The 43,610-nt window shown below is 52.2% G+C and carries 41 protein-coding genes and 1 other annotated feature; all 41 genes read right to left on the bottom strand.

Going from position 1 to position 43,610, the window contains the following annotated elements:
* Window positions 1-379: 379 nt before the first annotated feature.
* Window positions 380-2,044 carry a LysM peptidoglycan-binding domain-containing protein gene (locus CHH75_RS23310; protein ID WP_095399276.1) on the bottom strand — a complete coding sequence of 555 codons (1,665 nt, stop codon included), beginning with the start codon at window positions 2,042-2,044 and terminating at the stop codon, window positions 380-382.
* Window positions 2,045-2,217: 173 nt separating this feature from the next.
* Entirely contained in the window at window positions 2,218-3,102 is an 885-nt protein-coding gene (ilvE, locus tag CHH75_RS23305; protein WP_095267809.1) for a branched-chain-amino-acid transaminase, read from the bottom strand.
* A 16-nt stretch (window positions 3,103-3,118) separates the two neighbouring features.
* Window positions 3,119-3,991, bottom strand: a complete 873-nt coding sequence (pheA, locus tag CHH75_RS23300) for a prephenate dehydratase (protein WP_095399275.1) — start codon at window positions 3,989-3,991, stop codon at window positions 3,119-3,121.
* Window positions 3,988-4,956, bottom strand: coding sequence for a homoserine kinase (gene thrB, locus CHH75_RS23295; RefSeq protein ID WP_095399274.1), 969 nt, complete (start codon window positions 4,954-4,956; stop codon window positions 3,988-3,990). The genes pheA and thrB overlap by 4 nt, the downstream gene beginning before the upstream one ends.
* A complete protein-coding gene (thrC, locus tag CHH75_RS23290) occupies window positions 4,953-6,026 on the bottom strand; it encodes a threonine synthase (protein WP_095399273.1) in 1,074 nt (357 codons plus the stop codon). Before thrC ends, thrB begins: the two co-directional genes overlap by 4 nt.
* Window positions 6,027-6,082: 56 nt before the next feature.
* Window positions 6,083-7,369 carry a homoserine dehydrogenase gene (locus tag CHH75_RS23285; protein ID WP_095267805.1) on the bottom strand — a complete coding sequence of 429 codons (1,287 nt, stop codon included), beginning with the start codon at window positions 7,367-7,369 and terminating at the stop codon, window positions 6,083-6,085.
* 48 nt (window positions 7,370-7,417) lie between these two features.
* Window positions 7,418-7,855, bottom strand: a complete 438-nt coding sequence (locus CHH75_RS23280; protein ID WP_095267804.1) for an ACT domain-containing protein — start codon at window positions 7,853-7,855, stop codon at window positions 7,418-7,420.
* Between the two features lie 199 nt (window positions 7,856-8,054).
* Window positions 8,055-8,756, bottom strand: a complete 702-nt coding sequence (locus tag CHH75_RS23275; RefSeq protein ID WP_095399272.1) for a TFIIB-type zinc ribbon-containing protein — start codon at window positions 8,754-8,756, stop codon at window positions 8,055-8,057.
* 28 nt (window positions 8,757-8,784) lie between these two features.
* Entirely contained in the window at window positions 8,785-9,495 is a 711-nt protein-coding gene (locus tag CHH75_RS23270; protein WP_095399271.1) for a hypothetical protein, read from the bottom strand.
* 149 nt (window positions 9,496-9,644) lie between these two features.
* Window positions 9,645-10,403: a hypothetical protein gene (locus tag CHH75_RS23265; RefSeq protein WP_095399270.1), complete on the bottom strand. Its 759-nt coding sequence runs from the start codon at window positions 10,401-10,403 to the stop codon at window positions 9,645-9,647.
* Complete coding sequence (locus tag CHH75_RS23260) at window positions 10,400-11,731, bottom strand: SPFH domain-containing protein (RefSeq protein WP_095399269.1); 1,332 nt, start codon at window positions 11,729-11,731, stop codon at window positions 10,400-10,402. The genes CHH75_RS23265 and CHH75_RS23260 overlap by 4 nt, the downstream gene beginning before the upstream one ends.
* 216 nt (window positions 11,732-11,947) lie before the next feature.
* Window positions 11,948-13,258, bottom strand: a complete 1,311-nt coding sequence (gene obgE / locus CHH75_RS23255; RefSeq protein WP_095399268.1) for a GTPase ObgE — start codon at window positions 13,256-13,258, stop codon at window positions 11,948-11,950.
* 15 nt (window positions 13,259-13,273) lie between these two features.
* The gene (locus CHH75_RS23250; RefSeq protein WP_095399267.1) at window positions 13,274-14,011 is read right to left on the bottom strand and encodes a Spo0B domain-containing protein; all 738 of its coding nucleotides are present in this window, start codon (window positions 14,009-14,011) and stop codon (window positions 13,274-13,276) included.
* Between the two features lie 165 nt (window positions 14,012-14,176).
* The gene (gene rpmA, locus CHH75_RS23245) at window positions 14,177-14,488 is read right to left on the bottom strand and encodes a 50S ribosomal protein L27 (RefSeq protein ID WP_095267801.1); all 312 of its coding nucleotides are present in this window, start codon (window positions 14,486-14,488) and stop codon (window positions 14,177-14,179) included.
* 22 nt (window positions 14,489-14,510) lie between these two features.
* Complete coding sequence (locus tag CHH75_RS23240) at window positions 14,511-14,840, bottom strand: ribosomal-processing cysteine protease Prp (RefSeq protein ID WP_095399266.1); 330 nt, start codon at window positions 14,838-14,840, stop codon at window positions 14,511-14,513.
* 13 nt (window positions 14,841-14,853) lie between these two features.
* On the bottom strand, window positions 14,854-15,165 hold the full coding sequence (rplU, locus tag CHH75_RS23235; RefSeq protein WP_095267799.1) for a 50S ribosomal protein L21: 312 nt from the start codon (window positions 15,163-15,165) through the stop codon (window positions 14,854-14,856).
* Between the two features lie 166 nt (window positions 15,166-15,331).
* Window positions 15,332-16,564 (bottom strand): Rne/Rng family ribonuclease, encoded by a 1,233-nt coding sequence (locus CHH75_RS23230; RefSeq protein WP_095267798.1) that lies wholly within the window; start codon window positions 16,562-16,564, stop codon window positions 15,332-15,334.
* Window positions 16,565-16,683: 119 nt separating this feature from the next.
* Window positions 16,684-17,547, bottom strand: coding sequence for a M50 family metallopeptidase (locus CHH75_RS23225; protein ID WP_095399265.1), 864 nt, complete (start codon window positions 17,545-17,547; stop codon window positions 16,684-16,686).
* Complete coding sequence (locus CHH75_RS23220) at window positions 17,540-18,469, bottom strand: M23 family metallopeptidase (protein ID WP_095399264.1); 930 nt, start codon at window positions 18,467-18,469, stop codon at window positions 17,540-17,542. The genes CHH75_RS23225 and CHH75_RS23220 overlap by 8 nt, the downstream gene beginning before the upstream one ends.
* A 182-nt stretch (window positions 18,470-18,651) precedes the next feature.
* A complete protein-coding gene (gene minD / locus CHH75_RS23215) occupies window positions 18,652-19,443 on the bottom strand; it encodes a septum site-determining protein MinD (RefSeq protein WP_095267795.1) in 792 nt (263 codons plus the stop codon).
* Window positions 19,444-19,446: 3 nt separating this feature from the next.
* Window positions 19,447-20,109 (bottom strand): septum site-determining protein MinC, encoded by a 663-nt coding sequence (locus tag CHH75_RS23210; protein ID WP_095267794.1) that lies wholly within the window; start codon window positions 20,107-20,109, stop codon window positions 19,447-19,449.
* A gap of 84 nt (window positions 20,110-20,193) precedes the next feature.
* Window positions 20,194-20,718 (bottom strand): rod shape-determining protein MreD, encoded by a 525-nt coding sequence (mreD, locus tag CHH75_RS23205; protein ID WP_095267793.1) that lies wholly within the window; start codon window positions 20,716-20,718, stop codon window positions 20,194-20,196.
* 1 nt (window position 20,719) lies between these two features.
* Window positions 20,720-21,613, bottom strand: coding sequence for a rod shape-determining protein MreC (gene mreC / locus CHH75_RS23200; RefSeq protein ID WP_095267792.1), 894 nt, complete (start codon window positions 21,611-21,613; stop codon window positions 20,720-20,722).
* A 55-nt stretch (window positions 21,614-21,668) separates the two neighbouring features.
* Complete coding sequence (locus CHH75_RS23195; RefSeq protein ID WP_095267791.1) at window positions 21,669-22,703, bottom strand: rod shape-determining protein; 1,035 nt, start codon at window positions 22,701-22,703, stop codon at window positions 21,669-21,671.
* A 38-nt stretch (window positions 22,704-22,741) separates the two neighbouring features.
* The gene (gene radC, locus CHH75_RS23190; protein WP_095267790.1) at window positions 22,742-23,431 is read right to left on the bottom strand and encodes a RadC family protein; all 690 of its coding nucleotides are present in this window, start codon (window positions 23,429-23,431) and stop codon (window positions 22,742-22,744) included.
* A gap of 70 nt (window positions 23,432-23,501) precedes the next feature.
* A complete protein-coding gene (locus CHH75_RS23185; protein WP_095399263.1) occupies window positions 23,502-24,113 on the bottom strand; it encodes a Maf family protein in 612 nt (203 codons plus the stop codon).
* A 20-nt stretch (window positions 24,114-24,133) separates the two neighbouring features.
* Window positions 24,134-24,376 carry a DUF4321 domain-containing protein gene (locus CHH75_RS23180; RefSeq protein WP_095267788.1) on the bottom strand — a complete coding sequence of 81 codons (243 nt, stop codon included), beginning with the start codon at window positions 24,374-24,376 and terminating at the stop codon, window positions 24,134-24,136.
* 127 nt (window positions 24,377-24,503) lie between these two features.
* On the bottom strand, window positions 24,504-25,871 hold the full coding sequence (locus CHH75_RS23175) for an SPOR domain-containing protein (protein ID WP_095399262.1): 1,368 nt from the start codon (window positions 25,869-25,871) through the stop codon (window positions 24,504-24,506).
* 188 nt (window positions 25,872-26,059) lie between these two features.
* Window positions 26,060-27,436, bottom strand: a complete 1,377-nt coding sequence (murC, locus tag CHH75_RS23170) for a UDP-N-acetylmuramate--L-alanine ligase (protein WP_095399261.1) — start codon at window positions 27,434-27,436, stop codon at window positions 26,060-26,062.
* 6 nt (window positions 27,437-27,442) lie between these two features.
* Window positions 27,443-28,849 carry a bifunctional folylpolyglutamate synthase/dihydrofolate synthase gene (locus CHH75_RS23165; RefSeq protein ID WP_095399260.1) on the bottom strand — a complete coding sequence of 469 codons (1,407 nt, stop codon included), beginning with the start codon at window positions 28,847-28,849 and terminating at the stop codon, window positions 27,443-27,445.
* Window positions 28,850-28,852: 3 nt separating this feature from the next.
* Window positions 28,853-31,519, bottom strand: a complete 2,667-nt coding sequence (locus CHH75_RS23160) for a valine--tRNA ligase (RefSeq protein ID WP_095399259.1) — start codon at window positions 31,517-31,519, stop codon at window positions 28,853-28,855.
* Between the two features lie 104 nt (window positions 31,520-31,623).
* Window positions 31,624-31,913, bottom strand: a binding site (T-box leader).
* 278 nt (window positions 31,914-32,191) lie between these two features.
* Entirely contained in the window at window positions 32,192-33,658 is a 1,467-nt protein-coding gene (locus CHH75_RS23155) for a LysM peptidoglycan-binding domain-containing protein (protein ID WP_095399258.1), read from the bottom strand.
* Window positions 33,659-33,781: 123 nt separating this feature from the next.
* Window positions 33,782-34,690: an RluA family pseudouridine synthase gene (locus tag CHH75_RS23150; protein WP_095399257.1), complete on the bottom strand. Its 909-nt coding sequence runs from the start codon at window positions 34,688-34,690 to the stop codon at window positions 33,782-33,784.
* Window positions 34,687-35,982 carry a glutamate-1-semialdehyde 2,1-aminomutase gene (gene hemL / locus CHH75_RS23145; protein ID WP_095267781.1) on the bottom strand — a complete coding sequence of 432 codons (1,296 nt, stop codon included), beginning with the start codon at window positions 35,980-35,982 and terminating at the stop codon, window positions 34,687-34,689. Before hemL ends, CHH75_RS23150 begins: the two co-directional genes overlap by 4 nt.
* A gap of 48 nt (window positions 35,983-36,030) precedes the next feature.
* Window positions 36,031-37,026: a porphobilinogen synthase gene (gene hemB / locus CHH75_RS23140; RefSeq protein ID WP_095399256.1), complete on the bottom strand. Its 996-nt coding sequence runs from the start codon at window positions 37,024-37,026 to the stop codon at window positions 36,031-36,033.
* 63 nt (window positions 37,027-37,089) lie between these two features.
* On the bottom strand, window positions 37,090-38,664 hold the full coding sequence (cobA, locus tag CHH75_RS23135; RefSeq protein WP_095399255.1) for a uroporphyrinogen-III C-methyltransferase: 1,575 nt from the start codon (window positions 38,662-38,664) through the stop codon (window positions 37,090-37,092).
* Between the two features lie 4 nt (window positions 38,665-38,668).
* Complete coding sequence (gene hemC / locus CHH75_RS23130) at window positions 38,669-39,619, bottom strand: hydroxymethylbilane synthase (protein WP_095399254.1); 951 nt, start codon at window positions 39,617-39,619, stop codon at window positions 38,669-38,671.
* 2 nt (window positions 39,620-39,621) lie between these two features.
* Window positions 39,622-40,278: a precorrin-2 dehydrogenase/sirohydrochlorin ferrochelatase family protein gene (locus CHH75_RS23125; protein WP_095399253.1), complete on the bottom strand. Its 657-nt coding sequence runs from the start codon at window positions 40,276-40,278 to the stop codon at window positions 39,622-39,624.
* A 6-nt stretch (window positions 40,279-40,284) separates the two neighbouring features.
* Window positions 40,285-41,109: a cytochrome c biogenesis protein CcsA gene (gene ccsA / locus CHH75_RS23120; RefSeq protein ID WP_095399252.1), complete on the bottom strand. Its 825-nt coding sequence runs from the start codon at window positions 41,107-41,109 to the stop codon at window positions 40,285-40,287.
* Window positions 41,110-41,125: 16 nt separating this feature from the next.
* Window positions 41,126-42,535: a glutamyl-tRNA reductase gene (gene hemA / locus CHH75_RS23115; protein ID WP_095267775.1), complete on the bottom strand. Its 1,410-nt coding sequence runs from the start codon at window positions 42,533-42,535 to the stop codon at window positions 41,126-41,128.
* 328 nt (window positions 42,536-42,863) lie between these two features.
* Window positions 42,864-43,262, bottom strand: a complete 399-nt coding sequence (gene speD, locus CHH75_RS23110; protein ID WP_095267774.1) for an adenosylmethionine decarboxylase — start codon at window positions 43,260-43,262, stop codon at window positions 42,864-42,866.
* Window positions 43,263-43,610: the final 348 nt, after the last annotated feature.

Genomic DNA, 43,610 nt, shown 5'->3' with positions numbered 1-43,610 from the left:
CTTCATATCCATCAGCGAATCTCGTTCGCATCAGCAACTCTTATATCATATCATGTTGTTTTCATTAATGCAAGAGTTTTTTTAGAAGTTTTTTTGAGGCCCGGATAAGAAGAAAGCCGACTGTTTCGCGGTCATTCACTCTCCGTGCTTTCAGCCTTGCAACCACTCGTGTTGCGGCCGGATTTATAATTTACCACAGGTTCCAGCTACATAGCAATACATAATTTTTACCAATTGGTCATTAGCGAATCCTCCACCCCCACACTGTATTCCGCAAGTCTCTCAGATCAGCAGGCAGAACACAAAAACAAGAAAGCCGTTGATTCGGCTTTCTTGCTTTAAGAATCACCTGGGATGAATATTGCAGTTACCTTGGCATTTACCCTTTGATCCAAGGATTTTGACGTTTGGATTTTGCAGGCTGTGGTTTACGTGATTTGGTTGAAGATTTAGCTTTTGTAGAGCTTTGGCGATGACGATGCACTTTGGCCTGAGCTTCGCTTCCAGCCGCTGGTGCCGCCTCCGCATCGATCTCTCTTTGCTCGGTCTCTGACCCGGAATCCACTCCACTCGCTGCCGCATTAATATCCGCTGAAGCTGGTGTCTCCTGTACGGTTGCATCCTCTTGCCCCGTTATCGCTTCTCGGTCATATTCGAATGGCATCCCAAATCCGGCATATGCCCCAGGCTGTTCGAAACTACCATAGCCACCAGGTTGACCATAAGGGCCAAAGGTGCCCAACGGTGAAGCGGCTCCCGGTATTCCAGGAACTCCTGCTGAAGGATGTCCGTAGTTCCATCCCCCATGCTGCCCGTACCCAGTATAGTCATGACCGTATGAAGGATGGGTCGTTGTAAAAGCCGGGAATGGCTGAGTATAGGCCGGAGCCACCGAGCCACCGCCACAGCCGCATGGAGATGCCGGTGCTGCCGCAGCAGGCGAATATCCCTGATGTGCAGGTTGATGATGATGATGGAATGAATGGCCGGCGTCTTTGCCTGTGTAAGACTCCGTGATGGAGATCGGCGCATACTCCACATTTCCAGCTAATCCAGGATAACCCCATTCCTGACCGTGCTGTACAGGAACTGCTTCTTGCGGGAAGGCGTAATAAGGGTGCACCGCTTTGCCTTGCTCGTGTCCATGATGATGATGGTGTTGATGTTGGTGTTGGCCATGTACTTTTCCCTCACCGCAGCCGCAAGGTCCTTCGCCGAGGCCATAGTAAATCGGCTGGTGAATGACTTCTTGCTGGAAGCAATCTGGTTGAGGCATGAAATGCATCGGCATTGCCTCTACTGGTGGACAAGGAGCCGGCTTATGAGGCATCGGCATCGGTCCAGGTACGTGATGAATAGGCGCCTCTTGATAAGGCTTCTTCTCTTGAATGGGCTGAGGGAGCGGCACCGGGTATGTCTTTTTAACCTCGATTTCCTCCATCTCGAACTTCTCCACCTTGATCGGCATAACCGGCAGTTTCGGCAATTCTGGCATTTTCGGGAGCTCCGGCATCTTTGGCATCTCCGGTTTTACAGGCACTGGGGCAGGTGCCGGCAGTGGCGCAGGCATTTCCGGAACGGCCGGCTGCTCGGAAATCGGTTGGGTCAACTCTGCTTTCGGTCCTGTATAATCCTTGGATCCCGGCATGATTTTGCTCGGAGCATTCCCCGCTCCCGCGGCAGCTGATTCACTGCCTCCACTATATACGCCTGAGGAAGGGATATTCACCACTTCGCCTACCAGCAGAGCATTCGGATTTTTCAGCTGCGGGTTCGCATCAATCATTTCCTTCAGAGTGACACCCCATGCCTTGGACAGTTTCCACAACGTGTCGCCCTGCTTGACCGTATGCTTATGGATAATGGGCTGGCTGCCGCCAGGAACCGGCACAGGCTCTGTCGGTACCTTGATCTTCGCGCCGACATCGAGTTTGTTGGGATCAACCAGCTGCGGGTTCGCATCAATCAGTTTGGCTAACGGAACGTTGTATTTTTGAGACAGCTCATAAAGAGATTCGCCTTCCTTGACGATGTGTATCTTCACGCCGCTAAAACCTCCTACACTCTTCTAGGCGTCATAATTTCGCCTGCTTTCGTTACTACATCCTATGCAGCAAGTAGGCGAATGACATCCCTCAAGGCAAAAAAAATCCTTTCATCGACATGAAAGGATTGGTGAGTGTAGCAATTTGTTGGTCTCATCGGCACGCTGCCAGATCAGGCCTCCCAAACTTTGTATCCGTCTTGATCCACAATTTTGCGGAACTCTTCCAGGAGCTTGAGTGTGATCGGGCCCGCTTGTCCTTGGCCAATCGTGCGGCCGTCGATTTCGCGTGCAGCGATGACCTCCGCAGCTGTCCCTGTGAAAAATACCTCATCCGCAATGTACACATCATGCATGCTGAACGGCTCTTCCTTGAGCGGAATGTCCAATTTCGCACACAGCTCGATAATGGCCTGGCGGGTAATCCCTTCCAGAGCACCAAGGTAGCACGGAGGCGTGGTAACAACCCCATTTTTGACAATAAAGATATTGTCTCCGGATCCCTCCGTTACATACCCCTGCGCATTCATCATGATCGCCTCATCGGCGCCTGCAAAATTGGACTGGATCTTAACCAGAATGTTGTTCAGATAGTTCAAGGACTTGATCTTCGGATTGAGCGCATCCGGGATATTGCGGCGCTGGGCGACCGAGACAGCTTTCAGCCCATTCTTGTAGGCTTCCTCCGAATAAATCGCCAGCTGTTCAACAATAATGAGAACCGTAGGCTTAGGGCAGCGGCGGGGATCCAGCCCCAGATTGCCCGGGCCACGAGACACGATCAGGCGAATATAACCATTGCGCATGTCATTGCGGCGGATCGTCTCTGCCATCGCTTCAAGCAGCTCATCATATTCCATCGGAATGACAAGATCTATCGATTTCGCGGAGTCGTACAACCGATCCAGATGCTCTTTACATTTGAAAATGTTGCCGTTGTAAATCCGGATCCCTTCAAAAATCCCGTCTCCGTACAAAAAACCGTGATCGAATACCGACACTTTTGCGTTCTCTTTAGTAACAAATTCGCCATCTAAAAAGATCCATTGCTCCGACATTAACTATACCTCCATATTATTTGCTCTCATACGCATAACCAGGGTACGAACCCAGCACGCGAACCTGGCATCCCAAGGCTTCGATCTCGCCCATCGCAGCCGTGAGCAGCACCGAATCCGCTTCGGCCATCACATCGATGTAGAAATAATAATTCCCGAGCCGCTTCTTCGTCGGACGTGATTCGATCCGCGACAAGTTCAGCCTCCGCCACGCAAACGCCGACAGCACCTGATGCAGCGCACCCGGTACATCCTCCGGCAAAGTCACCAGGATGCTTGTTTTCACATGCTCCGGGGCACGGGGAATCCGGATCGGCTCACGACCGATCAGCACGAATCGGGTGAAGTTATTGTCATGATCAGTGATTCGCTCAGCCAAAACATCCAGCCCATGCGTCTTCGCACCGAGCGCCGTGCCGATCGCCGCCCAGCCTTTTCCAGGGTTCTCCTTGACAATTTTGACGCCCTCCGAGGTGCTTCCAGCCTGCTCCAGTTCCGCTTGAGGAGCCGCAGCGGCAAGAAACTGTCTGCACTGCGCGGTAGCCACTTGGTGCGACCATATCTTTGTAATTTTGCTAAAATCCATACTTCCGTCAGCCGCCTGAAACTCCGAAGCATTGCCGATCAGATTCTGAATGGACGGATACACCCACTCTACCTGCATCGGCATATCCACTTCGTTAACCAGCCAATCCATATGAAGGCTGACCGAACCTTCAATCGTGTTCTCAATCGGAATAACGCTGTAATCGGTCTTTCCTTCAACGGTCGCCATAAACACATCCGAGATCAGTTTGAAATGAACGAACTCTGCAGGCTCGCCATTCAGAAGGTAGAGTACCGCTTCATGCGATACGGATCCGGAGGGCAGTAAAGCTATTTTTTTCATGCCGTAATTTCCCCTCTAATCATCTCCATAAAAGTTCGGTCTGACTTATCGCCCAATACCTGCACTCCTTCGGCAACTGGACTTAACTGTAAGCAGGAGACGGTGATACCTTCCGCTTCCATGGTCTCTACTAAGTATACACGCAATTGCTCGATTCGAGCATCGCGATTGTCAACGAATGCAATCATCGTCGGCCCTGCACCGCTCAGCGCAACGCCCAGGGCCCCCTGCTTCTGCGCCTCCTCCAAAATTTTGGACATGCCAGGCACAAGCGGCGCCCGGTAAGGCTGATGAATCCGGTCCTTCATAGCTTCCCGCAGCAAATCCAGCCTTCCTGCCGAGAGGGCAGCAGTCAATAAGGATGACCGACTAATATTATATACAGCATCCTCCAGTTTGACCTGGGCGGGAAGCGCCTCTCTCGCCTTGGTCGTCGAAAGCTGAAAATCGGGAATCACGACCAGCGTTTCCAGATGGGCAGGCGGCGCGATCCGTACATAATCGGCATGCGTCCCGTCCCAGGCTGCGGCCACAATGCCGCCGAACAGGGAAGCGCCCACGTTGTCGGGATGCTTCTCCAGCGCCGTCGCCATATGAAACAGCTTCGCATCCGGCAGCGGAGAACCGATCAGCGCATTAGCTGCAGCAAGCGCCCCGACGATTGCCGAAGCGCTGCTCCCTAGACCGCGTGTAAGCGGAATATCGGAATACATCGAGATTTCAAGATCAGGCACGGATACGCCGGCCTCTTGAAACACCATTTGGCTTACCTTGTATATCAAGTTGCTTTTGTCCTGGGGAAGCCCCTCCATCTGGTCTCCGTGCAAATGAAACACCGTACGGTCGGAAGGCCGCAGCTCTAACCACGAATAAAGCGGCAGTGCCATTCCGAGCGTATCGAATCCCGGACCCAAATTGGCCGTGCTGGCCGGCACCTTCACCCGGACAACCTGGGACAAGCTCATACCCGTGCCGCCCCTTCAATCTTGGAAATCGCGTCCATAACGGCCGATTCTGTATCCGATACGACCAGCGACTCGGCATTGACGGTGGAGATGGCGATGTTCGGATCTTTCAAGCCGTGTCCCGTGAGAACGGAGACTACGGTCTCTCCTCCCTTGAAATAGCCCTCGCGTTTCATTTTATACACACCCGCAATCGATGCCGCAGATCCCGGTTCCGCAAATATTCCTTCGCGAGAAGCGATCTTGCGGTACGCTTCAAGGATTTCTTCATCCGTCACATAGTTGATTTGCCCGCCGGATTCCTCCGCAGCGGCCACCGCTGTCTTCCAGCTCGCCGGATTTCCGATTCGGATCGCCGTTGCGACCGTCTCCGGATTCGGAATCGGCTCGCCTTTCACGATTGCCATCGCGCCTTCCGCTTCAAACCCGAGCATTCTTGGCAGAGACGAAGCCTTGCCTGCTGCATGGTATTCCTTGAAACCTTTCCAGTATGCCGAGATGTTGCCGGCGTTCCCGACCGGAATAGCCAGTACATCCGGAGCTTTGCCAAGCTGGTCCACCACTTCAAAAGCCGCCGTCTTCTGTCCTTCAATGCGATACGGGTTGACCGAATTCACAAGTGTAATCGGATGCTTCGCCGTAATCTCCCGTACAATTTCAAGCGCCCGATCGAAATTGCCTTCGATGGCAATCACTTTAGCACCATAGATTATCGCCTGGGCAAGCTTGCCAAGCGCAATATTGTTGTTCGGGATAATGACGATACAGCTCAGTCCCGCACGAGCCGCATAAGCAGCAGCAGCGGCGGAAGTGTTGCCCGTCGAAGCGCACATAATGGTGCGGCTGCCTTCCTCCACCGCTTTGGCAACGGCCATCACCATCCCGCGGTCTTTGAAAGAGCCGGTCGGATTGAGACCTTCATATTTGAAATACAGGTCAATTCCGAGCTCTTCGGAGAGATTCTCAGCGCGGATGAGCGGCGTATTCCCTTCATGCAAAGACAGAAGCGGCGTCTTTTCGGTAATGGGCAAATAAGTTTGATAGGTTTTAAGCAATCCTTGATACGACATCAGTCAAAACTCCTTTTTCCATAAATATAATATCCCGCTGCTATGCAAGCCCTGGGTTAACCTTCTACACGATAAACGCTTTTGATACGCTTGATAACATCCAGTCCTTCAAAATGATTCAGCACCGCATCCATGCTTGCCTTGCTAGCGCTATGTGTGACGATGATAATCTCCGCATCCGGATTATGCTCGTTCGGCTGCTGTACGACCGATTCCAGGCTGACACCGTACTCGGCAAATACTTGCGTAATCTGCGCAAGCACACCGGCTTTGTCATCCACATGCAGCAGAATGAAGTTTTTGTACAAAATCTGCTCGTCGCTTTTCAGCTTTTTCGGCTTGTAAGGCACGATGGCCTTCAGCCCGTTCACGCCCAGCTTCAAGTTCTTGATCACCGCTACCAGGTCAGCCACGACCGAGGTCGCCGTCGGCATCTCGCCGGCCCCGGCGCCGTAAAACATCGTTTCGCCTACCGCTTCCCCATATACATACACCGCATTAAACACCCCGTTCACCGAGGCAATCGGGTGTCCCTTGCGGACCATCGTCGGCTGTACCGTAATGCTGAACTCGTCATCCTGACGCTCGGCAATGCCGAGCAGCTTCATCTCATACCCGAGGCGCTTGGCGTAGGAGATATCCTCCTTGGATACTTGGGAGATGCCTTTTACCGTGACATCCGAAAGCTCTACGTTCGTCCGGAACCCGAGGGTGCCGAGGATGGCCATTTTCCGTGCCGCATCGAGTCCTTCCACGTCCGACGTCGGATCAGCCTCCGCATATCCGAGCTGCTGAGCCTCTGCCAGTACATCTTCATAGGAAGCCCCTTCCTGGCTCATTTTGGTCAGAATGAAGTTGGTCGTCCCGTTTACAATACCCATAATTTTCGTAATCCGATCGGAAGAAAAGCCTTCAATCAGCGTCCGGATAATCGGTATCCCGCCGGCCACGCTGGCTTCATAGAACACATCGCATTGCTTCTCTTGCGCTTTAGCCAAAATCTCCGCACCATGAAGCGCCATCAGGTCTTTGTTCGCAGTCACGATATGCTTGCCGCGGTCGAGCGCCTCCAGAATGTACGCCTTCGTGTCATCGATCCCGCCCATGACTTCGACAATGACGTCGATTTCCGGGTCACGGATCACCTCCCACGGATTTTCGGTCAGCTTACTCTGATCGACCTGAATGCTCCGGTATTTCTCCATATGCTTCACAGCAATTCGCTCTATCGATATCGGGGAGCCGACCTGACTGCTCAGATCATCCTGATGTCCCTCCACAATGCGGACAACCCCAGTTCCTACTGTTCCTAATCCCAAAAGTCCCACCTTAACAGGCTTCATAACGTTTACCCCTCCTGTATCCCATCACATCATCTTATTGTATCTGCTTTATCCCTGGCCAATCATCTGTACCTTCTTAACACCGGCCACTCGCCGCAATCCATCCAGGAGATCGTCCAGCTCTTCGTTCAGCCGGGACACTTCCACTGAAATGACGACATTGGCAATGCCTTGCAACGGAATGCTCTGATGAATGGTCAGCACATTCCCGCCTTCGCCTGCAACGAGGCCCAGCACCTCTGACAACATGCCAGAGCGATGCTCCATGTCCATGGAGATCGTGACAATCTCATCTCGCTCCAATTGATTGATCGGATGAATCCCGTCTTTATACTTGTAAAAAGCACTGCGACTTAGTCCGACCTGCTCAACGGCCTCGTGCACCGTCCTCACATCACCGGAAGCCAGCAGCTTCTTCACCTGCATCGTCTTTACTACAGCTTCAGGCAAAATATCCTCACGGACCAGATAATAGCGCTCCTTCACAAACGTCCTCTCCTCAAAGACTATTGTTTTCGTATAGTGGACATTATACTGGATATGCTCGGCCAGGGCAATACATAAATGTCGTTTTTTGCGTAACCTGAATACTATGCTAAACCCTCTACAGCTCCCAACAACTTTTTGGAGTAACAAGTATAAAAAAACAGCTCCCGGAATATCCCAGGGCTGTTTGTTGTTCAGTTCATGCTGTATTTAGTACTGATCCGCAGTATTCGCATTCAACGGGTTGATCTGTTTCGATGATGGTTTCGGCACCGCAACCGGAACAGGAGACAACTTTAGGCATCGTCTTGTCTCTATCGCTTGCCTTAACATTCATACCGAGTTGATCAAGTGTCGGACCGTTGTCCAATAACACCACACCATCCTTGATAATCCCATTTTGAAATGACTTATGTTCAAGTAAATACTCCAAGTCCTCCCTTACCCTCGACAATGGCTGTTTCACTTCCGCCGCGATTGCCTCCAGAGCAAAGATCCCCTTATAAAACTGCTTCTCATACTCTTTTGCAAGCTTATAAAATTGACTATTATGATGACTCTGAACCATCGTTAATATAGCCGCAGGAACAATGAATGCAATCCCTAATTTCCATGCCAATGTAATGATTTGCTGAGTCCTTTGATCATCATCCAAACCACTAAACGTAATCAAGAAAGCATACATAAGGATAAATAAGTACATCCCACCGAGCAAGGCGCCCAGCAGTTGGTATTGGTGCCCTCGTGCATAGTTCTTATGATACTGCTGAAAAAATCTCCATAAAACTATAGGAAGAAAAAGAGGGGCTACCATTAAGCTTCCAAACATTAATACTTTTTCAAAATACGTAACTTCAGGTTCAAACTTCTGGCTTTCTAAAACCGGATGACTCTTTTGCATTGAAAGTCCCTCTCCTCCGTTAACAGTTCTAACCAGTGCTAATCAACAATCCACAATACTCGCATTGTTCCGATTCCCCGAGTTTCAGTACAACTGTATTACCGCACCCCCTACATGCAACAGTCGCCGACTTGGATTGAGACGAAGAGTGAGAATCAAAGAGTTGTTCAGAAATTGCTTCAGAATTAATGGGAAAAGCCCGCTCTTGATCTTGCTGTAGCTTCAATACATCATCAATAATGGTTCCTTTTGGAAAGTAATTATACTCGATCAAATACTCTAAATCGTATTTCACATTTAACTTTGGTTGTTTGACCAAATCAGCGATTTCGTCAAGTTTACGTACTCCATGCACGAGCACGACTTGCTCGTATTTTTCCACCAATTTAATATACCATTCGCTCCGATTCATATAAATGCCTGTGAAAACCGCCATCAACAATAAACAAATAATGATTACAACAGCGGAATAGTCCAAAATCCAGTTGAAGAAATATCCATAAATCAAATAAGAAATGAAGCTAAATATTACATTTGCGGATACTGTCTTGTAGTTCAAGCCTTTACGATAATTTATATGCTTGTTCGAAACTGCCTTCCAAATAGAATAAGGGAGAAAAATGTAGGGAAACAATAAACACATGATGCCTACATGGACGTCTGATGCAATTATTTCAGGCTCATATTTAAATCTTTGTTCCTTCTGTTCCTTCTGTTTCTTCTGTTTCTTCTTGGCCAACTCAATTCCTCCAAACTTGATCTGAATAAAGAGTTCATGTGTTTACATGCTGCGCAATGAATTTATTTTAAATAACTGCCGCCGCTTTGTTTCAGTATTCTTGCAACTACTTCTACCGTTACACTCAACAAGCTGATCAGTGAATAAATTTATGTAGAACCTCTCTTTGCCTGTAAAAGCTTCTGGTTGTAATCTTGCACACTTCGAATAATATCCCCTGCGATATTTAAACCTTCTTCAACTGCTTTCTCCCGATCTTCCTTTCGGACCTCGCCAATTAATGTTACTTGATCTTCCAGGAGAGAGATTTTTCTCAGAATCAACTGCTCTAGCTCGTATAAAGAAGAATGTGAAATTGGATCACTGTACCTAAGGATATCCTCCAACTTGTCAATATGCTGATCTAAAACTACGATATCATCGCCTGGAAGACGGTTTAGCTTGTCACGAATGGAACTTACCCAGGCTAGGGTTTCTTGCTTTCTTGTTATTTGAACTCTTTTGGAATCATCATGTTTTGCAATCAAATTCCCCGCAGTTCTTATTAGAAAAAAAACAATAGCAAATCCAATCAACGTCACCGTCTGAATTGTAAAATACGCATGATCAGAAATCTTGAACAGATACCCTAAAAGCAGGATTTCTGTCGCCACTGCGATAACGTAAATCCCTGTAACAAAACCTAAAGCGATGGTATATGGCTCCTTCGCTGATCCCGAATTACGCCGATGAAGGGCATACCCCACAAACAATAGTACAGCTGCTTCTGCACATGCTGCGGCTATACCAGAAGTCCAGGCGCTAAGATCGGTTAGTCCTCCGGATATTCCAAATAAAAAAACCGTCACGACAGCTACGATGAGGACTGCGGTCCATAGCCGATTTCGAATGGCGATATTAGTTTTCACGCTGGTTCACCGCTCTCGGCTTCCACTAATTTCTGTCCACATTCCATACAAAACTTCTGTCCAGGCTTCACTTCATGCCCGCAGTTTCCACACTTGAGTGCCGTCTGAGTCCCACAGCTAGGACAGAACTTCGCCCCCGGCTCCAACACCTGGCCGCAGTTACCGCATGGTATCGGAAGAGGCGCTCCACATTGTAAACAATCCTTGGCATTCTCCGGATAGTCATGACCACATGACGGACAAGCCCTGTATGGATCACCACAGTTCAAACAAAACTTCGCTTGAGGAGGGATGGTGTGCCCACAACCGCTGCACAGAATGTCCGTGCCCCCTCCTTCCGACTGATTGATATGGAGTGAAGTGCCGCATCCAGAACAGAATCGAGCATGAACACCGTTAAAAGCACCGCATTTAACGCAAGCTTGTTGATCTTGATTCATGACACCTGTAGCCTGACTCTTCATCCCATTTAATGCCTGAGTCATCATTTCGTTTAAAGGAACTGTCATACCTAATCCTATTCCAAGGCCACCAGCAATAGCTCCAGCTGGACTTCCTGGATTCCTCGCCGCTCCCTCTAATGTATTAAAGGTCCGGTCTTCGTGGTAGGTATAACCGATAATATCCATTTCTGCTTTCTTTGCAAGTGCTTCCTTAATCCGTACAGCGGCTGGATCATCTTCTGGAATGTTGATGGAATTTACGAAAAAGTTCACTAGTCTAATGCCCATTTCCTCAAACGATGGGACAAGTAGGTCCATGATATGTGCCGAAATTTCCTTCATATAAGCACTGATTTCGACTACACTAATTTTTTTAGCAATAATGTAGGACGAAATAATATCTTTTATGTTGGACATCAACACACCGCGATAGTAACGAACTAGTGTGCTCTGATCAAAAGACGGGAGCGTTCCTACCATTTTCCCAAGAAATTTCCTGGCATCGATGATTTGGACGCCGAATTGGCCGAACGCTCGGACTGACACAATGATATTATATTTTGGATCCTGAAGCTGGATGGGAGAATTCGTTCCCCACTTCACATCCAATGATTGAAGCTTGTTAATAAACCACACTTCCGCAGTAAACGGTGATTTCCCCCCAAACGGAAGATTAACGAGGTTCGACAAGATAGGAATATTCGCCGTGCTTAATGTATGCCTTCCTGCAGAAAAAGAATCCAGCACCTGGCCTCCCTTATATAAGACCGCTTCCTGCGATTCATGTACGATAAGTTGAGTCCAGGTTGCCAGTTCCTGATTGGGATAACGCCAGGCGAACACATCAGACGGACCCTCATATTTCACAACATCAATGATAGCCATAGGTCTGCTCTCCTTTTTATATGGTTCTACTAGCATCGGCTAAAAAGGTTCCAATGTACTATCTATTGTATACGATTTAGTTGAATTATGGATGCAAATTTTTCCTTTTTGTTGATTTCAAAGTCCTACTTATAAACCTACCTACGCAAAAAGCCGCCAAGCCTGTTGTCATCCACAGACCTGGCGGCATATCGCCCCAGCACATGCTGCTACTGCTTAATAATAACTGCTTCCTTCCACGAACTCGAACTCGAAATCGCCGATTCGGACAAGCGTACCATCTGTTGCTCCGCGCTTGCGCAGCTCCTCGTCCACTCCCATATGCCGAAGCGTACGGGCGAGTTTCAAAATCGCATCATGCGAGTTCATCTGCATCCGCTTCAGCATCCGCTCAATCCGCTCGCTGTGGACAACATATGTTTCATTATCCCGCGTAATGGTGAAGGCATTGTCCTCCTGTTTCTTGAACTTGTACACCTTCCGGTCGGACGTTTCCGCCACCTCTTCAACCGCCGGCTCTTCCGGAATGCTCTCCAGCAGATCCATTGTACGGTACAGCAGCTCCTGAATCCCTTCACGCGTCAGGGAGGAAATCGGCACCACCTCGATATCCGGGCGAACCTCTTTCAGCTTTTCCCGGAAAACAGCCAGATTGTCGGCTGCTTCAGGCATATCGATTTTGTTGGCCGCCACAATCTGCGGACGCTCCATCAGCGCAGGATTGTACAGCCGGATCTCATCATTGATCTTCACCCAGTCCTCGAACGGTTCCCGCCCCTCGGTTCCTGCAATATCCACCACATGGATGATGACCCGTGTCCGCTCCACATGACGGAGGAACTCATGCCCGAGTCCCACGCCTTCATGCGCGCCTTCGATCAGTCCAGGCAGATCGGCCATTACGAAGTTGCGACTGTCTCCAACCTCCACCATTCCGAGGTTAGGCGTAATCGTCGTGAAATGATAGGCGCCAATCTTCGGCTGAGCCGCTGAAACCACCGACAGCAGCGTCGATTTGCCTACGCTCGGGAACCCGACAAGCCCGACATCCGCCATGACCTTCAGTTCCATGGTGACATAGCGCTCTTCGCCTTCTTCCCCGTTCTCGGCAAGCTCAGGAGCCGGGTTGTTCGGCGTTGCGAACCGGATATTTCCTCGTCCGCCGCGACCGCCGCGGGCCACAACGACCTCCTGACCGTGGCGGGTCAGGTCTCCGATCACCTCGCCGGTATCATCATCGATGAGCACCGTACCCGGCGGTATGCGTACGACCATATTATCTGCATTGGCGCCATGCTGGCTTTTATTCCGTCCCTTCTCCCCGCGCTTGGCTTTAAAATGCTTCTGGTAACGGAAATCCATCAGCGTTCTGAGCCCTTCGTCCACACGGAAAATAACGTCTCCGCCCTTGCCGCCGTCTCCGCCGGCAGGACCGCCTTCCGGCACATACTTCTCACGGCGAAACGCAATAAGGCCGTCTCCGCCGTCTCCACCTTTTACATATACCTTCGCTTTATCTACAAACATGAACATTCACCTTCCTCAAGTTGCAAACGGTAACCGCAAGCGATACGAGGCCTCTTCCGGATGCGTCTGCTCCACCCGGATACCTTGACCCTCCAAGGACTCCTCAATTTGAAGCTTCAAACGATGCGGATTGTCAAAAGGGCCATCCCCTTCAAAAATCAGCGCCAGCTCATGCTCCTGCTGCATAAATGTAATCGTGAGCAGCCGGTCTTCTCCTCTTGCAGATTTCTCTCCCTGCTGGAACGCATTCACCGTACGAATGACAGCCTCGGTTAAATTGTCCGCCATCGCCGGGGTTAAACGATCCAGCTGGATATGGTCCACAATTTCAACCTCAAGCTGCAGACTATGGTTAAGCGTTCTGTACGAGTGTAAATAAAAAACCAACGAGGGAATTCCCAGCTTGGACAGCTTGCTGTCCTGCTGCATCCGCTCCTTTATTCTTTCCACACACTGTACCGATTTATCATGCTTCCCCAGTCGAATATAGCCATATAAAATTTGCAATTCATTCATCCAGTCATGCCGATGGTGATTCAGCATCTGTATCGCCGTCTGCTCAACCTGCCATACGGCAGCCTGCTGTCTGCGTTCGCCAAGCTTGCGAGCGCTCCAGGCGGATGCGATTGAGGCAGCCGCAGCCCAAGCTATGCATACCACTCCCGCTGTTAATGACGGCTTCCAAACCATCCAAGCTACAGGGATTACAGACGTTAAACCGGCTCCGACCGCGATCCATTTCAAGGATTTCATCGCCTCTCCTCGTCTTTCAACAGCAATTGGTTACATTCACCAAGTCCAAGTATATCACAGTCCGTAAAGCGCGTTCATCCCTACGCCAGCATTTTTCCCGATTCTACAAAAAAGAAGCCCCGGCACGATGCCGAAAGGCTTCTTCTGTAAGCAATATTCAACCAATTAGGCTTCTACGGCTGCTGCTACAGGAGCAACTTCAACCGGGTAGACGCTCACTTTCTTGCGATCGCGACCCAGACGCTCGAATTTAACAACGCCATCAACTTTCGCAAACAAAGTATCATCTTTACCGATACCCACGTTTGTACCTGGATGAATTTTCGTTCCGCGTTGACGAACCAAGATGCTGCCGCCAGTCACGACTTGACCGTCCGCACGTTTCACACCAAGACGTTTCGCTTCACTGTCACGACCGTTCTTCGTGGAACCTACACCTTTTTTCGATGCGAATAACTGAAGATCCAATTTCAACATGTGGCCTACCTCCTTCTTAAAGTCATTTCATATCTTGTATTTGAATATACTCGCCGTATGAATCAGCAATTCCTTGCAACATAACAACCAGGGATTCGAGAAGCAGCTGAACTTGGCTAGCTGCGGATTCCTCCACCACAGACGGAAGCGATGCGCTTAAAAAGCCATTCTTCATCCGGGTTCTCATCACGGTTCCGGTAAGCGCCTCAATCGAATTAACCGTCCCCACCGTAATGCTGGACACGCCAGCACATACGATATCTTCGCCCGGATCGGCATAACCGGCATGGCCCTCAACCTTAAAACCGTGAATCCGGTTATCGTCCAATCGCAATATGTGTACAGTAATCAATTACTGCACCTTCTTACGCTTGGATTTTCTCGATTACGACTTTAGTGTAAGGCTGACGATGGCCTTGCTTCTTGTGGTAGTTTTTCTTCGGTTTGTATTTATATACAACGACCTTCTGGCCTTTACCGTGCTTCTCTACCTTCGCTGTTACAGATGCTCCGGAAACAACCGGCGTACCTGCTACCAAACCGTTCTCATTGGAAACGGCCAGTACACGGTCGAAAGTTACACTTTCACCGTCAGCAGCATTCAGCTTCTCGATGAACAATACATCGCCCTCTTGAACTTTGTATTGTTTACCACCAGTTTCGATAATAGCGTACATTTGCTTGCACCTCCCTATGTCTCAGACTCGCCTGATTCAGGTGTCCACTCACGCCCTCAGGGTGAATGTCCTTGTGAACCCAACCGGAGCGGTTACAGCATGTGCAGCAAGATCACTAAACACATACTCAATGATGATAGCACATACCACTCTGCCAGTCAACACATTATCCCTCTACCACACCCCTGCCGCCACAGGCCGGGCACGGCTTGTACGAGAGAAGCAAGACGCTTTCCCTTGCTTTTTTTCGCGTCATTTCAAGCAGCCCCAGCTTCGTCCAGCCTACGATGTAGCTTTTGGACCGATCCTTGGCCATCACCTTCTCGATCGCTGCCGTAACCTGCTGCCGGTGCTCTTCTCTATCCATGTCGATGAAATCAATCATGATGATGCCCCCGATGTCTCTCAAACGAAGCAGCCCGGCAATCTCTTCAGCGGCAAGCAGATTGGCGCGCAGCACCGTCTCCTCAAAGTTGTCTCCGCCGATAAATCTGGCGGTATTGACATCGACGACGGTCATCGCTTCGGTGTGGTCAATGACGACTGCAACTCCTTCTGGCAGCATGATTTTACGCGAGAAACGCATTTTCAATTGCTCGTCCACGCCATACCGCTGAAACAGAGGCATAGCATCCCTATATAGCTGTACGTTGGGCTCCCCTTCGTTGACCCTGTCTTTCAAATAGACGGCTGCTTCCGCCCCCTTGGCTTCATCATCAATGATCAGTTCATCGGAGTCCGGGTCAAACATGTCGCGAATAAACCGCTGCAAAATGCCAAGATCCCGGTGCAGCAGCGCCGGTGCAGCAGCGCGCGACGCTTTGCTCTGAATCATCTCCCACTCCTCTCGGAGATATTCCAGATCGTTTAATATCGTCTGTTCCGGCTCATCCTCGGCAACCGTCCGCATAATGAACCCCTCTTCCCCCATTTTCAGACGCTCCCCGATCATCCTCAGACGATCGCGTTCCCCCTCGCTCTGAATTTTTTTGGAGACAGCCACATAGTCTGCGGTTGGCATATATACGGTGCATCGCCCCGGGAGCGAATAATGCGTCGTAATCCGCGGGCCCTTGCCTCCCCTCGCATCCTTCATGACCTGCACCATTACTTCCTGCCCGACATGAAGAAGCTCCGAGATGGATGGTTTGGGCTTCGGCTGCTTCTCCAGATGTGGATGCAGCACATCGTCCACATACAGGAACGCATTTTTTTTCAATCCGATATCTACAAAAGCCGCCTGCATGCCAGGCAGCACATTAACGACCTTCCCCAGGTAAAAACTGCCCACGATGCTTTGCTGGCGGCTGCGTTCGGCCGCGTATTCCACCAGCTTCCCATCTTCAATGAGAGCCATCTGAACGGTATCGTCGTGGCAGTGTACTAACATTTGCTTCATGGCTTCACCTCTTCAATGGAAGACACTCCTATCCTTCTATCCTATCACAAACAGAGCCGTTACGAACGAATAACATCCGCTTGCGAGAGGCTAGCGTCTTCCTCTGACAACTTCTTGTATTATGAATATAAGAGCGGATCTTGAGTAGAAAAAAAAGAAGAGATAACCCGCTGTTCGGGCACCACTGCCATTAAGCTTCCTCTTCGGTTCATCACGTAAATCAGATGATATTTCTCTCGCTTAAATAGACGCATAATATCGCTCAAAGGTTTCGCAGAATCGGCAACAATCGGCTGGGCAGTACCGATGCTTTCCGGACTCTGCTCATACAGCTCGCTGCGCTGAACCAGAAACCTTAAGAAACGGTAATGGACATTTCGAAGATCCTCTATATTGGAATAAGCGAGAAACAGACCAATCATCAGCAGGTTGAGCTGCATGCCTCCTCCGTTCAGGAGCGGCAACAGGCTGTATCCAACCATGATCAGACTGAACACTATGCCGATGCGGGATGCCCATAGCAGAGTCGCGTGATAGGGAGCGACCAGACTGATCGCGGCCTGCAGCACTTTCCCCCCATCCAGCGGGAGCACCGGCAGCAGATTGAATAACGCAATCATCATGTTGCCTTGAATGATATAGTCAAGAAACGCGGCCTCGCCTAAGCCCAGCGTTTTGCACAGCAGCGCAAGACCGATCATGATCACATTTTGCAGCGGCCCTGCCAGCGCAATCGTTATTTCTTTCAGCGCTGTCATCCCTCCGTTTTCTTCAATGACAGCGACCCCGCCAAAGGGAAGCATCTGAATTGAACGGACCTTGCAGCCCAGCGCCGCTGCGGCAAAGGCATGGCCAAGCTCATGGATAAAAACGATAATAAACAAGGTGATCAGCTCGAGAAATCGCCCGGTAATGACGGAAGCCAGCATCACAAGCACAAAAAGAGGATGCAGTGAAATGACCGTTCCTCTAATGTTAATCAAACGGAATCACTTCCGCCGGATCGACGCTCCGGTTCCCTTCTTTCAGCTCAAAATACAGCGCCGGCAGCCCGCCTGCTTCCGATAAGGATAAGATGCCGATAACCTCTCCGCCTTCCACCCAATCATTCACCTTTAGATGCGTTTCTCCGAGCCTGCTGTACATCGCTCTTCGCTCACCGGTATGCTGAATCACAATCGTATAGCCGTTATCCGGCGTCTCCTTCACCTCAAGCACACGGCCGGTTTCAATGCTGCGGACCTCACGGTTAGCCAGCGATCCCCCCGTTGCCTCCAGTACAATTCCTTTCAGATCCACAGCAAATGATTGCACGAGTCGCCCCTCCAGCGGCGCTGCAAGCGTCGAGTGTGCATTCACCTTGGTGGATGATCCTTCCGTCTGGCCAAAAATCGGGATAAAGGAAGGCGCGCCTCCAAAATGGTCCTCATACCACGCCTGCGCAGCCTGGAAATCCATCTCACGACTCAGGCTTTCGATAACAAAAGCTTGCGCGCGCACGGCCCATGGATGCTGTATGTTAAACACTCCCCATACGAGCCCGAACACGAGCGTGCTGACGACAAGCCTGCGAAGCAGACTGTTCATAAACGAGGCTCTGCGAGGGGGCTCGCCGGGGTCCTCGGGATCCGCGCCGGGCGGTCCGTACCAGCTGCGGTACCGCTGCTTCCACAGCTTCTCCGGATCAGGCTCATCCCCTGCCGCAAGCGGTTCCAGTCTGCCGCCCGGTCGCGGGCTCGGCGCCTCTTGTACGGCGCGGACGCCGCTCGTTCTCTGCCCCGGCTCCTGCGAATGATCTCGCACCGTGGGCGTGAGCTCGAATCCGTCATCCTGGCCCGCACCTCCTTCCAGAAGCTCGCGAATCCGCGCCTCTCTACGGTGTCTTACCGATGATTTTATATCCATGCTCCATACCCCCTGGGGCTTGTTTTACTCTATCCTATGAATTCATGAAAGATGTTTAGAACAAGCCCTACGCCTCGGTCAGCATGAAAATCCGCGGCCATAACCTGCCAGGCAGCCCAACGAACAATGAACACGCACAAAAAAACCGATGCCAGGCCGGCACCGGTTTTCCCTTGTGTTGGTTACATTCCGAAAAACTTTTTGAATCGGGTGAACATCCCCTGCTTCTGATGAATCTGCATCAAAGGGACCGTATCGCCCAAAATCCGGCGTGCGATGTTCCGATAAGCAATCGCAGCCTGAGAGCTTGGATTCATCACCGTAGGCTCCCCCGAATTGGCAGCCTTAATGACCATCTCATCATCAGGCACGATCCCGATCAGATCGATGTTCAGCACCTGTAGCACATCCTCAATGTCCAGCATGTCCCCCGATTTAACCATGTTCGGGCGAATCCGGTTGAGGATCAGCTTCGGCGATTCGACTTGCGAGCTTTCCAGCAGGCCGATGATTCGGTCGGCGTCGCGAACAGCCGCATTCTCCGGTGTAGTTACCACGATCGCTTTGTCAGCGCCGGCAATCGCATTTTTAAATCCTTGCTCAATACCGGCCGGACAATCGATAATGACATATTCAAACTCTTTCTTCAGCTCCAGAATGATATCTTTGACCTGCTCCGGAGATACTGCGTTTTTGTCCTTGGTCTGTGCAGCCGGAAGCATGTACAGCTCGTCAAACCGTTTATCCTTGATAAGCGCTTGATTGAGACGGCACCGTCCCTCCGCAACATCACATAGATCGTAAATGATCCGATTCTCAAGACCCATCACAACATCCAGATTACGAAGGCCGATATCCGTGTCAACCAAACATACCTTTTTTCCGAGCAGTGCCAAAGCTGTGCCGATGTTCGCAGATGTCGTTGTTTTGCCAACGCCACCTTTTCCTGAGGTTACGACGATTGCCTCTCCCATGTTCTACACCCCTTTAAACACATTAAAATCCCGGCCCAAGCGCGCTATGTTACTGATTTTGTCAATCTCCATACTTCCGTCCTTTAAATAAGCAAACTCCATAACCGTCTCCCGTGTTTCCCATTCGTCCGGCGGTCTGCTGATCATTTGGGAAATACGCAGCTGGGTGGGGGCAAAATAGGACGCCGCGATTATCGCATCTTCATTGCCGTCGATACCGGCATGCGCTGTGCCGCGCAGCGCTCCCAATATGTAAATATCACCGGTACACGTAATGGTGCCCCCGGGATTCACGTCACCCAAAAACAACAGGTCTCCGTCATGATGAAGCACCTGTCCGGAACGCACCATGCCTGTTTTCAAGGTCAGCCCTCCGGCCTTCTCCTCCTCGGAGTCGGACGGCGGTGCTTCAATGTTGCGAATCAGCAGATTTCCCTTCTGCTTTAATATATCAATAATGGTCTGCTTCTCTTCTTCGGTCACTTGCCGTGATCCCAGCTTGACATCAACATGAATAATGGGACCTGTCAAAATGTTCTGATGACTATGCTCCAGCTTGTAACGGAGCTCGCCAAGCAGCTCTTCAAGCTCACACTCATCATCAAGCAGGAATACCAGGCCGTCTTTTACGCCCTTGATCGTCACATGATTGGATTTTACAGCCATAAGCCTGTCCCTCCCATCCTCATACACTTCGCGCTCCTACCTTCAAGTTCCTGCTAGTCTTCGTTAAATTGTCTTGGGGATGGTTCAGGATGTCTGGTTCCGCTTGGATTTCGCAATGATCTCCAGCTGCTTCCGAAGCGGAACATAGATGATGAGAGCAAAGACAAAATGAACAAGGAGATTCGGGAGCATGTGGTGAAGCAAAGCCCAGTCATAGGAAGACTGGCTCAGGCTGAACACCTTGTAGATCCCGAACAATGTGCTGTCAAACAACAGGCTTCCGAGCAATACGACGGTCATCATAATCGGCAGCGGGGCCCGCGGCATCTGGAACAGAAGTCCCATAATATACGCGGATACCCCCATGGCAAACGAGTACGTGCCGATCATTTCACCATAATAGATTACATCATGAATCATTCCGAATATTAGACCAAGAACGAGTCCGGTATGGCGATGATAATAGACAGAGACAAACAATATCGCCACAAATACGAAGTTCGGATAAATCTGAAGCTGCCAGGAGCTTGGCGTCAGCCAGAAGAATACCGTGCCTTGGAGAATGAACAGCAAGAACAGAAGCAGAAAAAGCACTTGTTTGCGTTTCATATCACTCCGGCTCCTCTGGGGTGAACACCACGATCACATGCTTCCAGTCCTGGAAGCTGGCCGCTGGCACGATAGAGGCCGTGCGCGTCTGACCGTAATCGCTCGTTCTAACTTCATCAACCGTGCCGATGATCATTCCTTGCGGAATCAAACCGCCAATGCCGGAGGAAATAATCTGATCTCCCTCTTCGATCGGATCATCTTCAGGAATACGCATCATCTCTAGCATACCGGTCTTCTCGTTATAACTTTCGATGATGCCAAAGGTTGCCTTGTGATCCGCCGTCGCCGTTTCCTTCCCGACAGCGGTAACCGCAATCGGTTGAGGGTTCGGATCTTGTTCATCCATTGCAGTCAACAGCTTGACGGTCGACGTGAAATTGCTGACACTGCTGACGACGCCCACCATGCCTTCGACCGAGGTGACGGACATATTCACACGCACCCCGTCGCGTTCACCAAGATCAATAACCAAGGTTCTGTTATTCGGATCCGAATTGACACTGATTACCTGCGCGACCCGGTATACATATTCGTATCGCTGCTTCTGATGCTCCGTGAAATTCATGATGTTCTGAAGTTCATCATAATTTGCCTTCATCATATTATAAGAAGCGCTTTCGCGTGAATATTGAGCAACCGCTTTTCTCAGCCTCTCATTTTCATCATAGATTTCCCTCATGTTGCGCACATCTTCAAAGAAGCCCGCTATATATGAAGCGGGCTTGTAGAAGATGCTCTGCACAAAACCTACCGTGTCCCTCATAAATTTCTCGGGCCAAGACAAGGAGGCTCTCGGGCCGAGCGTAAATCCCATTATGGCGATGAACGCCACCAGCCCGATAAGCGCAATAAATAATCGTTTGTTGCCTAGCAGCTTAAACAGTTGCAACACCCTCTAACCTAACTGTTTTCTCTCCCACCAAGGGTTGACACATGCCCTGTACCTTCTACCGTTTCGAACGCACGGCAGAGCTGCTCCGGGATTTGAACAGATGAATATTCTCAAGCGCTTTTCCAGTGCCAATCGCTACGCAGTCGAGCGGGTTCTCGGCAACGATCACCGGCATTCCGGTCTCTTCGGCCAGCAACTTGTCCAGATTGCGGAGCAAAGCGCCGCCGCCGGTAAGTACGATGCCGCGATCCATAATATCGGCCGCAAGCTCAGGCGGACATTTCTCCAGCGTGACCTTAACAGCATCCACGATGGCATTGATCGTATCTGCCAGCGCTTCGCTGATCTCATCGGACGTGATCGTAATTGTCTTCGGCAGTCCTGTTACGAGATCGCGCCCGCGAATCTCCATCGTTTCCACCGTTTCAAGCGGCATGGCAGAGCCAACTTCCATCTTGAGCAGTTCGGAAGTACGCTCACCGATCATCAGATTATATTGCCGTTTGATATACGATATGATCGACTCATCCATTTCATCACCGGCAACGCGAACCGAGCGGCTGGTTACGATTCCGCCAAGGGAAATTACAGCCACTTCCGTCGTTCCTCCGCCGATATCCACCACCATGCTTCCTGTCGGCTCCCATACCGGCAGGTCCGCTCCGATGGCGGCTGCAAACGGCTCTTCGATCGTATAGGCCTCGCGTGCGCCCGCCTGCTTGGTTGCGTCCTCTACGGCGCGCTGCTCAACCGCAGTAATACCGGATGGCACGCACACCATCACGTTCGGATGACGCGGGAAAATCGAGCGCTGCTTCTGCGCCTGACGGATGAAATACTTGATCATCGTTGCCGTCGTGTCAAAATCGGCAATAACGCCGTCCTTCATCGGACGAATGGCACGAATGTTGCCCGGCGTACGGCCGATCATTTTTTTGGCGGATTCACCTACCGCCTCGATGCTTTTTGTATCTGTACGCAGAGCGACCACAGAGGGCTCTCTAACGACGATTCCTTTGCCTCGAACATAGACGAGCGTATTCGCCGTCCCCAAATCAATTCCTAAATCCTTCGTAAAACCACCAAACATGCTGTATCTCCCTTTCCTTCTCAATCTGAACTATTATATTACATCAGGCCCCGTTCCTTCAAACTGACAAATGTCCCGTCCCCGATGATCAAATGATCAAGCACATCGATTCCGACAATCCGGCCCGCCTCAACCAGCCGAGCGGTCATCGAAATATCCTCCGGACTCGGCGTTGGGTCACCGCTCGGATGATTATGGGCGCAGACCAGTGAAGCGCTGCTGCATTTAATCGCGGCTCTGAACACCTCGCGCGGATGCACAATCGAAGCGTTCAAGCTACCCATGGACAGCGTTTCTTGGGCAATGACGTGATTTTTCGTATTTAAAAACAAACAAACAAAATGCTCTTTCTGGAGATACCGCATCTGTTCACTCAGCAGCTCCGCCGCATCGTGCGGACTGCGAATGATGACAGGCTCCACATTTCTCGAGGCTGCCAAACGCCGCCCCAGCTCAACACCGGCCTTCAGCTGGATCGCCTTGGCCGTTCCGATTCCTTTAATTTGCGTAATTTCCTCGATGCTCAGGTCCACGAGCTGCCGAATGCCGCCCGCCTCCTTCAACAGCCGCTGGGCTATATGTACAGCAGACTCCCGGTGCGTTCCCGTCCGCAGCAGTATCGCCAGCAGTTCAGCATGGCTCAAAGCGCTCGCCCCATATCGCATCATGCGTTCTCTAGGTCGTTCATCATGGGGGATGTCGCGCAGCAGTACAGTTGGCGACTCCATAAGTTCCCCTCTTTTCCTAGTTCTACAAAAAAACAAAATGCACCGGACTGATGTATCCGGCACTTATCGCTTACGGATCAGTTAATACCTCTATGCCCATCTCTGAGAGCATATCCGACAGCATGGATAGCGGAAGTCCGACGACCGTAAAATAATCGCCATCAATGCGCTCCACAATGGTCGCTCCCAGCCCTTGAATTCCGTAGGCCCCCGCTTTATCCGCCGGCTCGCCGGACTTCACATACGCACGGATCGCTTCCGGGCTTAATGCCTTCATCTTCACCCGGGTGACGCTGTGACGGACAAGCCTTGCGCCTGAGAGCAGGTCCAGACAGGCAGCGCCGGTATACACGAGATGCTCGCGCCCTTGCAGACGGCTCAGCATGCCAGCCGCATCTTCTTCATCGACCGGTTTGCCGAGCACTTCCGAATCCAGTACAACAACGGTGTCACTTCCAAGAACGATACCGGCCTGTGAAGCGTCAGCCAGCCTGCCATATACGGCCTCTGCTTTGCGGAGCGCCAAAGACTCCACAATCCGATCCGGAGACCAGTCATCCGGCGTATTCTCGTCCGCTTCACTTGCCATAACATCAAACGGTATACGCAGCGAAGCCAGCAGTTCCCGGCGCCGGGGAGAAGTGGAGGCAAGTATGATCCGACGTGTGCTGTTATCGTTCAAGGGGTTCGTCTCCTTTGTCTTCAAAGCCTGCGGTACAGCCAAATCGCTGTAATAATGCCGATCAGGCCGAGCAGGCAAATCTCAAATTCAATCGTGATATCGTAGCGAATAATGTCAAAGTTAGCCCGAGGGGACCATGTAATAGGCGTAGAAGCCGTTAAAAATGATAGAGCTTTAACGGGCTGCAGCGCTTTGGCTATCCATGTTCCGGTGAGCCAGCCGAGCAGCAAAAACAAGATTAGGATTCCTGTATTCTTCTTCATCCATCCTCTTCCCTCGCCATTATTTGACACCTTAATTATTATACGTTGAATCGATAAGCAATACAAACAGAAATCCGGCCAGGGCAACTATTTCCAGTTCCCGGCCGGATTTCGTTTAAGCTTGATACTACAAGGCATGCAGGAGCCGCTTTTGGCCCATGACATAGTCCATCATACCCGTTTGTATTTCCCACAAATGCCCCTTGGATCGATTTTTGTTGTATTCCGACAGAGCCATGATCGCACTGTTCATTGCCTGCTCCATCCGGTGCATAAGCTCCCCCGCCTCAGGACCCGCTCCTGCAGACATAGACCCGCTGGCCATGATCCATTGCTGATGCAGCTGTGTGATGCGATCCATGACGCCTGCCTCGACGACCGTCGGTTCGCTTTGTCCAAGCAGGGTGGCCGACAGCGCGCTGAGTTCAGCCACCAGTTGCCCGCCTGATTCAAAATAAGCCTCGCCATTCGGCAATTCTCCCGCAAATACGGCAGATGCCGTCCCAGGAACCGTCATCTCGCGAACGTACAGCTCGACCCCTTCGCTTTTCAGCTGGTTGCTCAGCAGCTTGGCCTGCTCCCGGTCTGGTGAAATCCCCGCATACACCCGATTTTCCTCATCAGGATCTCCGCCTGCTGCAATGCCGGCTTGCAGCAGCTCCTGTTTCGCCTGCTCGGCCCGCTCCGGCGTGCTGAATACGCCATATTGAAGCATATAGAAGGTCTGTCCGGCAGTCTGTTCGGCAGGCGGAATCCCTGGAGTCTGTCCTGACTGTTCCCCAGCCGTACCTCCCGTATCCGGACCTGCTGCAGTTTGATCGCCAATCGGATTATCCGGACCTGCGGCCGATGAAGGGGCGACCTCTCCCTGGATCGTTGTGTCACGTCCCGGGGCTTCTTCAATCCTTCCACTTTCAAAAAATGAAAGCACAGCGTAACCGAATATGACCCCTGTCATGACAGCCCCCATCACCGCGGCCGCCATCTTCCAGAACGAGGTCGGATTCCGCTTCCGGTAATAGCCGTAGTCCTCAGTGGATAGTGGAGAGTCCTCCTGAAACGCCGTGCTTCTCCCATCCTGCTCGGATGAGTCCTCCGGGAGCAGGATGGGAGGTGCACGATGCCCGCTGCGATCCATAGGATGGGGAACATCCGTTATCACATCATAGCGGCTCTCGTCCCACTCGTCATGCCAGTGTTCATCATATCTGCTCCCGGAAATATCCACCGGGCTGCGATCAGCTTCGGCCATCCGCCGCTCTTCTGCCAGCCGTCCGTTTCTTCTCCCTGTATAAGCGTTTCCGCTCCATTCGTCCGCGTCGTTGTCCTCCGGCGGCTTATCGGGCCAACCAACAGGCTGGAGCCAATCGATCCCCGCTTGCGGCACGGATTTCGGCACAGGCTGCAGGTACTCTTCCGTAAACTCGTCATGATCCTTATTCCGTTCCTTCGGGGTACCGTGGTCAAAACGGATCGTCATCCGCGCCTTGTTCATACACACCCACCTCACTTGTCCTTCTACCCTAGCTATATGACAAGGCCGAGGAACATATGAGTCGCGATTGTCCAAATAAAGAAACAACCCATACGCCAGCTCTTTCATGAGCTGAGGTACGGGTTGTCGTACGGATGATGTGAAGCGGCCGCCAGCGCACTCGCATCAGCATGCCGTTTACTCAACACTTACTTCTTGGATTTGATGGAATCCGCGAGGGCCGCGCCTACTTTCCAAATGTCGCCGGCACCCATCGTCAGCACAAGATCCCCTTCTTTCACACGCCCTGCAAGATCGCTCAACACATCTTCCTTCGTAGGCAGATAGCGGGCACCGCTGTTGCTGTTCTGCACGATCAGCTCCACCAGCCGGGCAGAGCTTACCCCTTCGATCTGCTTCTCCCCCGCCGGGGAGTAGATGTCGGTGATGATCACCTCATCAGCCTCGCTAAAGGCCCGGCTGAAGGCATCCAGCAGGAAGAACGTCCGGGAATACCGCTGGGGCTGGAAAACGGCTATAATCCGTTTTCCTGTAGCCTTGGCCGCGCTGATCGTGGCCTCAATCTCCGTCGGGTGATGCGCATAGTCGTCGATAACGAGAATTCCTTTCGATTCTCCCAGCACCTGAAAGCGCCGTTTAGCCCCGTTAAACTTCACGATGGACTGCACAATCGACTCAAAGGAAATTCCCGCCTTCATGCAAGCGATGACCGTGGCCATGGCATTATATACATTATGCTTGCCCGGCACAGACAGCTCGATCGTTCCCAGCTTCTGCCCCCGGTGGAGCATGGTGAAGCTCACCTGGCGGTCGCCAAGCACAAGGTCAGTGGCCGTATAGTCGGCATCAGAGTGAATGCCATACGTCGTCACACTGCAATTCAGGTCTGGCAATATGGCCTGGATATTCTCATCATCCGCGCAGACCACCGCCGTACCATCTTTCTTGATTTGTCCCAAAAATTGAACGTAAGCGGACTTCAGACGATCAAAGTCGCCATCGTAGTTCTCCAGGTGGTCCGCTTCAATGTTAAGCACGATGCCGAGCCACGGATGATACTGCAGGAACGAGCCGTCGCTTTCGTCAGCTTCAGCCACCACATGCTCACCTTGTCCCGCTTTGGCATTCGTCCCTACATTCATAATTTCTCCGCCGATGATAAAAGTAGGATCGGCTCCGCAATCCTCCATTACCAAGGCGATCATGGAGGAGGTCGTCGTTTTGCCGTGAGCTCCCGCAACGGCCACCCCTTTGCGCTCGTTCAACAGCCGGGCCAGCATTTGCGAGCGGTGAAGGACCGGAATGTTCATATTTTCCGCAGCAACCCGCTCCACATTATCCTTAGGCAGCGCCGTGGAATAAACGACCACATCCGCACCTTGCACCTGCTCCGCAGTATGTCCTATATAAATTTTGGCGCCTTTGGCCGCCAGCTTTTCTGTCAATTCCTGAGAAGCCACATCCGATCCCGTGACTTTATATCCCATTTCCAGCATTACTCGTGCAATGGCGCTCATCCCGTAGCCGCCAATTCCGATAAAATGAACATGTTCTGATGTATTCAACAGATCTCACCAACCTTTTTCAGCATCGGAAAGTCCCAGGAGGCTGGAACGCACGTCGGCGATCAGATATAACGTGCCCGACACCACCCCAAGGTCCTCCGCTTCTGTCCGTGACTTCAATTGCTCCAGTGCGTTTTTCCAATCCGGCTCTACGATGACTTGCAGTGTCGGTTTGGCATATTGCTCCCTTAACTGCTCTGCGATGTCTCCTAACGCCTTGGCGTCCATTTTTTTCCGGAAATCCGGTTCAGTCAGGATAAGCGTATCCACTATAGGCAGTATATGCTGCAAATAGGAATCATGATGCTTATTTGCCAGCATTCCCATCATGAAGTTGAGCTTTCGATACTTGTAGATCTGGGGCAGGCTATTGGCGAGCGATTCAGCCCCTTCCGGGTTATGCGCGCCGTCAACGACAATGCGCGGTGATGACATCACCTGTTCAAGCCGTCCGGCCCAGAAGGTATCCTTGAATCCCTGCTTCAGGTCATCCTCTTCAATGATAAAAGCCAGATACTGTCGCAGCACCTCCAGCGTCATCATGGCTAGCGCCGCATTCGCGCACTGATGCGCTCCCTGCATCGCGATGTCCAGCTCTAAGCTGCGGAACGGCCCTTCAAACCGGAACGTTTGTCCCTCTTCGTCTCCATTCAGCCGCTCGTACGTAAACTGCTCACCCGCCAGATACAGGGTCGTGCGGTTGCGCTCTACTGTTTCCTTCAGTATGGCAATCGCTTCAGGCTGGGTCACAGTGCTCACGACAGGAACGCCAGGCTTGATAATCCCCGCTTTTTCCGCAGCGATCGCCTCGATTGTATCTCCCAGCACATCCGTATGATCCATCCCGATGTTTGTAATGACAGACACGATCGGATGAACGATGTTCGTCACATCCAGACGTCCGCCAAGCCCGGTTTCCCACACAACCACATCGGGGTAGGTCTCCTCGGCATAGTACAGAATGGCCAGCGCCGTGGACACCTCGAACATCGTCGGAGAGCCAAGCTCTGTCTCCGCCACTTCGCTCACGAGAGGCAGCAGCCGGTTAGCCAGCTTCAGCAGCGTCTCCTCGGGAATATCCTCGCCGTTGTACTGGAAACGGTTCGTAAACTTCGTGATATACGGTGACGTGTAGGTGCCTACCGTAAATCCCCCTGCCAGCAGCGCTTTGGTCAGGAATGCACAGGTCGATCCCTTCCCGTTCGTGCCGGCAACATGAATGAATTTCAAGCGGCGCTCGGGATGCCCCAAACGCTCCATCAGCCACTGTATTCGATCCATTCCCGGACGTATGCCAAACGAAACCAGGCCATTGATCCAGGCCACAGCCTCTTCATAGCTTTCAAGAGGGGCTGTCGTAACAGCCCCGGATTGATCCACCATATTTCTCACCTTCTGGTCAAGATTCGTCATCCGTTAGCCCCTCAATTCTTCGATGCGGGCAATTACTTTGCTGCGTTTGTCAGAATAGTCTGCCAGTTTGGCACGTTCTTCTTCAATTACCTTTGCAGGCGCCTTCGATACAAAGCCCGGATTGCCCAGCTTCTTCTCGACACGCTCGACTTCGCTGTTCAAATGCTCGATTTCCTTCTCCAGACGGGCAATCTCCTGGGCGATGTCAATCAGACCCGCCAGCGGGAGGAACAGCTCTGCTCCTGTGACAACAGCGGTCATCGCTTTATCCGGCGCTTCCAGCGAAACGGAGGAACGATAGTCCGAGGTGTTGCAGAAACGACGAATATAGTCGGCATTTCGCTCGATAATGTTGTAGGTATGCTCATCCACCGGCTTCAGCTGCAGCTCGATTTTTTTGCTCATCGGAACGTTCACTTCAGCGCGGATGTTACGCACGGCACGAATCACGTCCATCAGCAGGTTCATTTCGGACACCGCCTCCGCATGCTCCAAAGCTGGGTCATACTCCGGCCAAGCCGCCAGCATGATCGTTTCGCCTTCATGCGGCAGATGCTGCCAGATTTCCTCCGAGATGAACGGCATGAACGGATGAATCAGGCGCATCGTCCGGTCCAGAACATAGACAAGCACGGACTGAGTCTTCTTCTTGGCTGCTTGATCCTCGCCGTAAAGAGACAGCTTCGCAAACTCGATATACCAGTCGCACAGATCATCCCAGATAAAGTTATAGAGCAGTCGACCGGTTTCGCCAAACTCGTAGGCATCTATTAGACGCGTAATGTCGCGTGAAGTTTCGTTCAGGCGGTGAAGAATCCAGCGGTCCGCTGTGCCGAGCTCGCCGGAAATATCGATATCTTCCACCTTGAACCCTTCCAGGTTCATCAGCGCAAACCGTGAAGCGTTCCAGATCTTGTTCGCAAAATTCCGCGCCTGCTCGACACGCTCCCAGCGGAATCTAAGATCCTGACCAGGCGTAATGCCGGTAGAGATCATATAGCGCATCGCATCCGCACCATAGCGCTCGATCACATCCAGCGGATCAACCCCGTTGCCGAGTGACTTGGACATCTTCTTGCCTTCCGCATCGCGGACGAGACCGTGCATAAGCACGTCCTTGAACGGAATCTGCTCCGTAAATTCCAGCGCGGTGAAAATCATGCGTGCCACCCAGAAATAAATGATGTCATATCCGGTTACCAGCACATCGGTTGGGTAATAACGCTTGAAATCTTCGGTCTGTTCCGGCCAGCCCAGCGTGGAGAACGGCCACAGCGCCGAACTGAACCACGTATCCAGAACGTCCTCATCCTGCTTCAGCTGGCTGCTTCCGCATTTCGAGCAGGTCTGGAGATCCTCGCGGGACACATGCAGCTCACCGCAGTCCTCGCAATACCACGCCGGAATCCGGTGTCCCCACCACAGCTGTCTAGAAATACACCAGTCGCGGACATTTTCGATCCATTGCAGATATGTTTTCTCGAACCGTTCCGGGACAAAATGAACGCCTTTCCCGGATTTCTGCGCTGCAATGGCTTGTTCGGCCAGCGGCTTCATTTTAACGAACCATTGGGTGGACAGATACGGCTCAACAACGGCGCCAGAGCGCTCGCTATGGCCAACCTGATGAACGTGATCCTCAATTTTCACCAGCACGCCGGCTTCCTTCAGATCGTTCACGATCTGCTTCCGGCATTCGCTGCGGTCCAGCCCCTGGTACTTGCCTGCAAATTCATTCATCGTACCCGATTCATCCATCACGATGATTTGCGGAAGATTGTGGCGAAGTCCCATCTCGAAGTCGTTCGGATCATGCGCAGGCGTAATCTTTACCGCACCGCTGCCGAATTCCTTCTCGACGTATTCGTCGGCAATAACCGGAATTTCGCGGCCGACAATCGGCAGCACCAGCGTCTTGCCGATCATATCCTTGTAGCGCTCATCCTTCGGATGAACGGCCACGGCCGTATCCCCAAGCATCGTCTCCGGACGCGTAGTCGCCACCGTAATGCTGCCGCTGCCGTCCTTAAGCGGATAGGTCAGGTGATATAAATGCCCTTGCACTTCTTTATATTCAACTTCGATGTCAGACAACGCCGTGCGCGCTGCCGGGTCCCAGTTGATGATATATTTCCCGCGGTAGATCAAGCCTTTCTCATACAGCTTGACAAACACTTCGCGAACCGCCTTGGACAATCCCTCGTCCAATGTGAAGCGCTCCCTGGAATAGTCGAGAGACAACCCCATTTTCGACCACTGCTCACGAATCGTATCGGCATACTGCCCCTTCCATTCCCATACCTTCTCTAGGAATTTCTCCCGTCCCAGATCATGACGGCTGATTCCGCTCTCACGAAGCTTCTGCTCAACCTTCGTCTGGGTGGCGATGCCCGCATGGTCCGATCCCGGCAGCCACAGCGCATCATAGCCCTGCATCCGCTTCACCCGGATCAAAATGTCCTGAAGGGTAAAGTCCAGCGCATGGCCAATATGCAGCATCCCGGTTACGTTAGGCGGGGGAATAACAATCGTAAAAGGCTTGGCGTCGGGACGTTGTCCCGCTCGAAAGAAGCCGCCTTCCTTCCAGTACGGATACCATTTCTGTTCAGCTGCCTTCGGATCATACGTCGTCGGCATCTGGTTTGTTGCCTGATTTTCTTTGAGCTCCATGTTTGTACCTCCGTTATTGTTAATCATCATTGCCAAGCTGAAATGTTTTCATAAAGCCCGGCTGAACCATTTCTGCAAGCAAAAACAAAAAAAGTCTTTCGTCCTCAAAGGACGAAAGACTGTGCTCTCGCGGTACCACCTTTGTTTCGCGGTGACTTCGTTTCAAAGATTGGACTTATCCACAAAAAGACTGTCAACACGACACTTTATACAGGTAACGGCTGCAGCCGGCATGCTCTACACTCACGGACGGGACTTCCGCCATGTACTACGATTCAAGCATGCAACTCCCGGGTGACTGTTCGCAAAAGCCGTTGCCTGCGGAATCTCACAGCGTACACAATCCCGCTCTCTGAAGGTCAGCCTTCCTACTTCTCCCGTTCATCGTCATTATTCTTTGAAACTTCTGTGCTTCATTATATTCCAATATTAACGTGCTTGTTCCATATAGTCAATATTTCGAGTATTTCCGAGCCCAAAGCTCTGTATACCTATGTAAAAATAGCGATAATCATCTTCCTGGCCATATATGCCTCTATCCGACAAATCTAGACATTTTCATGCGGCACTTGCATCAGGAGCCTCGTGCGCAAATGCAGCAAGCAGCAGACCAAGGAGCCTATCCCCTTGACCTGCTGCTGTGCGGCGCTCCCCCATATGGTGTGACTTCTATTACTGAGGGATATATAAAACCTGACCTTCTTCGATCGTTTGCTCGGACATCCGGTTATACAGCAGCAGCTCCCGCGGCGTTAACTGATAGCGCTCGGCAATCAGCTCCAGCGTCTCTTCACGCTGCACGATGCACATTCTTACTTTGCGGAACGGCGATTCTTCCTGTCTGCTGCCCAAAAACAGGCTCTTCCACTGCACATCCTCCGCTGCCGATGTCTCCGCCGTTTCCTCCACCATTTCTTCCTCTTCACGGGCCAGCGCTTCGTCCTGATCCTGGACGGTCCGGCTCGATTGCAGCAGCGAGGAGAAACCAAGGTTTTCACCGCTTGGCTTGTCGCTCGTCTTCGTGGTGAAGGCTACCTTCGGTTCAGGTCTGGCTTGAACCTCTTCCTCCTGAATCGAGGATGCTTCCAGGGCGCTGTTATCAGCCGAATAGGCCTCCAGCGACTGGTTCACTTCAGTCTGACTCGACTCCAGCACTGGCAGCTGATCCGATTCCGGCTGGCGATCGGTTAAGCCCGGAAAAACGGAGGCTTGTTCTTCCGGCGCCTGCTCAGGTTGAGCCCCGCGCTCAAACTGCCATACACTCGGGAATGACGGCTCAGCTTCAGGTTCGGCAGCCCCCTCCTTATGTAAGGCAGGCTCCGCTGCATCGCCGAAATTCTGGGCAAAAGCATCTGTTGGCTGCGCGGCTTCCCCAAACGGTTCTGCCCGGCTTGCCTCTTCTTCCTGAGCTGCCTGAGCTGCCTGCTCAAACGATTGATCCACCCCAGGCCAAGCCGGTATTCCACCGCTGCCAGCCTGTATTTGCTGTCCTTCCTGCTCTGCCTGCAGACGAATCTGACGCTCATACTCGGCCCAGGAAGCCAAATATTGATCGGTGCGGTTCTCTCCGGCAGGTTCAGCCTCAATAACACGGTCGTGAATCGGTTCGCCGTGTCCCGCCTCAGGCTGTGATGCAGCAGATGAAGAGCCCGGCTCTGAATCGAATTGGCTTAGCTTCAAGTAGGTCTCAGCTGCCTCCTGCTCAGCTTGGTCGGGAGCATGTACCACGGTAAATTCCTCGCCGCTCCAGGAAGCTTCGCGCGTCTGCTTCGCAGCAGCCTGAATGCCTTTCAATGACAGTACGCCGGTAATGTTAAGGCTGCGTTTGGACAGTAGATCCACATCGAAATTCTCGATCTCAACAGCAATGTCATCCAGCGAAGACACGCGGTTTAGAGGCACGGTAATTTCAACCGGAATCCAATGCTCCAGCGGCTCCGTTTCCCCCGCTTCACTATCGCCTTTATACAATCCGGCCAATAGCAAATGGCCTCGAAGCGTCGCCTGGTCCTGCTGGCTGATCACCTGAATGTGAGGGATCAATTCGGCCTCTTCTAGTTCATCGATTCCCGGCAAATCTTCCGCTAAATTGATTCTTTCGTAAATATCAAACCGCAATCCGTAGGACTGGTCAAACACGGGAATGTCCTCCTTTCGGCATATACTATCCGTGAAGCTGTCCCTCACGGCATGAGCCCATTTTTGCCACTCAACTTATCTATATGCCGAAAATAGAAGAGCATGACTTTTTTGACGATAGAACTAGGAAAGAAACAAGCTGTCCTCTTTCAGCTGTAACATATCCTCCGGCCACGGAGCTAACACCTCAATCTGCTCTCCGGTTAACGGGTGAGCGAAGATCAAGCGTTCACCATGCAGCGCCTGTCGGCCGAACGGTCTGGCATTGCCGCCATACAGCGAATCTCCAATCAGCGGATGTCCCATGTGGCTCATATGCACACGAATCTGATGCGTTCTGCCGGTTTCCAGCCGCAGCCGCAGCAGACTGACGCCGCGGCTCCTTTCCACCGACAAGATATGCGTTACCGCTTGCTGCCCGGTGAGAGACACTCGGCGACGGCTGCGGTGATGCCGGTCTTTACCGATCGGCAGATCAATCGTCGTCAATCCATCCTGCACCTGTCCTTGAACGATGGCCGCATAGATGCGGGCGATTTTTTTCTCACGCATGTCCTCATCCAGCTTGAGCTGCGCATATTCATTCTTCGCATAGAGCACCGGTCCGGTTGTATCCTTGTCGAGCCGATGGATAGGACGGACGGCCGTATGAAGGCCGGAAGCCTGATAGTACGCCGCAACCGCATGGTTCAGGGTCAGTTCCTCCCCCCCGGTACTATCTCCGTGGACATTGATCCCGGCAGGCTTGTTCGCCACCAGACAGAAATCATCCTCATACAGCACCTCCAGCTCATGCCATACAGGCTCCACGCCATACTCACGATACGGAAAAAGGATCAGCCGCAGCCGATCCCCTCTCCACTCGATCCCCCGCTCATGACGGAGCTTGCGGTACAGCTTCTCAGGCATGCCTACCGTTTCCAGCAGCCACTGACGAGCCGCCTCTTCCCGGTCTGCCTGGCCCGCGATGGACTTGCCGGGGATCAGCTCCAGCCACTCCCCCCGTTTATCCCAGCTTCCCTGATAGCTCATAAGCTTCGGAACGCCTGAGTGCATGCTTCAATCGTAGCGTCGATATCCTGCTCGGTGTGGACGCCGGAAATAAACATGCCCTCAAACTGTGACGGCGGCACGCTGATGCCCTCTTGAATCATCAATGCAAAGTAACGGCGGAACATGTCAAGATCGCTTGTCTTGGCGGTATCAAAGTTCACTACCGGGGTATCGGTGAAGAACGGACACACCATGGAGCCGACCCGATTCACCGACATCGGGATGCCAAACTCCTTCGCCCCTTGCTCGATTCCTGCTTGGAGTCTTGCACCTAATCTCTCAAGGCGGTCATATACTTCAGGCGTCAGCAGCTTCAGCGTCGTGTAGCCTGCCGCCATCGCCAGCGGATTGCCGCTCAGCGTTCCCGCCTGGTAAATTGGCCCTGCCGGAGCGATCTGCTCCATAATCTCACGCTTGCCGCCATATGCGCCGACCGGAAGCCCGCCGCCGATCACCTTGCCAAGACAGGTCAAATCCGGCGTAACATTGTAGCGTCCTTGTGCACTATGAAGCCCTACGCGGAATCCGGTCATCACCTCATCAAAAATCAGCAGGCTGCCGTAATCCGAAGTCAGCTTGCGCAGTCCTTCCAGGAAGCCTTCCGCCGGAGGCACAACGCCCATATTGCCCGCCACCGGTTCCACGATAACAGCCGCAATCTCCTCGCCGAAACGCTCGAACGCCAGCTGAATCGACTCCAGGTCGTTGTAAGGCACGGCGATGGTGTTCGCCGCAACCGTTTCCGGCACGCCGGGGCTGTCCGGAAGTCCCAATGTAGCGATGCCCGAGCCGGCTTTAATGAGCAGACTGTCCGCATGTCCATGATAGGAGCCTTCGAATTTAATAATTTTGCTCCGGCCAGTATAACCACGGGCCAGACGAATCGCACTCATCGTCGCTTCCGTTCCCGAGTTGACCATGCGCACGACTTCAATCGATGGCACCCGTTCGCAAACCAGCTTTGCCATCTCGGTCTCCAGCAAGGTCGGGGCACCGAAGCTTGTCCCCTTCTCCGCCGTTTCCTTCAGCGCTTCAACCACTTCAGGATGGGCATGTCCCATAATAAGCGGGCCCCAAGAGCCTACATAGTCAATAAAGCTGTTTCCGTCGATATCATACACTCGGCTGCCTTCCCCGCGATCCATGTAGATCGGTGTCAAGCCGACGGATTTGAACGCCCGAACCGGACTGTTGACGCCCCCGGGAATATACTGCTTCGCTTCTTCAAAAGCAGAACGCGACAGCTGCTCTTTACGCAAACCTTCACTCATATCATGCACTCCTAACTGTACTAATAGTAATGAACTACAGCGACGACACTAGCGCATCCAGCGGGCCGCATCTTTAGAGAAGTAGGTGATGATGATGTCGGCACCCGCCCGCTTCATGCTGGTCAGCAGTTCCATCACAATCGCCTGTTCGCTGATCCAGCCTTGCTGGGCGGCCGCTTTAATCATCGAATATTCCCCGCTCACATTGTAAGCGACGATGGGCAGATCGAATTGATCGCGAAGCAGCCGGACTACATCAAGATAAGCCATAGCCGGCTTCACCATCAGCATGTCAGCCCCCTCCAGCACGTCGGATTCGGCTTCACGCAGCGCTTCCCTGACGTTGGCCGGATCCATTTGATAGGTTTTGCGGTCGCCAAATTGCGGCGCAGAATCTGCAGCATCGCGAAATGGTCCGTAGAAAGCCGAAGCATATTTGACCGAATATGACATGATCGGTACATTCTCGAAGCCGGCCTCGTCGAGTCCAGCGCGAATGGCCTGGACGAACCCATCCATCATATTGGATGGAGCGATTATGTCGGCCCCGGCCTTCGCCTGGGAAACCGCTGTGCGAGCGAGCAGTTCAAGCGATTCGTCGTTCAGCACATCCCCATGGACATGGCCGTCCCGCTCAAAGGTATGCACCATACCGCAATGGCCATGGTCAGTAAATTCGCACAAGCAGGTGTCGGCAATCACAATCAAATCCGGATACCATTGCTTGATTAACCGCGTCGCTTCCTGCACGATGCCATTTTCGTCGAATCCGGAGGTCCCTACGCTATCCTTCGTTTCCGGAATGCCAAACAGAAGGACGGCGGGAATTCCGAGCGATACAATCTCGTCTACCTCTGCCTTCAGCGTGTCGAGTGAAAATTGGAACACGCCCGGCATCGAGGAGATTTCCGTGTGAACCCCGCTTCCATAAGATACAAAGATTGGCTGAACCAAATCTTCAACATGCAGCACCGTCTCGCGGACCATGCTTCGAATGCCGGCATTTTGGCGCAGCCGGCGGTGGCGTACGATAGGAAAAGCCATTGGTTATACCTCCAAAAGATGTTGATTTATATTTCACATGCCATAGCGCGCTGCCCGCTCCCGTTATAGGTTGAGCTTCTCCAGCGCCTGAAGGCGTCTCGGATTCTCTGCATTCCATTCACATAGCGCCTGCACGAGACTGTCGATGGTAGCTTCATCGGCCGTTCTGCTCACTTGCAGTCCGGCATCCTCGGCAGTCTTCGCCGTCACAGGACCGATGCAGAAAATGCTCGATGATTGCAGCTGCTCCGCCGGACGCTCGACCCCCATGCTCTTCAGCGCTTGAAGCAGGTTGGTCACCGTCGAGGAACTGGTGAACGTTACCGCATGCACCGCCCCTTCCATGAGCAGCTTCATCAGCTCGTCATCATGTTCACCGACAAGCACCGTTTCATACATCACCGCTTCCGTTACGTGCAGTCCAAGCGCTTCCAGCTTCTCCGGCAGCCAGCGGCGGGCCTTGTCTCCTCTCGGCAGCAATACATGCTGCCCGGGAGCAAGCACTGGCCCGTACGCATCAATCAGCCCTTCGGCCTGGAAGCGTTCGGCAAGCACCTCCGCAGCGATGCCCCGCTCCCGCAGTGCCTCTCCCGTAGCAGGCCCCACGGCCACGATCCGCGCTGATGCCAGCGCGCGGATATCTTTGCCGCATGCCTTCAAATGCCGGAAGAAATAATCGACGCCGTTTACGCTGGTGAAGAACACCCAATCATATGTACCGAGCTCTTCCATCGCATGTCTCACGCCGCTTAGCACTTCCTCCGAATCCGGCATAACGGTGTCAATGACAGGATACTCGTACGGCTCACCGCCGAGCTCCTCGATTCGGGATACGAGCGCGCTGGCCTGACTGCGCGCGCGCGTAACCAGGATGCGTTTGCCGAACAGCGGCAGATGCTCCGCCCATTGCAGCTTCTCTCGCTGGTGCACCACCTCGCCTACAACGATAACGGCAGGCGGCTGAAAATCAGCCGCCTTCACTCGCTCCTCGATATCCGCCAGCGTGCCCACCAGCGTATCCTGCTCCGCCCGTGTGCCCCACCGGATCAACGCAACCGGCGTAGCCGGCGATCTGCCGTGCTTGATCAGCTGCCGGCTGATGTAACCGATTTTCGCAACGCCCATCATAAAAATCAGCGTGCCAGTGGCGTTCGTCACTTTGTCCCACTGGATCATTCGGTCCAGCTTGTCCGGGCTCTCATGCCCCGTAATAATTGACAGGGAGGAGGCAAGATCACGATGCGTAACCGGAATACCGGCATACGCCGGAACGCTGATCGACGAGGTGATCCCCGGGACAATCTCATAAGGAATGCCCAGCTGCCGCAGCAGCTCGGCTTCCTCTCCGACCCGGCCGAAAATGGTAGGATCTCCGCCCTTCAGCCGCACCACAACCTTCCCTTCAAGGGCAAGGTCGGCCAGCAAACGATTGATTTCCTCCTGCTTCATCGTATGCCTGTCCGGCAGCTTTCCGACATACACCTTCTGTGTTCCCGGCCTTGCCCATCCGAGCAGCCGCGGACTAGCCAGCCTGTCATAAACGATGGCATCCGCCTTCTCAATGCATTCCTTGCCTTTGATCGTGATCAGCCGGGCATCCCCCGGTCCTGCACCTACCAAATACACCTTGCCAGCCATCCGATCATCCCCTAACTTGCGCCAGTATCTTCTCCGCTCCCTTGGCCTTCAGCTTCTCAGCCACTTCCATCCCGAGCGCTTCGGGATCCGTTCCCTCCGCACTTTCCTTCAGGATGATATCGCCTTCCGGTGAGCCAACCATTCCTGTTAATTGTATGATGTTTCCGTCTCCAAGGGAATCCCCGGTTTTCAGCACGGCATAAGCTCCGATCGGCACCTGGCAGCCGCCATTGAGCTCGCTCAGAAATCTTCGCTCTGCCGCCACCGTCCGTGCCGTAGCCTCATCGTTATATAACGCGAGCAGCTGCAGCAGCTCCTGGTCATCCTCGCGGCATTCAATGCCAAGCGCCCCTTGTCCGACAGCAGGCAGGCTGATCTCCACCGGCAGATAAGAAGTCACCCTGTCTTCCCAGCCCATCCGCTGCAGGCCTGCTGTAGCAAGAATAATCGCATCATACTCGCCTTCCTCCAGCTTGCGAAGACGGGAATCGATATTCCCGCGAATCCATTCAACCTGCAGGTCAGGCCGGTAAGCCTTGAGCTGGCTTGAGCGACGAAGGCTGCTTGTCCCGACTTTCGCGCCTTGCGGAAGATCATCAAGGGTTCCACCGACCTTGGAGATCAGACAGTCTCTCGGATCCTTCCGCACAGGCACCGCACCGGACGTAAGCCCTTCCGGCAGAACGGACGGCATATCCTTCATGCTGTGGACGGCCATATCAATCTCGCCGTCCAGCATAGCCTGCTCAATCTCTTTGACAAACAAGCCTTTGCCTCCGACCTTGGACAATGTCACATCCAGAATGCGGTCTCCCTTCGTGACAATTTTCTTCACTTCGAATTCGTATTCCAGCCCTTGCTCCTTCGCGATCCGTTTCAAATCATCAATCACGTGCCCGGTTTGGGTAAGCGCAAGCGCGCTTTGCCTGCTGCCCACTACAATTGTTCGCGTCATATCTATTCCTCCCGATTCTGTTCAATCCATTGCTTGATCTTATCCGGGTCCCACGGGGCATTGGCATTGTCCCCCCGCCGAATCTCCTCGAGTATATCCAGGCGGTACAGCTTGTGCAGCAAACATCTTCGCTGCTCCGGCAACTCCACCTCATCTTTAATAGCGGTACGCATCCTATATAGGAAATCAAGATACGCTTCATATTCCTCCCCGAACTGATGCTCCAGCTGCTCCTTGATCGTTACGGAAGCCATCGGTCCAGCTCCTGAAGTCGCGATGGCCACAGTCAATCTTCCCCGCCGAAGCACCGCGGGATTGGTAAATGACCCGGAGCTGCCTTCGCTCGCCACATTCACAAGAATGCCCAGCCGATCCGCATCCGCCGCAATTTTGGCGTTTACGTCGGGGGCATCCGTCGCCGCATGCACAAGAAAGGCCCCGTTCAGGTCGCCTTCCCTGTAGGCCCGGGCCTTCCATTCAATAGAACCGTCATCTGCCCACCCGGCGAGACGGGCGCTCTTGAGCAAGGGGCTGATCACACACAGCCTTGCCCCCGCCTCCCGCAATGCAGAAGCTTTGCGCTCCGCCACCTTCCCGCCACCAATAATCAGACAGAGCCTTCCTTCACAGTTTAGCATCACCGGAAGCTCATAAGCCATCTATCATCACACTCCCGCCCAGCTGTGAAAATTGGACCAGGCATTCAGGAAAAAGTTCAGAACGATGAATCCATAACCTACCAATGCCCATAATGCTGCTTGTTTCCCCGTATACTTCCACAGCCTTCGCTTCATAAAATAAACCATATACATCCCAAGCGCAATCAGCGTTGTCAGCACCTTGATATCCGTCAGCAGAGACCAGCGCCCTGCAGAGGCTACCGACACCACAGCCAGCGCAAGTGAGCCGACCAATATCCATGTTCCAATGATCAGCGCCCGGTAGCTGTACAGGTCAAGCATCTCCAGACTGGGCAGACGGCGAATTGTATCATTCCACTGCTTCACCTTCAGCTTCCGGTGCAGGAACATATACATGGCCGCAAACACCGCACCGACCGTAAGCGCGGCAAAACTGATACTGGCCAGCCCGATATGCAGCAGCAGCAAGCGCTGCTCGGTCTCCCAGCTCGTCAATACGTTGTTTCCCTCCGAGATCCACTGCCGATTAAGCAGCATGACGGCAAAACCGACGATATTCATCAGTAGAATCGCATACTCGGATTTGTTCAGCCAGTGAAATGCCAATGATATAACAGCGATGCTGAACGCCAGCAGCAGCAAAAAGTCCGAAGGCGTTGATACCGGAAAATGTCCCTCGGTCATCGCCCGCAAGCCGATGCCCGCTGCCAGAAGCAGCGATGTAATGACAAGAAGCCCTGTGCCTATCCGCTTCGCCATCGGATTGCGCGATACGCAATCCGAGATATAAAACAGAAGGCTCAGGGCATAGATACAAATGCCGGTATTATAAATGAGGTTTAACAGCATATCGCCGCTCACCACCTTACAGCGTGGCCGGGGACAGAGACACCTTGACCGGTTTCTCCTCCGCCTGTGCATCCGCAGTGTTTGAGGATACGGCTTGTGCAGAAGAAGCTTTGGCATTCAGCTTCGAGCGGCTGGCTGCACCTTGTTCGTTCTCCTGGATCAGCTCCTCCAGGGCAAAGATATGGGTAAAGTAATCCAGCGCTTCCGTTCCATGCTTGCCGCCTGTCATTTCCTTGATCCGGTTAATCGGGTCATGCATCATCTGGTTTACGATGCTTTTGGTCAGACGACGGATGACTTTCCGCTGACGTTCATCCAGCTCAGGCAGCTTGTTGAACAGGCTCGTTAACGTTTCTTCATGAATGCTGCTCGCCTTATCCTGAAGTGCCCGGATCGCCGGTCTCACACCCATCATTCTAAGCCAGGAATGGAAGGCTTCGATCTCTTCCTGAATCATAACTTCAATCTTGGCCGCTTCGGCACGCCGCATCTCCATATTCGTCTCGACAATCCCTTCCAGATCGTCAATATCATACAGAAATACATCGGTCAGCTCGCCTACAGCGGGATCAATGTCACGCGGAACAGCAATATCGATCATAAACAGCGGTCGCGACGGGCGTTTCTTCATCGCTTCCTTCACCCGCTCCGGAACGAGCACATATTCATTGGCCCCGGTGGAGCTGATCACAATATCAATATCATGCAAAGCACGGGTAGCTTCATCGATCGTGCAAGCTTTCCCGTCAAACTTGAGGGCCAGTTCCTGTGCCCGGGCAAGCGTACGGTTGGCCACAACCACTTCAGCCGCTCCGTTCGCATACAGATGCTTGACGGTCAGTTCACTCATTTTGCCAGCGCCGAGAATGAGCACTTTCTTATTGTGGAACGAGCCGAAGATCCTCTTGCCGAGCTCCACAGCTGCATAACTTACAGATACTGCGCTTTCCCCAATCGATGTCTCCGAGTGCGCGCGCTTGCCCAGCGTGACCGCTTGTTTAAAGAGCATGTTGAACCAGGTCCCTGTCGCCTGCTCCTTCTGGGACGTCAGAAAGGCGCTGCGGACCTGCCCTAGAATCTGGGTCTCCCCAATCACCATGGAATCGAGGCCGCAAGCAACCTTGAACAGATGAGAGATCGCCTGCTCATCTTCATATATATATAAATATTGCGTAAATGCTTCACGATTGATGCCGAACCACTGCTCCATAAAGCTGCGAATAAAATATCCGCACATATGCAGACGGTCAACCACCACATAAATCTCTGTGCGATTGCAAGTAGCGACAATGACGCCCTCCAATACGCTTTTGGTCGACTTCAGCTGCTTCAACGCCTCGGGCAGCTCTTCCTCCGAAAATGCAAAGCGTTCTCTGACTTCCACAGGCGCTGTGCGATAGTTCAAGCCGACAACGATAATGTGCATTGCATTTCACCTGCCTATATCTCAAGTTGGCTAACCATTTGTGAATCTAATAGGACAACTTAACCTCGTTCATTATATCACATTGAACATTAGAGCCTGGTCCATTTTATGAAATGTTTATGAAATCCCCATACTCTTCATCCTTGCCTGTGCGCTCGGATACAGACACTTTCTTACTATTGTTGTTCTATTCGGATGGAGATATACCGTTTAATTACCCATTGTTCCTTTATGTATTCAAAGGCTTGTCTACGCCCGGTCCGCAAAAATAAATAACCATGGAAAACTCCATGGTTATTGTATACTCATCATCAATTAAAGGCCTATCTTACACCAGTTCGGCCTGCTTCATTTCCGGCGTTTCAACCGTCATTTCGCCAAGTCCCCGAACAAGCTTCTTCGCATAGCATTTTTCAGGTTTCAAAACGGATACCAGGTAGTCAATAGCCAATTGCGGATCTACCGTCTCCCCGCAGGTGTAACAGTCAATCGCAGCAAAACCTCTCTCAGGATACGTATGAATCGAGAGATGGCTTTCCGACAGCAATACAAGCACCGTAGCGCCTTGTGGCTCAAATTGCTTGGATTGGACGGATAATACCGTTGCTCCACAGGCTTCAGCGGCTTCCACCATCTGAGCTTGTAAAAATTCTGCACTGTTCAATAATTCAAAGTCGACTCCCCAAGTATCAACAGCAACGTGTCTTCCGAAAGTTGAGTACTCCATCTTCCGGGTTCCCCCTTCCTAGGAATAAAATGTTTGAAAATTTCATCCGCTAGGACCTACGTCATTCACTTCCCGAGGGAATAATCTCTCGCAACATTACATGTCCTGAGTGAATCCTGGTTCCTATATTGTTTTCAACGAGATTAAAAATAACATCTATAGCGGCGAAATGCAACACCTTTTTCAAAAAATGTCCCATATTTATTTCACAGCTCAATATATGATGCCATCAGCGGAAAAGTGTACAATATCGAGCCCGTCTTTATCGCCTTCAGCAAGCGCCGGATAACCATGCTCTGCATGGCCATTGCCGCCATAAAAAAGACCTTAAACCCCACTGAACCGTGG

It is taken from the genome of Paenibacillus sp. 7541 (assembly GCF_002276395.1).
GTDB classification, from domain to species: domain Bacteria; phylum Bacillota; class Bacilli; order Paenibacillales; family Paenibacillaceae; genus Paenibacillus_AQ; species Paenibacillus_AQ campinasensis.
This window is presented reverse-complemented; position numbering and strand designations above follow the sequence as displayed.

Bases quoted from the DNA above. Each gene is read 5' to 3' on its own strand.
- hemL (WP_095267781.1), bottom strand. From the start codon at position 35,982: ATGAGTGAAGGTTTGCGTAAAGAGCAGCTGTCGCGTTCTGCTTTTGAA.
- minD (WP_095267795.1), bottom strand. From the start codon at position 19,443: ATGGGAGAGGCAATCGTCGTAACCTCAGGAAAAGGTGGCGTTGGCAAA.
- speD (WP_095267774.1), bottom strand. From the start codon at position 43,262: ATGGAGTACTCAACTTTCGGAAGACACGTTGCTGTTGATACTTGGGGA.
- cobA (WP_095399255.1), bottom strand. From the start codon at position 38,664: ATGGCTGGCAAGGTGTATTTGGTAGGTGCAGGACCGGGGGATGCCCGG.
- CHH75_RS23250 (WP_095399267.1), bottom strand. From the start codon at position 14,011: ATGAAATCCTTGAAATGGATCGCGGTCGGAGCCGGTTTAACGTCTGTA.
- CHH75_RS23285 (WP_095267805.1), bottom strand. From the start codon at position 7,369: ATGAAGCCTGTTAAGGTGGGACTTTTGGGATTAGGAACAGTAGGAACT.
- ilvE (WP_095267809.1), bottom strand. From the start codon at position 3,102: ATGTCGGAGCAATGGATCTTTTTAGATGGCGAATTTGTTACTAAAGAG.
- CHH75_RS23210 (WP_095267794.1), bottom strand. From the start codon at position 20,109: ATGGCTGTAAAATCCAATCATGTGACGATCAAGGGCGTAAAAGACGGC.
- CHH75_RS23125 (WP_095399253.1), bottom strand. From the start codon at position 40,278: ATGGCTTATGAGCTTCCGGTGATGCTAAACTGTGAAGGAAGGCTCTGT.
- hemC (WP_095399254.1), bottom strand. From the start codon at position 39,619: ATGACGCGAACAATTGTAGTGGGCAGCAGGCAAAGCGCGCTTGCGCTT.
- CHH75_RS23175 (WP_095399262.1), bottom strand. From the start codon at position 25,871: ATGAACAAGGCGCGGATGACGATCCGTTTTGACCACGGTACCCCGAAG.
- CHH75_RS23195 (WP_095267791.1), bottom strand. From the start codon at position 22,703: ATGTTTGGTGGTTTTACGAAGGATTTAGGAATTGATTTGGGGACGGCG.
- CHH75_RS23150 (WP_095399257.1), bottom strand. From the start codon at position 34,690: ATGAGCTATCAGGGAAGCTGGGATAAACGGGGGGAGTGGCTGGAGCTG.
- thrC (WP_095399273.1), bottom strand. From the start codon at position 6,026: ATGTCGTATCAAGGATTGCTTAAAACCTATCAAACTTATTTGCCCATT.
- CHH75_RS23275 (WP_095399272.1), bottom strand. From the start codon at position 8,756: ATGCAAAAGAGTCATCCGGTTTTAGAAAGCCAGAAGTTTGAACCTGAA.
- CHH75_RS23220 (WP_095399264.1), bottom strand. From the start codon at position 18,469: ATGGATATAAAATCATCGGTAAGACACCGTAGAGAGGCGCGGATTCGC.
- hemB (WP_095399256.1), bottom strand. From the start codon at position 37,026: ATGGCTTTTCCTATCGTACGCCACCGCCGGCTGCGCCAAAATGCCGGC.
- ccsA (WP_095399252.1), bottom strand. From the start codon at position 41,109: ATGCTGTTAAACCTCATTTATAATACCGGCATTTGTATCTATGCCCTG.
- CHH75_RS23165 (WP_095399260.1), bottom strand. From the start codon at position 28,849: ATGACGAATCTTGACCAGAAGGTGAGAAATATGGTGGATCAATCCGGG.
- CHH75_RS23160 (WP_095399259.1), bottom strand. From the start codon at position 31,519: ATGGAGCTCAAAGAAAATCAGGCAACAAACCAGATGCCGACGACGTAT.
- CHH75_RS23260 (WP_095399269.1), bottom strand. From the start codon at position 11,731: ATGGCTATCATTGATGTTGTGAAATATGAGGGTCCGTCTGATGTGTTC.
- thrB (WP_095399274.1), bottom strand. From the start codon at position 4,956: ATGAGCTTGTCCCAGGTTGTCCGGGTGAAGGTGCCGGCCAGCACGGCC.
- obgE (WP_095399268.1), bottom strand. From the start codon at position 13,258: ATGTTTGTAGATAAAGCGAAGGTATATGTAAAAGGTGGAGACGGCGGA.
- rplU (WP_095267799.1), bottom strand. From the start codon at position 15,165: ATGTACGCTATTATCGAAACTGGTGGTAAACAATACAAAGTTCAAGAG.
- rpmA (WP_095267801.1), bottom strand. From the start codon at position 14,488: ATGTTGAAATTGGATCTTCAGTTATTCGCATCGAAAAAAGGTGTAGGT.
- mreD (WP_095267793.1), bottom strand. From the start codon at position 20,718: ATGAAACGCAAACAAGTGCTTTTTCTGCTTCTGTTCTTGCTGTTCATT.
- hemA (WP_095267775.1), bottom strand. From the start codon at position 42,535: ATGCACATTATCGTTGTCGGCTTGAACTATCGCACAGCGCCTGTGGAA.
- CHH75_RS23230 (WP_095267798.1), bottom strand. From the start codon at position 16,564: ATGAAGCAAATGTTAGTACACTGCCACGACGATACCGTTCAGATGGCT.
- radC (WP_095267790.1), bottom strand. From the start codon at position 23,431: ATGGAGTCGCCAACTGTACTGCTGCGCGACATCCCCCATGATGAACGA.
- pheA (WP_095399275.1), bottom strand. From the start codon at position 3,991: ATGAAAAAAATAGCTTTACTGCCCTCCGGATCCGTATCGCATGAAGCG.
- CHH75_RS23180 (WP_095267788.1), bottom strand. From the start codon at position 24,376: ATGAAGAAGAATACAGGAATCCTAATCTTGTTTTTGCTGCTCGGCTGG.